The following is a 55,592-nucleotide window of genomic DNA, read 5'->3' on the forward strand; positions in this document are numbered from 1 at the left end:
CCGTACGATCGCGGCCGCCGACGACCCCGAGGCGACCCGCTCCGAACTGATCGCGGACTACGAGGACACCCTGCTCAACCCGTACACGGCGGCCGAGCGTGGCTACGTCGACGCGGTGATCATGCCGTCCGAGACCCGGCGCCACATCGTCCGGGGCCTGCGCGCGCTGCGCAACAAGCGCGAGCAACTGCCCCCGAAGAAGCACGGCAACATCCCGCTCTAGGTTCAGGAAGGGCTGTTTCCATGATCCGAATCGTCCGGGGCAATCCCACCCCAGAGGAGTTGGCGGCCGCACTGGCGGTCGTACAAGCACGCGCGGCGGCCGCGTCGGCCGCCGCGCAGGGCGAGGGCGTACCGGAGGAGTGGTCCGATCCGGCCCGCACCATCCCGAGCCACCGCGTCCCGCAGCCCGGCCCCAAGGCGTGGCGCACGACGTACTGGCCCGCCTGACCCGGCACCCCGGCTGACCCGATGTCCCGGCTGATCCGGCATATCGGCACCACCCGGAAATAGCGCCCGCGCGCCGTGGCGCCTGAGTACGCGTACTCAGGCGCCACGGCATCGCCCGGCCGCACTATCGGTCGCATGCTGTGGTCCGAGCCGCCCGATGAGCCGCCAGAAGAACTACGGCGCGCTCAGGCGATGCTCCGCCGCGTACGGGCCGTCCTGGCGATCGCCGTCATGATCGCCACCTGTCTGCTCACGCTGCACCCCTGAGGGGTGGATCCGCGCCCGCCGGTCTACTGCTTCTTGAAGGAGCGGATCTGGTAGCTGCCCTGGAGATTGCCCCCGTGGCCGGCGGCCGTCGATCCGACGCGCGCGTTGTAGTTGGTCTGCGTGTAGTACTGCACGCGGTGGCCCGTTCCGTTCCACACGGACAGCACGTTCTTGCCGTTGCGGATGAAGGAACACAGGTCGGCGGTGTTCGCCACCTTCTCCGACGACCACTGGCAGCGGGTGCCACCGCCGTCCCAGCCGCTGTAGATGCAGAACTTCCCCGGATCGCAGTGGAAGGCCGCCGCGCCGGTGCCGGTCCCCGGGGTTGCCGGGGCCGAGCCGGTGGCGGACGCGGCGGGGGCCGCGCCGAGGGCGGCCGCGAAGGCGAGCGAGGCGATGGCGAGCGAAGCGGTGCGACGCATGGAAAACGTCCCCTTCCGTCGGTGTCCCCGGGCGACCACCCGGGCGGAAGTCAGTCTGGTGCGACGGAAACGGCCCTCGTCAGGGCGTGCGGAGGGGGCGCGGGAGGCACCCCGGGAGAGTGCGGACGCTCGCCCTCCGCACCATGAGCCGGGGGCTGGCGGTCGCACCGGTCGCGGACCACCCGCGCCGCCCGCCTACCCTGGTGCGCATGACTGCCCAGCGCGCTCTGATCCTCGCCTCCGCCTCGCCCGCCCGCCTCGGACTGCTGCGGCAGTCGGGATTCGCGCCGGAGGTGATCGTCAGCGGAGTGGACGAGGACGCGCTGAGCGCCGAGACGCCCGCCGCGCTGGCGCGGGTGCTGGCGGAGGCCAAGGCGGCGGCCGTGGCCGGGCTGCCGGAGGCCGACGGGGCGATCGTCGTCGGCTGCGATTCGGTGCTGGAGCTGGACGGGCAGGCGCTCGGCAAGCCCGCGGACGCCGAGGAGGCCACCGCCCGCTGGAAGTCGATGCGCGGCCGGTCGGGCGTCCTGCGCACCGGCCACTGCGTGATCGACACCGCGAGCGGCCGCCGCACCTCGGCCACCGCCTCCACCACGGTCCACTTCGGCGAGCCGACCGACGCCGAGGTCGCCGCGTACGTGGCGAGCGGCGAACCCCTGCACGTGGCGGGCGCGTTCACGCTCGACGGGCGTTCGGCACCGTTCATCGAGGGCATCGAGGGCGACGCGGGCAACGTCATCGGGCTGTCGCTGCCGATGCTGCGCACGCTGCTGGCCGAGATCGGCGTGGGCATCACCGACCTCTGGGCGTGAGGTCTGAAAGCGCCTCAGGCCGGACTGGGGGCGTCCTGGCCGCCCTCGCCCTCCGGGGCGGCGGCCCCGCCCCGGGCCAGGCCCTCCGGCTCGTACGCCAGCAAGCTGAGCACCACCAGCCCCAGCACCACCATCAGGCACACGAACGCGAACCAGCCCGCCAGGCCGATCGAGAACGCGCCCACCACCCCGTGCGTCACCGCGCAGGTGAGCAGCAGGATGCGGCCGGGACGACCGGGCGCGCGGTCGCGCAGCGCCATGCGGAGCAGCACCGCGCAGCACAGCAGCAGATAGACGCCGAAGACGCCGCCGCCGACCCAAGTCCCCACGGACATCGCGTCGGTGTCCATCCCGCCCAGGGACATCCGCTGCCGGTCCACGACCAGGCCCAGGATCCAGTTCAGCAGCCCTATCCCGACCGCCTCCAGCATCAGCGCCACGGCCGCCACCGCGGCCACTGGTCTGCGTGCCACCCCGCCCACCTCTTCCGGTTCGACATCGCGAACGCTACTAACGGGTAAGCCGCCCCACAAGAGCTGTGCGAGGAGCTGTCGCGCGCAGGACCGTGCGGCAAAGTTTCCGCCCCTCGTTCGTAGGGATCCCACAAAGAAACGCGAAGCTCCCCAGCACGGCGGAGCGGGGATCCCGCCCACAGCGCGGGCTCCGTCGCGGGCCGGAAAACCGGGCGTACCGTGGAGCGACGGGGGATTCGGCTGCCTGCCTCGGGCAGGGTTAACGCTCCGTGTGGTCAAGCTCACGCCCGAGGGCTTCTCGGCGTGGGGTGTCGCCTGTACCTAAACTCGGCTTGTTTCAAGGAGGGAGCCATCGTGCGCAAGGTGCTCATCGCCAATCGTGGCGAGATCGCTGTCCGTGTTGCCCGTGCCTGCCGGGATGCCGGGATCGCGAGCGTTGCCGTCTACGCCGATCCGGACCGGGACGCCGTTCATGTGCGCGCGGCGGACGAGGCCTATGCGCTGGGTGGTGACACTCCGGCGGCCAGCTATCTGGACCAGGCCAAGGTGCTGGCCGCGGCCGCCGAGTCCGGCGCCGACGCCGTCCACCCCGGCTATGGCTTCCTCTCGGAGAACGCCGACTTCGCCCAGGCCGTCCTGGACGCCGGCCTGACCTGGATCGGCCCCCCGCCGCACGCCATCCGCGACCTGGGCGACAAGGTCGCCGCCCGCCACATCGCCCAGCGCGCCGGAGCCCCCCTGGTCGCCGGCACCCCCGACCCCGTCTCCGGCGCGGAGGAGGTCGTGGCGTTCGCCGAGCAGCACGGCCTGCCGATCGCGATCAAGGCCGCCTTCGGTGGCGGCGGCCGTGGTCTGAAGGTCGCCCGCACCATGGAGGAAGTGCCCGAGCTGTACGACTCCGCCGTCCGCGAGGCGGTGGCCGCGTTCGGCCGGGGTGAGTGCTTCGTCGAGCGCTACCTGGACAAGCCGCGCCATGTGGAGACCCAGTGCCTGGCCGACACCCACGGCAACGTGGTCGTGGTCTCCACCCGTGACTGCTCCCTCCAGCGCCGCCACCAAAAGCTCGTGGAGGAGGCCCCCGCGCCGTTCCTGAGCCAGGAGCAGAACGCCGAGCTGTACCGGGCGTCGAAGGCCATCCTGAAGGAGGCCGGATACGTCGGCGCGGGCACCGTCGAATTCCTCGTCGGGACGGACGGCACGATCTCCTTCCTGGAGGTCAACACCCGTCTGCAGGTCGAGCACCCGGTGACGGAGGAGGTCTCCGGCATCGACCTGGTCCGGGAGATGTTCCGCATCGCCGACGGCGAGGAACTGGGCTACGACGACCCGCCGCTGCGCGGCCATTCCTTCGAGTTCCGTATCAACGGCGAGGACCCGGGCCGCAACTTCCTGCCCGCCCCGGGCACCGTCACCACCTTCGCCCCGCCCACCGGTCCGGGTGTGCGGCTGGACGCGGGCGTGGAGTCCGGGTCGGTGATCGGCCCGGCGTGGGACTCGCTGCTGGCCAAGCTGATCGTCACCGGCGCCACCCGCGCCCAGGCCCTCCAGCGCGCCGCCCGGGCGCTGGCGGAGTTCCAGGTCGAGGGCATGGCCACCGCGATCCCCTTCCACCGGGCCGTGGTCGCCGACCCCGCCTTCACCAGCGACCCGTTCACCATCCACACCCGCTGGATCGAGACCGAGTTCACCAACACCATCCCGCCCTACACCGCCGCTCCCGCCACCGACGAGGACGAGGAAGCCGGCGCGCGGGAGACGGTGGTGGTCGAGGTCGGCGGCAAGCGGCTGGAGGTCTCCCTGCCCGCCTCCCTCGGCGTGGCCACCGCACCCGCGGGCGGCTCGAAGAAGCCCAAGCGCAAGGCCGTCAAGAAGGGCGGCTCCGCCGCCTCCGGCGACGCCCTCGCCTCCCCCATGCAGGGCACCATCGTCAAGGTCGCCGTCTCCGAAGGCGACACCGTGGCCGAAGGCGACCTCATCGTCGTCCTCGAAGCCATGAAAATGGAACAACCCCTCAACGCCCACCGCGCCGGGATCGTCAAGAACCTCAACGCGGACGTCGGCTCCTCCGTCAGCTCCGGCGCCGTCGTCTGCGAGATCAAGGACTGACGCCGCGACCGCGCTCCACTCATCGGCAGGCGTCACCCCGACACGTCCGTTCCAGCGGGGGAGGGGCCTGCCGATGGTTGTGCCGGGCGGTCAGTCCTTCAGCGTCCGCTCCAGGAAGCCCAGCACCGTGTCCGCGTACACATCCGGCTGGGTCTTGATGCCCTGCAGATGGTCGGTGTCCGGCAGTGTGTGCACCTCGGCCAGCGGATAGCGCTCGCCCAGCGCCCGTACCCCCTCGGCCGGGATCATCGTGTCGCGCTCACCGGCGAGGAAGAGCATCGGCGTCCGCTCGTACGCCCCCTCCGCCGCCGGCGGCCACTGCACCCGCAGCATCGCCAGGGCCGACGACGCGGCGACCGTCTCCAGCGCCTTCCGGGAGAGCCCGGTGCGCAGCGGCCCGGGGATGGGCAGGCCGTCGGCCGCGACGAAGTTGCGGAACAGCGGGGACAGTTCCAGGGCCGGTCCGCTGTCGCAGATCACCGCGTCGACCGGGCAGTCCGCCGCCCGCCCCAGCAGATAGAAGGAGGGGAAGGCGGAGATGGAGAAGCCGAAGACGGCGAAGCGCGCCGCCGCGTACTCCTCCGTCGCGCGCAGATGCTTGACGACCGCGACCACATCGTCGGTGTGACGGTCGCTCATGCCCCAGCACGCCGGGTCCGAGACGCTCTTGCCGTGGTTGCGGTGGTCGAACAGGGCGACCGTGTAGCCCGCCCGGTTCAGCATCGCCGCCTGCGCCAGGCTCGCCGACTTGCTCAAGCCCAGCCCGTGGCCGAGCACCACCACGCGCGCGGTGTCCCCCGGGATGAGCCACACATGCAGCCCGCGCGGCTTCCCGCTCAGCGGCACCTGGACATCGGTGCTGGTCAGCCCCAGGTCCTCGGGCTTTTTGTGATGCGGCCGCCGGGGCGGGTGGTAGATGAAATACGAGAGGAAGGCGCCGTAGAACGGAGCCACCGGGAGAGTCGCCGCGGAGGCCGCCTTCGTCAGGAATCCCGTCGCCATATCGCAAACCCCCATCACAGATCGTGCCCGGTCGTGCGCGATCGTAGTGGTGTCATCCCGTGACCGGGCGGGCCGGGAACGGAACGTGTCCGAAGTCACCGGGGGTTTCCGTACGGCAACGTCGCGTCGTGGTAAGGGCGTTGCCGGTGCGGCGGGCGGGTACGGTCGTCGATGGACGGACGCCGGACGGCGGACACGGATGAACTCCAACGGAGGTAACGGAACAGTGCCGCTCATACGCCCGGCCGACGACCCTCCCCTTTCCGACGGCTGGGGACCGCTCGCCGCGCCGCCCCGCCCCGAGGACCGCCCCGGCCCCGGCGAGGTCGCCGTATGGCTGCTGCGGATCCCGCCGTCGGCCGCCGCTGCCGCCGCCCTCGCGGACCGGACGCTGGACGCGGGCGAGCGCGAGCGCGCCGCCGGAATGCGGCACGAGACGGCGCGCGAGCGCTACGTCACCTCGCACGTGGGGCTGCGGACGGTGCTCGGCGGATATCTGGGGACGGACCCGGCGGACATCGAGTTCACCCGCGAAACCTGTGGCATGCCGGACTGCGACAAGCCGCACGGCCGCCCAGCCGTTGCCGGCGAGTCCACCCTGGCGTTCTCGCTCTCCCACGCCGGGGACGCCGCGCTGTGCGCGGTGTCGGGCGGCGCGCCCGTCGGCGCCGACATCGAGGAGCGCAGCCCGAGGCGCACCGGCGCCCGGCTCGACGGACTGATCGGCCAGTTGCACCCCGGGGAGCGCGCGGCGATCGCGGCACTGCCGGAGGAGGAGCTGCGGGAGCGGGCGTTCATGAGCTGCTGGGTGCGCAAGGAGGCGTATCTGAAGGGCATCGGCACCGGGCTGCCGGGCGGGCTCCGTACCCATTACGTCGGCCTCGCGGACCAGCTCGACGCCCCGGCCCCCGCCGACGCGTCCACCCCGCCGGGCTGGGCCTTCGCGGACCTGCCCGCCCCGCCCGGCTACCACGCCGCCGTCGCCGTCCGTACCGACCCCGACCGTGCCGACGCGGCCCCGGCCGTGACCTTCACCGGTCTACGGCTGGGGTGACCGGGTCGGGTACCTTCGGACGCCCGGCATCCGCTGCATCGTTCCCACCCTGCCACTGGGTGGCCACCGCCGCCCCATACGCCGCCGAGTCCTGGAGCGGCTGGACCTCACGGACGTCACCGTCGCCATGAACGACTGGGGAGGAGCCCAGGTCCCACGGGCGCGTACCATCACGGCCGTGGTGTCGGACCCGCGGCGTACCGTCGTGGGTATGTGCAGATCTATCAAGACGCTCCGCCCGCCGTATGCCGAATCGGTCACCGAGGAGGACATGCGCGCCGCCGCGCTCCAGTACGTACGCAAGATCAGCGGCTTCCGGCAGCCCGCTCCGCACAACGCCGAGGCGTTCGACAAGGCGGTCGAGGCGATCGCCGCCGCCACCGGGGAGCTGCTGAGCACGCTGGAGGTCAGGGGCCGCACAACCTGAATGGCCCGGGTGTCTCACCCGGGCCATTCAGGTTGTGCGGCCCCGAAGACGAGATCATCGCGCAGCTGACGTGAACCAGGCGTCCTGCCGAAGCGTGAGACGCGTGTGATCATGCGGCAAGAGTGGCAGCCGTATCCTTGGCAAGGATTGAAAGCCAGGTGGGTACCTGCGGCTCTCGTTCGATTGTGCGTAGCACCTTGCGGAGGATGCTCCGGTTTCTTCCGGAACCGACAACACGCAGAAGCGAAGCAATGGACTCTAGTTCCGCTTCCGCCTCGCGCCACGCCTTTTCATCTTTGAAAGCGGAGAGTAGCCCGATCCGCAAATGCAATGCCCCGCGTCCGTCGGGGATCGTCACATGCTCGATGGCGTTCTGAATGGTTGAGGTAGCCTGGTCGGCCGCGCCCAGGTCCAGCAATGCAGCCCCCCGATGCCACCTGACCTCGTTATCGTCCACCCACCATGTCCACCCTGGGTCGCGCGGGCTCAAGGACTCTTCGACTCGGCCCCTGGCCGCGTCGAGGGCGGTCAAAGTGCGGTGGCGATCGCCTGTCTGGGCAAGTGCTCGACCGCGACGCACCTCCGCCAAGAGCGCGATCCTTGGTGGAACGCGACGCCGGCCGAGAAGCTCATCCGCGATGCGCAGGGCTTCCCCGGGGCGGCCCCGTTCGATGTCGAGCATGGCCAGCATGTCCAGGGCGAACCATTGCATCGAACGATCCCCGGCATGTCGCGCCAGCATGTGCGATTCCAGGAACGCGGTGCGGGCGGCGTCCCATTGCGCTGCATCGAACAGCAGCCATCCGGCAACCTCGGCTGATTCCGCCGCGGCGGCCAGAAAGCCGGTTCGATCCTTTTCTGGGATCGAACCGGCTTCGAGTTTCCCCTGTGCGGCTTGCCAGACTTGGACAGCGGCGGGCGCTACCGTGTCCCCGCCGTACCGCTCGGCGTGCTGGAGTAAGTGCGTGGCGCTGGCTTTCATGTACGCGATGTCCGAGCAGGCTCCACCGGGATGCTCGGAGGGTTCCTTCGCTGTGACCAGTGATGCCAAGCTTCCCTCTCCGCCGAGCAGTTGGTCCAGTGCTTCCGCCAGCCTCGGGGAAGGCAATTGTTTTCCGTTGACGACTCGCGACAGATAACTCACGTCGTAGTTGAGGACCCGGGCGGCGCCTCTCAAGCTTATGCCTCGTTCCGCGAGTGCGGCGCGGACGTGGGCTGCGAAGTCATCCATACCTGCTCCGAGGTGTTGACCGTTGACTCTTCAGTTTAGTCAACGCGGTTCAACTCCCGCAGGGCTGTGGCCATTCGCCAGCCTGAGAAGACGCAAGGACCCCGGCGGCGTGTCAGCGCCCCGGGGCGTGGCCAACAGCTGAGAAGGAGCTGATGACGTGCTCGACCTTATCCGGCGTGCACTCGAATGGGTGAGATCAGTTTGCGTCGCGTTACGCCCACGCGGCCGTCACCGGGCCGGGCCGACGGCTCTCACCGGGCCCGCAGCAACCGTGGCGCTTCCGCTGCCGATCACCAACGGCGTGCCGTCCTCGGCCTTCGCCGCACGACGTCCAACCGCGCCGGATCCGCGCGATCTTGATGCGACGTTCGACACCGGGCGGTTGCTCGTCCGGCCGTACGTCCTCGCCCACGAGGAACGCGAGCGGAGTCGATGCGAGCGACGCCACCAGCGGAAGCGGCGGCGGGTGTTGCTGCTGGCCCTCGACGGCGTCGACGCGGGACCGGAGTGGATTCACGGCGTCCTTGTGGGGGCGGGGCGGTGACGGCGACAGGCGGCCTGCGACTGTTGCCGTGGACCAGCCCGGACGGCAAGCCGTGCTACCTGGCGCCAGCCGGTGCCAACAGCCGGTTGAGCCGACGGGCGGATGAGATCGAGGCTCTCCAGCTCTCCATGGGCACCGAACTCATCGGTCACGCCCGCGCGTTGCTCGACGATCGGAAGGCGGGCATCAGGGAGATCCGCTTCCTGGCGGAACGGCTGTGTGAGGCGTTGCGAGACGCGCTTCGGGTGGCCGAGAGCAGAGGAGCGCGGTTGCCTGCGGGTGACGAGGGTGACGACCCGGCCGAGGCGGAGGGCCGCAAGGCGTCCGCCGACGGAGATGAGGAGGCGCCGTGACCGACTGGACAATCAGCCCCGTCCCGGGGCGGGGCTTGCGCCGAGCCGAGGGCGGCGTGCTCGCTCTGCCACTCGGGATCAGCGGGGACGGACGGCATCTCGCCGTCACCGAACTGCGGCTGACCCCCGCCTCTGCGGAACAGTTGCACGCGGCCCTGTGCTACGCGCTGGACGGACAGCTTCCGCCTCATGACGGACCAGAGTGCCGACAGCCGGTCCGCTACCCGGGTGGCCGACAACGATACTGACGATCGCCGCCCAGCCCTTGTCGCGCTTGCTCCGAGGCGACGAGGGCCGGGCGGTCCCGCACGCGGCCCGGGGATTCCATTCAGGACGCCCCGGTACGGACGCGCTGCTGTCTTGCCCGCACGTGCCCACCGCGGACCCGCGCCGGCCATGGGATCAGCGGACGTAGTTCTTCAGGACGTCCGAGTCCAGCGTGATGCCCACCGGAGCGGGAAGGACTACCTGCTCGCCGAAGGGGGCCCGGTGGATGTCGAGGTAGCAGCCGCTCTTCGGGGCGGGGTTGGTGTGGACGATGACCGCACAGGCGTCACGGTCCACGAGGAGATAGACGGGAATGCCCGCCGCCGCGTAGGCGGCGGGCTTGTCGACGCGGTCGCGGCGGTCCGTGTCCCCGTCGCGTGAGGTGACTTCGACGGCCATCAGGACCCCTTCGGGGTCGGACCACTCACCGTGTCCGCTGAAGTGCCCGTCCGGCGCCAGCACCCCGTCCGGGCGGGCCCGCCCCTTGCGGTAGGCCTCGACCTTCAGCCCACGCTCGCCCGCGTAGAGCCAGAGGTCGGGGCGGTGCTGCATGCAGCGCTTCTGCAGCCACCTGACAATCTCGTCGTGATCCCCGTCCGGCACGCACTTCTCCTCGATCCGCCCGTTGATGAACTCCAACGTGACGGTTTCGGGCGCGGTGGAGGCGATCTCCTCGAACTCCTCCACCAGCATGTGGGACGTGCGCTCGGTCATAACCGTCATGTTGCACCCCTTTCCTGGAGGAAGCCAGTGTTCCCGGGCGCATGTGCGGCGGGGGCGCACTCCAGGGTGGATCACTCCTGCGAGTGACAGTCCGGCATCGGACGGTGACGCGCACAGCATCGTGTGCCGAGCAAACACGACTGAGGCTCCCCGAAGAATCGGGGAGCCTCAGTCAATGCCATGGTGCGCCGCCAGGGACTCGAACCCCGGACCCGCTGATTAAGAGTCAGCTGCTCTAACCAACTGAGCTAGCGGCGCCTGCTGACGACATAAATACTACCTGGTCCGGAAGGGTGCTTCCGACCACCATCAGATGGTCAGCGAGAGCAGCATCGGAGCCGCCTCGCGGTTGAGCAGGTAGGCGGCCTGTCGCAGCCGGTGGGCGTGCTCCAGCGGCAGGGACAGGGCCAGGCAGCCGACGGTGTGGCCCGCCGTGACGGGCACGGCCGCGCAGACCGTGCCCAGGGCGTATTCCTGTAGGTCGAGCACGGGCACGGTGGGCGGCTGGCTGTCCAGCTTGTGGAAGAGCGCCTTCTCGCTGGTCGTCGTCCGCGAGGTGAGCCGCACCGTCTTGTGCCGGGCGAGGTGATCGCGGCGGCCGTCGTGGTCGAGCTGGGTGAGCAGGCACTTTCCGAGGGCCATCGCATGGGCGGCGGCGCGGAAGTCCACCCACTCGTTGACCTTGGGCGTATGCGGGCTGTCCGCGTACTGCGTGATCCTGACCTCGCCGTCCACATAGCGGCTGAAGTAGACCGCCGCGCCCACCGAGTCGCGCAGCGCGCCGAGCGACTTCTGCAGCTGGTCCTCGACGGCGCGCCCGCGCCCCGGGGCACCGGTGTCCAGCAGGGCGAGGGACGTACCGCCGATGTACGCCCCGTCGGCGATCTGCTCGACGTACCCCTCGCGGCGCAGCATCCGCAGCAGCTCGGTGAGCCGGTCGCTCGGCAGCCGGGTCTCGCGGGCTATTCCGGCGTGGCTCACCCCGCCGGAGTGCCGGGCGACGACCTCCAGGATGCGCAGGGCGTGCCGCACCGAGCGGAGCGGCGCGATCGGCTCGGGCCCCAGCACCACGGCGTCCCCTCTCGCAGGTGGTGACCGCTTGCGTCATGGCCGTCGCCGCGGGTCACGGGTGCGGGGGTGGCCCACGGGATGCCCGCTTGGCGCGGCTTCGTACCACGATAGCCGCCAAGGAGGCGATATGGAGCGGAAGTTGGGCGATGGCATGTGCCATCGCCGGGCCGCCCACATCGCCCCCTCACGCCACGGTGTGCCGTCAGAGCACGGCGCTCAGGAACTCCCGGGTCCGCTCGTGCTCGGGCTCCGAGAAGATCTTCTCCGGCGGACCGGACTCGATGACCCGGCCCGCGTCGAACATCAGCACGTCGTCGGAGATGTCCCGCGCGAAGTTCATCTCGTGTGTCACGCACAGCATGGTGATGTCCGTCGTATGGGCGATGTCCCGCAGGACGTCCAGCACACCGGCCACCAGTTCCGGGTCGAGCGCCGAGGTCACCTCGTCCAGCAGCATCACCTGCGGCCGCATCGCCAGCGCCCGGGCGATCGCCACCCGCTGCTGCTGCCCGCCGGACAGCTGCGTCGGGTACATGTCGCACTTGTCGCCGAGTCCGACGAGGTCGAGCAGCTCCCGCGCCCGTGTCTCGGCCTCGTCCTTGTCCAGGCCCAGGACGTGCACCGGGGCCTCGGTGATGTTCCGCAGCACCCGCATGTTGGGGAAGAGGTTGAACTGCTGGAAGACCATGCCGATCTTCTTGCGCACCTCGCGGGTGTGCTTCTCGCCCGCCGGGACCAGCTTGCCGCCCCGGTCCTCGTGGGTGAGGTAGTCCCCGTCGACCTTGATCGTGCCCTCGTCGGGCTTGAGCAGCGTCATCAGCAGCCGCAGGATCGTGGTCTTGCCGGAGCCGGACGGGCCGATGAGGGTGACGTGCTTCCCGGAGGAGACCGAGAAGTCGAGGTCGTCCAGGACCGTATTGCCGCCGAAGCGCTTCGTCACCTTGTCGAAGCGGATCAGTTCACTGCCGTCCACGGCAGGATTCGTGTGGTCGGTTTCAGTGGCCAAGACGACGCTCCAGGACTCGCATGAGAAGAGATGCCGGATAGGCGATGAGGATGAACGCGATGCCGACCATCGTGAACGGCTCGATGTAGTGGAAGGACGACGAGGCCTCGCCCCGCGCCTTCTGCAGCATGTCGACGACGCCGATCAGCGCGAGCATCGGGGAGTCCTTCAGCATCGCGATGACGTAGTTGCCGAGGGCGGGCACCACGCGGCGGATCGCCTGCGGCAGGATCACCGCCAGCCAGGTGCGGCCACGGGGGAGGCTGAGCGCGGTGGCCGCCTCCCACTGGCCCACCGGCACCCCGTCGATGCCGGCCCGGTAGACCTCGGCGGTGTACGTGGAGTAGTGCAGCCCGAGCGCGATCACACCGGTGGTCAGCGCCGAGAACTTGATGTCCCAGGTCGGCAGCACGTAGAAGAAGAAGAACAGCTGCACCAGCAGCGGGGTGTTGCGGATGAACTCCGTCACCGCCGACACCGGCCAGCGTACGAAGCGGGTCGGCGAGCGGAACGCCATCGCCCACACCAGCCCCAGCGCGAACGCCAGGACCGAGCCGAGGGCGGTGGCCTCCAGTGTGATCAGCAGCCCGTGGCCCAGCTGAGGGAGGAAATCCCTGGCCACGTCCCAGTTCCACTTCACTGGGCACCTCCTCCGACGACGACGTTGCGCGACTGCTCGGTCTCCTGCTTGCCCAGCAGCTTGCGCGTGACCAGCGAACCCTCGGCCGGAGCCTGGCCGATGTTGGCCTTGGCCCGCCGCTCCAGCAGCCGCATCAGCCGGGTGAGGATGAACGCCAGCACGAAGTAGAGGACCAGGATGATCGAGTAGATCTGCGCACTCTCACCCGTCGCCAGCCGGGAGAGCTGGGCGGCGAAGGTGATGTCGGCGACGTTCACGGCCGAGACCAGGGCCGTCGCCTTCAGGATCTCGATCAGCAGATTGTTGAACGGCGGGATCATCTCGGGGATCGCCTGCGGCAGGATCACCCGCCGCATCCGCTGCGCCGGGGTGAAGCTGAGCGCGATGGCCGCCTCACGTTGCGCGGGCGCCACGGAGGCGATCGCGCCGCGGACGATCTCGGAGCCGTACGCCCCGTAGTTCAGCCCGATGGCCAGCACCGCCGCCCACATCGGGAACAGCTGCCACCCGAACGCCAGCGGCATCACGAACGCCAGCCAGAACATCAGCACCAGGGCCGACGTGCCGCGGAAGATCTCCACGTAGGTGCCGGTGAGGAAGCGGACGATCCGCAGCCGCGAGGTGCGCGCCATGCCGATGCCGAAGGCGACCACCAGGGCGAAGGCCGCGCTGTACAGGGTCAGCTGGATCGTGATCCAGACGCCCGGAAGAAGCCAGTGTTCCCACAGCCCGGCCGTCATGTGCACAGCTCCTTGGCGGTCAGATCGGTCATCTCCTGCTCGGTGAAACCGAAGGGCCGCACGATGCGCAGCAGCTCGCCGCTCTTCTTCATCTTGTGCAGCTCGGCGTTGAAGGCGTCGCGGAGCTTGGTCTCCTCCGGCCGGAAGGCGAAGCCGCCCGCCCCGATGTCCGGCTTGCCGTCGAGCATCGGCTGGAACGGCTCGGTCGCCTCGGCCAGCCGGCTGTTCCGCTGCTTGACCACGTTGTGCACGGTCACGGTCGTGCCCGCGAACACATCGGCCCGGCCCTGCTCCACCGCCAGCAGACCGGCCAGCTGGTCCGGGAGGATCAGCATGTCGCTCTCCTTGACCCCGGCGTTCTTGGCGTAATCGATCTCGGCATAAGCGGTGCCGGTGGCCATTTTGGCCTTGTGTTTGACGATGTCGTCGTAATTGTGCAGGTTCTTCGGATTGCCCTTGCGGACGATGAACGCGTCCCGCATGCGGTAGTCGGGGTCGGAGAAGATCACCTGGGCGCAGCGTTCCGGATTGATGTACATCCCCGCGGAGACCACATCGAACTGCTGCGAGCGGAGTCCCGGAATCAAGGAGCCGAACTCGGTCGGCACCGGCTGGACCTTGGCCACGCCCAGCCGCTTGAAGATGACCTTCGCGATCTCCGGCGCCTCACCGGTGAAGTCGCCGTTTTTGTCGATATAGCCGAATGGGATCTCCCCCGCAATTCCCAGCCGGACCGTGCCCTGCGCCCGCAGGCGCTCCAGCAGATTGCCCCCGTCTCTGGCGTCCGTGCCGGATACCCGGCTACAGCCGACCGCGCCCAGCAGGCCAAGAGCCGCGCCGCCGACCAGAAGTGATCGACGGGATGCCCCTTTTGTTCTGCTATCGATATCTTTTCCACGTGGTGGAGCCATGGGCGCGCGGCTACCCGAACTCGCGGAATATATGCGGGCCGTTTCCAGCCCTTGATACGGACGTTGTTGGGTAGGCCCCCTGGGGAAGGACTGGGCAAGGACTGGTTCCGAAGTGACCTGGAGGAATGTCGATGGTTGACCGAGCCGACCGGTTCATCGAGGTCTCGCTCGACAAGCGTGGAGTGACCTGCACCGCGAAACTCCTCGACGACCGCGCACCGATCACCTGCGAGGCGGTCTGGAACGCGCTGCCGCTGGGAGGTGACGTGTATCACGCCAAGTACGCGCGGAACGAGATCTACGCGCTGCTGGCACCCTTCGCCCCCGAGGAGCCCCCGCTGGAGAACCCCACGATCACCCCCATCCCCGGCGACCTCTGCTACTTCACCTTCTCCGACACCCAGCTCGGCACGAAGTCCTACGGCTACGAGGCCCAGGCCAAGCACCAGGGCAAGCGCCAAGTGGTCGACCTCGCGCTGTTCTACGAGCGCAACAACCTGCTCATCAACGGCGACGCGGGCTGGGTCCCCGGCATCGTCTGGGGCTCGGTGGTCGACGGCCTGGACCGCATGGCCGACGCCTGCCAGGACCTCTGGCGCGCGGGCGCCCTGGGCGAAACGCTGAGCTTCCGCCGAGCGTAAGCCCCTACCGCCCCGACCCCGGGCACACCCGGCCCCTGCGGCGCTTGAGGGGCGGGGCCCCGCCCGAGGCACGGGGCGGAGCCCACCCGGGGGCCGGGGCGGTGATGCCCCACCCCCGGCCCCTCCGGCGTTTGAGGAGCGGGACCCGGGGCGGAGCCCCGGCGGGGGAGCGGGGGCGGAGCCCCCGCAGCGGGCCCGGGGCGGAGCCCCGGTTCGGGAAGGGGCGGGGTGGGGAATCACACCACCGGCGCCGGCACCCCCTCCGCAACCCCGGCCCCATACAACGCATGCGCCACCCGCAAAACCACCGCATCCGCATGCCGAGCCCCCACCACCTGCACCCCAATCGGCAACCCGCCCGCCGACATCCCGCACGGAACGGACGCCGCCGGCTGCTGCGTCATGTTGAACGGGTACGTGAACGGCGTCCACCCGGTCCACCGCGTGTGCCCCGACCCCTCGGGCACCTCCACCCCCGCCTCGAAGGCGGTGATCGGCAGGGTCGGGGTCACCAGCAGGTCGTACGCGGAGTGGAAGCGACCCATGGCGTGCCCCAGGGCCATCCGTACGTCCACCGCCGCCAGATAGTCCAGCGCGCTGTACGCGGCCCCCTGGGCGCAGATCTCCCGCAGCCCCGGGTCGAGCAGTTCCCACTGCTCCTGGCCGAGCGGCTGCACCACCCGCGCCGCGCCGCTGAACCACAGCGTGTGGAAGGCCTCCACGGGGTCCTCGATGCCCGGGTCGATCTCTTCCACCACCGCGCCCAGCCCGGCCAGCAGGTCCACGGCCCGCCGCACCGCCGCGGCGACCTCGGGGTCGACGGCGGCTGGGCCGCCGAGCGCCGGGCTGTAGGCGATCCGCAGTCCGTCGACCGAGCCGCCATCCGCGGTGATCGCCTCCCGGAAGCTGCTCCCGGCGGGGCCGAGCTGCGACCAGTCGCGCCAGTCCGGCCCGGTGATGACGTCCATGAGCAGGGCGGCGTCGGCCGCGTCCCGGGTCATGGGCCCCACATGGGCGAGGGTTCCGAAGGCGCTGGCGGGGTAGATCGGCACCCTCCCGTAGGTGGGTTTGAGCGCGAAGACGCCGCAGAAGGACGCGGGGATGCGGACGGACCCGCCGCCGTCCGTCCCGAGGCTGAGCGGACCGGCGCCCAGCGCGACGGCGGCCGCGCTGCCGCCGCTGGAGCCGCCCGCGGTGCGCCCGGGGTCGTACGGGTTGCCCGTCACCCCGTACACGGGGCTGTCCGTGACACCTTTCCAGCCAAATTCCGGGGTGGTCGTCTTGCCGAGAAACACCGCCCCGTGGTCCCGCATCCGCGCCACCGCGGGCGCGTCCTCGTCCCACGGCCCGTCCGTGCGCACCGTGCGCGATCCGCGCAGCGTGGGGCCCCCGCGCATCAGCAGGATGTCCTTCACCGACACCGGGACGCCGTCCAGGAGCCCGGCGGGCTCGCCGCGCCGCCACCGTTCGGCGGATTCCTCCGCCTGGCGCAGCGCTTCCTCGCCGTCCACCCGGCTGTAGGCGTTGACCTTCGGCTGGATCTGCTCGATCCGGTCGAGGGCTGCTCGGGTGGCCTCGACGGGGGAGAGGTCGCCGGAGCCGTACCGCTCGAGGAGTTGAACCGCTGTCAGGTCGTGCAGGTCGGTCATCCAGCTCTCCGTTCAGATCGTGCAGATCATTCAGGCCGTGCGATCAGTCCACCGGTACGTAGCCGAGGCGCTTGTCGACGATGTTGAGCAGGGGCTCGCCGACGCTCCAGCGGTCGTAGTTGTCCTGGAACTGTTCGGCGAGGTGGTCGCGCCAGCCGACCGTGTCGCCGCTCATGTGGGGCGAGACGAAGAGTCCGGGCACGTCCCACAGGGGGTCCTCGGGGGACAGCGGCTCGTTCTCGAAGACGTCCAGCGCGGCGCCCGCGATGTGCCGTCCGAGGAGGGCGGCCTTGAGGTCGTCCTCGACGACGAGGGGGCCGCGTCCGACGTTGATGAACCGGGCGGTGGGCTTCATCCGGGCGAACGCGGCCCGGTCGAACATGCCGCGTGTGGCGTCGGTGAGCGGGGCGACGGAGATCACCCAGTCGGCGTGCCGCAGCAGCTCGGGCAGCTCGTCGTTGCCGCGTACGCCCGGGCGGGCCGTGCGTCCGACCAGGTCGACCTTGATGCCGAGCGCGGACAGGGTGGTGCCGATGGCCCGGCCGATGGGCCCGGCGCCGATGACGGCCGCGCGCGTCCCGGCCAGGCGCATCGTCTCACGGTGCTGCCAGCGCCGCTGCCGCTGCAGCTCCCAACTCCCGAAGAAGTCCTTGCCCATGGCGATGACCAGGCCCGCGACATACTCGGCGATCGGCTGTTCGAAGACGCCGCGGGCGTTGGTCAAGACGGTGTCGGAGGCGGTCAGTTCGGGGCTGAGCAGCCGGTCCACGCCCGCGCTGGCGGTGTGGACCCACGCCGGCCGGGGGCCGTCGCCGGGCCAGGCGTCACGGACCGCGTCGGAGGTGAAATCCCAGACCAGGAGGACGTCGGCGGAGGGCAGGGCGTCGGGCAGGGTCTTCTCGTCGCACACCACGACCTGGGCCCGGCCGGCCAGCCGGTCCAGCCGGACCGGGGGCTGCTCGCCGAAGACGACAACAGTGCTTTCGGACATAGGCGGGAAACCGTTTCGAAACGTGGGTTTGTTTGGCTGACGACAGTTGGGGCAGGCGCCAAGGTTTGCGGGATTGACCACGCTAGGCAGCGGAAACTACCGTCGTCAACAACGGCATCTGTCCCGACGTCCCGGCATCAGGCCGGTGCTCTCTCTTATATCTCTGGCCAATGGTCCAGCCTCTCCTTTCTGTATTGGGGCTCGATATATGGACGTCTCCTTTCTGGGTGGCCCGCAGCCGCAGCGCGGTGTGGGCGTCGTAGCACCGTTCGACTTCGCGCTTGATCGCGAACTGTGGCGCTGGGTGCCGGACGAGGTCTCCTTGCACCTCACCCGCACCCCCTTCGTCCCGGTCGAGGTCAGCCTCGACCTGGCACGGCTCGTGAGCGAGCACGAAACCCTGCAGGACGCGGTGCGGGCGCTGAGCGCGGTCGCACCGGAAGTGGCCGCGTACGCCTGCACGTCGGGCAGCTTCGTCGGCGGTGTGGCCGGTGAGCGAGCGATGTGCGCGGCGATGACCCAGGCGGGCGAGCTGCCCTCGCTCACCACCTCGGGCGCCCTGCTGGAGGCGCTGCGCGAGATCGGCGCCCGGCGGGTCGCCGTGGTGACCCCGTACACCCGGTCGGTGACCGACTCGCTGGAGGACTACCTGGGCGAGGCCGGTATCACCGTGACCGGCCGGGCCTATCTCGGACTGACCCGGCACATCTGGAAGGTGCCCTACCGCGATGTGGTCGACATGGCGCGGCAGGCGGTGGTCGGGTCGCCCGACGCGCTCTTCATCAGCTGCACCAACTTGCCGACCTACGACGTGATTCCGCAGCTGGAGGCGGAGCTGCGGATGCCCGTGCTGTCGGCCAACCAGGTGACGATCTGGGCGGCGCTGCGGGAGATCGGTGCCCAGGCGGTCGGCCCGTACCAGGCGCTGCTGGACCCGGCCGCGCGGCGGGGCCCGGCGGGGATGGCGTCGTCGTCGCAGCTGAGCGGCCCGAGGGCGGTGCTAGCCGGACCGGTGGCGGACCCCGAGCCGGAGCCGGAGGCGGCACTGGCCGGGGCGGCGTCGCCCGGGGCGGACCTCGATCCGGCGGACGGGCTCGACCCGGGGTTCGGGCCGGGGATCGGCGAGGGCCCGTTCCTCGATGACTCGGGAGGTCCGTCCGTGATGTGAGGGAACCCGCCGGGCGGCTGCGGTGTATCACAAGTGACAGTGCAGGGGCGGCGCTCACGGGGGCCGCAGGTAAGGAGGCAGTCATGATGGACGCGACGCGAGCGATGCCGGACACGGTGGGCTTTCTCTACCCGGGCTATTCCGCCGAGGACGACTATCCGCGTCTGGAAGGGCTGCTCGGTGACAGCGTGCGGCTTCCGCTCGTCCACACCGACATCGGTGAGGACGCGCACCGGGTGGACGCCCTGCTGGAAATGGGCTCGGGGGCCCGTCTCGCGGCCGGGGTCGCCGAGCTGAAGGAGCGCGGCGCCCAGGCGGTGGTCTGGGCCTGTACGAGCGCGAGCTTCGTCTTCGGCTGGGAGGGCGCCCGGGAGCAGGTGCGCGAGCTGGAGGAGACGGCCGTGCTGCCCGCCTCCAGCACCTCCTTCGCCTTCGCCCACGCGGTGCAGGAGCTGGGCGTCGAGAGGCTGGCCATCGCCGCGACCTATCCGGAGGATGTCGCGGAGTATTTCCGGACGTTCCTGAAGGCGGCGGGCGCCGAGGTGGTCTCCACCCAGGGCAGCGGCATCATCACCGCCGCCGAGGTCGGCACCTGGGGACGGGATGAGGTGCTGCGGATGGCCCGCGCCGGTGACCACCCCGACGCCCAGGCGGTGCTGCTGCCGGACACCGCCCTGCACACCGCCGCCTGGCTGCCCGATCTGGAGGCGGACCTCGGCAAGCCCGTGCTCACGGCGAATCAGGTCACGGTCTGGGAGGGGCTGCGGCTGCTGGGCCGCAGGCCGGTCCATGACCGGCTGGGCACGCTGTTCGCCGCGAGGAGCTGAGCGGAGCGGGGGAGCAGGGGAGCAGCGAGCTGCCGGTGGCGACGGCGACGGGGGAGCGGGCGGTGACGGACCGGTGAACCTGGCGGGAATTCCCCCTCTCCGGGCATACCCGGCACGGTTCCGCTTCCCGGAATCCGCTTAGCATGCAGCCGTGCGCCGCCTTCCTCCCTTCTTCCCCGGGTCGCACCGCCCGCGGCTGATCGCCGGTGCCGTGGCGGTGGCCGCCGCGGTGGCCACCGCCACGCTGGCCACGGCCGGAGGGTCGTCGGGCGGCCGGGGCCCGCGGAGCCCGGCCACCGCGGCCGACGGGCTGCGGCACACCTCGGTCGAGGTGTCGGAGGGCGGCTGCGGCAAGGGCTGGGTCCATCCACACCGCGGTAAGCAGGTCTTCGACCTCACGAACACCTCCAGCCGGGCGGCCGAGGTCTATCTGACCAACCCGGCGAACGGCTCGGTGTTCGGGGAGGTCGAAGGTCTGGGCCCGGGCACCACCCGACCGCTGCGGGTCATCCTCGGCGGAGGCTCCTACGCCTTCCGGTGCCTGCCCGAGGACACGGACGCGGTCACCGGGCCCACGGTGACCGTGGCCGGACCGGCGCGCGGCGGCGGCCCGGCCGCCGTTCCGGTCACCCAGCAGGACCTGATCCCGCCCGCTATCGCCTACCAACATTGGGTCCAGGGCCGGATGGACGAGCTGGTGCGGCGTACCGACGCGCTGCGCTCGGCCGTCCGCGACGGCGACGTGGCCGCCGCCCGCGCGGCCTGGCTTCCGGCCCATCTGGTGTACGAGCGGATGGGCGCCGCCTACGGCACCTTCGGTGACGCGGACGGGGCGATCAACGGCACCACGGCGGGGCTGTCCGGTGGTGTCCGCGATCCGGGCTTCACCGGCTTCCACCGCATCGAGTACGGGCTGTGGCACGACGCGTCCGCGAGCGGTCTGCGCGGCGCCGCCGACCGGCTGGACCGGTCCGTCCGTGCGCTGCGGGACGGCTGGCCGCAGCAGCGGATGGATCCCGCGGAGCTGGGGCTGCGGGCGCACGAGATCATGGAGAACACCGTGCAGTTCGAGCTGACCGGCCGCACCGACTACGGCAGCGGCACCAACCTGGCCACCGCGCGGGCCAACCTCGACGGCACCCGGGCCGTGCTGGACCGGCTGCGCCCGCTGCTGACGTCCCGTGACCCCGGGCTGCCGGAGGTCGACTCCTGGCTGGATCGCACGGGGAAGGCCCTGGACGCCGCCCGCCAGGGGGACCGCTGGACCCCGGTGGACCGGCTCGATCGCGGGCGCCGGGAGAAGATCAACGCCGCCGCGGGGGCGCTGGTGGAGCGGCTGGCCGATGTGGCGGCACTGACGGATGCGCGGAGGTCCCGGTGAGCGAGGTGCGGCGGCGGGGTTTCCTGTGGAGCGCCGCGGCGGGCACGGTCGGCGCGGTGGCGGGCGCCTCGGCCGCCCCGGCCGCCGCGCGGGCGGGCGACGGGTCGGCGGGCGGCGTGCTGTCGGACGGGGCCTCGGCGGATGGCGCGTATTCGGGCGGTGCGTATCCGGGCGGCGCGTATCCGGGCGGCGCGTATCCGGGTGGTGTGGGAGGGGCGCCCGCGCGGGTTCCGTTTCACGGCGGGCACCAGGCCGGGATCCTCACCCCGCCGCAGCGCGCCACCGCGTTCGTCGCCTTCGACGCCACCGCCGAGGGGCGCACCGAGCTGACCGAGGTGTTCCGTACCCTCACCGCGCGCTGCCGCTTCCTCACCACCGGCGGTGCCCCGGATCCGGTGGGGATCACCGCCCCGCCCGTCGATTCCGGCACCCTGGGCCCGCTGGTCACCGCCGACCGGCTGACCGCGACGGTCGGCGTGGGCGCCTCGCTCTTCGACGGGCGCTATGGGCTGAAGGACCGCAAGCCCCGGCGGCTGCGCGCCATGCCGTCCTTTCCCGACGACGACCTCGACCCCGACTGGTGCCACGGCGATCTGAGCCTCCAGCTCTGCGCGGAGAACACGGACACCGTGCTGCACGCGCTGCGCGACATAGCCCGGCACACCCGGGGCGCGCTCCAGGTGCGCTGGCGCATGGACGGCTTCATCAGCCCGCCCCGCCCCTCCGGCACCCCGCGCAACCACCTGGGCTTCAAGGACGGCACCGCCAACCCCGACACCGGTGACGCCCGGCTGATGGACCGCCTGGTGTGGGCGGGCGGGCGCTCCGGGGAGCCGGGCTGGGCGACCGGAGGCAGCTATCAGGTGGTCCGGCTGATCCGGATGCTGGTGGAGTTCTGGGACCGGGTGTCGATCACCGAGCAGGAGCGGATGTTCGGCCGCAGCCGGGAGTCCGGTGCACCGCTGGACGGGCGGCACGAGTTCGACACCCCGCGCTTCGCCCAGGACCCCAAGGGCGACGTCATCCCGCTGGACAGCCACATCAGGATGGCCAATCCCCGCACCGGCCGCACCGACGACCAGCGCATCCTGCGCCGTGCCTACAACTACGACCGGGGCATGGACGGGAACGGGAATCTGGACATGGGCCTGTTGTTCTGCTGCTATCAGCAGGATCTGGACCGGCAGTTCGAGACGGTGCAAAAGCGTCTCGCGGGCGAGCCGCTGGTCGACTACGTCACCCCGTTCGGCGGCGGCTATTTCTACGCGCTGCCCGGTGTGCGGGACCACGCGGATTGGCTGGGCCGGGCCTTGCTGTCCTGACCGTCCGGTGCTGTCCGGGCCACCCGCTGGTCAAGAACACCTCAAGAATCCCTTGTGGTTTCCTGACTCGCTATTCATTCGCCCTCTTCCATGGATTCCATCGGAATGTCCTGCCCGCGGCCCAGGATTCTGGCGCAGGCGTGAAACACGAACATGTGGAGGCACGGCATGGGCGGTAGAGGACGAGCGAAGCGCTGGAGTGCCCTGGTGGGCGCCGCGGCGCTGGCGACCACGGGCGGGGCGGGGTCGGCATGGGCCGCGCCCGCCGAGGGGGCGGCGCAGCGGACCGCGACGCCCGTGAAGCATGTGGTGGTGATCTTCGACGAGAACATTTCGTTCGACCACTACTTCGGCACCTACCCCCAGGCCGCCAACACCGACGGCACGAAGTTCACCCCCGCCGAGGACACCCCGAAGGACATCGACACCCTCGCCCACGCGGGGCTGCTGGAGAAGAACCCCAATCTCTACAAGCCCAAGCGGCTGGCGTCCTCGCAGGCGATGACCTGCGACCAGAACCACTCCTACGGACCCGAGCAGTACGCGGCCAATGGCGGCAAGGCCGATAAGTTCGTCGAGAACACCGAGGTCAGCAAGTGCACCGGGCTGTTCGGCGAGCCCGGTCTGGTCATGGACTACTACGACGGCAACACGGTCACCGGGCTGTGGAACTACGCCCAGCACTACGCGATGAGCGACCGTTCCTTCAGCTCCGGCTACGGCCCGTCCAGCCCGGGCGCCATCGAGCTGGTCTCCGGCCAGACCCATGGCATCGTCTCCACCGATCCGAAGTCCTCCACCGAGGACCCGAAGCAGACCGACAAGCCGGATCCGGCCACCGTGGCCTCGCCGGACGCCCGGGGCGTCGGCACGATGACCCACGACCCGGACCCGGCCTTCGACGACTGCTCGGACAAGGACCACACCAGCAGCAGCGCCCTGGGCATGCTCAAGGGCAAGAACATCGGTGACCTGCTCAACGCCAAGAACGTCAGCTGGGGCTGGTTCCAGGGCGGCTTCCGGCCCAGCACCGCCTGGGACGGCAAGCAGGGCAGCTACGCGAAGTGCTCGGGCACCACGCACGCCAATGTCGGCGGCGCGTCCTCGGTGGACTACAGCCCCCACCACGCCCCGTTCCAGTACTACAAGTCCACGGCCAACCCCCACCATCTGCCGCCCAAGAACGTGGGGGAGATCGGCCACAGCGGTCAGGCCAACCACAACTACGACCTGACCGACTTCGACGCCGCCCTCAAGACGGGCCATCTGCCGGCGGTCAGCTTCCTGAAGGCCGCCGAGTACCAGGACGGCCACGCGGGCTACTCGGACCCGGTCGACGAGCAGCACTTCCTCGTCAAGCAGATCAACGCGATCCAGAAGTCGCCGCAGTGGAAGGACACCGCTGTCGTCGTCGCCTACGACGACAGCGACGGCTGGTACGACCACGCGTACGCCAAGCCCACCAACGGCTCCCGTGACACCACGACCGGCTCGAACGGCAAGGCCACCGACAGCCCCGCCTGCCAGTCCGCGCCCCGGCCCGCCGGCGGCTACCAGGACCGCTGTGGCCCCGGCCCGCGCCAGCCGCTGCTGGTGATCTCCCCGTACAGCAAGTCCAACAAGGTCGACCACACCCCCACCGAGCAGACGTCGATCACCCGCTTCATCGAGGACAACTGGCACACCGGCCGGATCGGTGACGCCTCCTTCGACGCCCGGGCGAAGCCGCTGACCGGCATGTTCGACTTCCGGCACCCGAACAACACCCAGGTGCTGCTGAAGCAGGACGGTTCGGTGGACTCGGTGCACCGGGCCGGGCACTACACGACCAGCGCCCTGGCCGCCGACGCCCCGATCGCCGACGCCCTCACCCCGCAGCGCCTCGCCGGGACCGCCGGGACGGCGGGGGCGGGCGGCTCGGCCGTCCTGCCGATCGGCCTCACCGCCGGTGCGCTGGCGTTCGGCACCGCGGCCACGGTCCTGGTGCTGCGCCGCCGCCGCACTGCCTGACGCCATCCGGCCCCGGGACTCACGGGACTCACGGGACCCAGGATTCCCGTGAGTCCCGGGGCCGGGAATAAAGCGGAGCCTTCATCCGGTTGACTGTGCGCGGTGGACGAACGTGCACCGCAGTGCGATCAGGGAGGCGGGCCACCGTGGCCGATGAGCGGGACCGGCGGGACGAAAAGCGAGACGCGGAGCGCGACACCATCCGGGCCAGGCCCCGGGGCAGTGCGCCCGTACCGCTGTCGGTGCTGGACCTGGCGACCGTCGGCAGCGGGCTGACCGCCACCCAGGCGCTGCGCACCACCACCGAGCTGGCCGGGCTCGCCGAGCGCCGCGGCTTCCACCGCTTCTGGGTGGCCGAGCACCACTCCATGCCGGGCGTCGCCAGCTCCTCCCCGGCTGTCATCCTCGCCCATCTGGCCGCGCACACCGAGCGCATCCGGCTCGGCTCCGGCGGGGTGATGCTGCCCAACCACGCCCCGCTCGTCATCGCCGAACAGTTCGGCACGCTGGAGGCGCTCGCCCCCGGCCGGGTGGACCTCGGCCTCGGCCGCGCCCCCGGCACGGACGGGGCGACCGCGGCGGCCCTGCGCCGCACCGACCGGCTGCGCGAGGGCGCCGACGAGTTCCCGCAACAGCTCGCCGAGCTGGTCCGGTTCCTGGACGACGACTTCCCCGACGGCCACCGGTACGCCCGTATCCACGCCGTGCCCGGGCCCGTCCAGGGGACGGTCCCCGGCGGGGTGCAGTCCGCCGACCGGCCCTCGGTGTGGCTGCTGGGGTCCAGCGGCTTCAGCGCCCGGCTCGCGGGCCGGCTGGGCCTGCCGTTCTCCTTCGCGCACCACTTCTCCGCGGCCAACACGATCCCCGCGCTCGACCTCTACCGCGAGTCGTTCCGCCCGTCCGCGGTGCTGGACCGGCCGTACGCGTCGATCGGCGTCTCCGCCTTCGCGGCCGAGGGCGAGGAGCAGGCCCACCGGCAGGTGCTCACCGGAGCCCTCTCCATGATCCGTCTGCGCACCGGCCGCCCGGGCCTGGTGCCGTCGCCGGAGGAGGCCGAGGCACACGAGTTCAGCGAGATGGAGCGCGACTTCGTGAACAGCTGGCTGGCCAACGTGGTGTACGGGACGCCGGACGAGGTGCGCGAGGGGCTGGACGACCTGGTCAAGCGCACCGGGGCGGACGAACTCAAGATCACGACGACCGCGCACGGGCCGGAGGCCAAGCTCCGTTCCTACGGCCTGATCGCGGACGCGTACGGCCTGCCGGACGCGCCCGCGTAAACCCCCTACGTGACGGCCGGGCAGGCGGGGAGCATGGGCGGGATGCGGTCCGGCGGGACCGGGCGGGAGTAGAACCAGCCCTGACCCGTATCGCAGCCGATCCGTCCCAGCCGCTCCGCCTGCTCCGCGCTCTCCACGCACTCCGCCACCACCGTGAGCCCCAGCCGGTGCGCCAGCTCCACCAGCGCCCGGACGATCGTCTCGTCCGCCGGATTGGGGTGCTCCTCGGCCCGGAAACCCTGGACGAAGGAGCCGTCCAGCTTGAGCGTGGAGACCGGCAGCCGGCTCAGATAGGCGAGGTTGGAGTAGCCGGTGCCGAAGTCGTCGATCGCGATGGCCACCCCCATGTCGCTCAGCTGCTGGAGCGCCTGCAGCGGACGGCCCGCCGAGCCCATGACCGCGGACTCGGTCAGCTCCAGCTGGAGCAGCCGCGGCGGCAGCCCCGTCTCGGCGAGGATCGTGCCCACGTCGGCGACCAGGTCCGAGTCCCACACCTGACGCACGGCCACATTGACGCTGACCACCAGCGGATGCCGGGGATGGGCCCGCTGCCAGGCGCGGGCCTGACGGCAGGCGGTCCGCAGCACCCAGCGCCCGAGCGGCACGATCGCGCCGTTCTCCTCGGCCAGCGAGACGAACCGATTCGGCGAGAGCCGGCCGAACTGCGGATGGTCCCAGCGCACCAGTGCCTCCACACCCCGCACGACCCCGTCGACCAGGCCCACCAGCGGCTGGTAGTCCAGCACGAACTCCTCCCGCTCGACCGCCGGTCGCAGCGTGCTGGACAGCGCCTGACGGGTCATGCGGTGGGCGTTGCGCTCGGGGTCGAAGAGGGTCCAGCGGGCCTTGCCGTCCTCCTTGGCCCAGTAGAGCGTGGTGTCCGCCGCCTGCATCAGCCAGGTGGTGTGGGTGCCCGCGGCGGGCCGCTCCACGACGCCGATGCTCGCCGACACCGACAGCCGCTGCCCGCCCACGTCGAACGGCCGCTGGAGCGCGGCCAGCACCGAGCGGGCCAGCTCGCACAGCTGCTCGGTGCCGCTGGACTCCCGCACCAGCAGGGCGAACTCGTCCCCGCCGAGCCGCGCCACCAGATGGTCGCCGGGCGCCGCGCATTCGCTGAGCCGCTGGGCGACCGCGCGCAGCAGCCGGTCGCCGACCCGGTGGCCGAGGGTGTCGTTGATCGCCTTGAAGCCGTCCAGGTCGAGGTAGCACAGCCCGATCCGGCCGGTGCCCGCGCGGTCGTACGCCCCCGCCTCCAGCGCGGCGGTCAGCCGCTCGAAGAACAGGTTCCGATTGGGCAGCCGGGTCACCGGGTCGTGCATCTGCAGATGACGCAGCCTGCCCTGGAGGTCCCGGCGGTCGCTGATGTCGGCCATCGACAGCAGCAGGCTGCAGCTGTCCGGGGCCGGTTCGACCGTGATCTCGGCCCAGAGGGAATGACCGTCGGAGTGATGGAGCCGACGGGTGCACGTCATCCGCTCGCGACGGCCGAGCAGCACATCCCGGTAGTCGCTCCAGGCCCGCGCGTCCTCCCGCAGCTCCGCCAGCTCGGCGGCGCCGCGGGTGGCCAGCTGGGCGGGGTCGGCGCCCAGCAGGGTGCCCAGCGCGGGGTTGGCGTCCAGGACGTTGCCCTCGCGGTCGATGACCGCCATGGCGAGCCGCGCGGCGTTGAAGGCGGCGCGGTAGTCGCTGGGCGCGGCGCCCGGCGGTGCGCCCCGGGGGGCGCCCGGCGGCGCGCCCAGCGGAGTGCCGGGCGCGCCCCGTGGCGCGCCCGGGGGCGCGCACGCGGGGGCCGCCGGGGTGGGGGGTGCGCCGGCGCCCGCCTCGATGGGTGGAGCGCTGGGGTGCGTACTACGCTCAGTGATCGTCGGCAGCGTCGCGCCGGGCGCGCGGCCCTGCCAGTCGGGGGTTCCGCTCACCGCTCGCTCCCGCGTGGCGTTCGTCTGGTCCAGGTATGTCATCTGTGTTGTACACGTCTCGTGCATCTCTCACACCGGGTGCCGGGCAGACGTCGAGAGCCTGCCTGAATAGGTAATCCCCGCTGGAAATGTGCCGATCATAGAGGCTCGTACTCCGCGCGTTCCATCCACGCCATCGCGATCACCGCCGCCTTGACAAGGTGTTTGGTCGTATCTGTTCGACTCTGCGCGGGCACACTGCCCGCTTGACCGGATGTGACCGTCTGTTACGTACCCGGATCCCGGCCGGTTCACTCGACCGGTCCAGCCGAACAGGGCGTACCGCGCCAATCCGCCCCAGGGTGGAGTGGGTGTTCCGTCTACGCCCGGGAGGTCGGCATGGCGCGTCCTCAAGCGTTCGCGGGGGCGTCGCGGCCGACCCGGTTGCGCCGGGCCCAGGCCGTACTGACCTCGCTGAGCGCGGTGGTCGCCACCACCGTGGTGGCGGGCCCCGCCACGGCCGTGGGCGCGGGCGGCCCGTGCACCCTGGAGCGCACCGGCGCCCACCACTCCGAGGGCCTGGACACCTGGAACGGCGACTACCCCCGCCCGGTCCGCTCGCTCCGCGCGGCCATGGTCTTCCTGTCCTTCCCTGACGCCGCGCCCAGGGTCACCCCCGCCCGGCTGGCCGCCGACCACACCCCCACGACCGGCGACTTCTTCCGGCGCGCCTCCTACGGACGCTTCTCGCTGCGCGTCCACCCGCTGCGGCGCTGGATCACCATGCCGAAGGCGTCCACCGCGTACGCCATACAGCGCGACTGGAACTCCTCGCACCGTGCCGCGTATCTGCGCGACGCCCTTCGCGCCGCCGATCCACACCTGGACTTCGGCCGCTACGACATCGTCTATCTCGTTGCCGACCCCGACGCCCCGGGCGTCGACGCCGACGCGACCAAAGTGGTCAACTTCGAACGACCACTGCGCGCCGACGGTAAGGATCTGCGCCGTCTGGTGACCGTCTTCGAGCACCATCCGCCCGATCGCAATGTCCTCGCCCATGAGACCGGGCACGTCTTCGACCTGCCCGACCTCTACCACCGGCCCAGCACCGCCGACAACAGCGGCGACTGGGACACCTACGTCGGCGACTGGGACCTGATGGGCAGCCAGTTCGGGCTCTCCCCGGACCCCTTCGGCTGGCACAAGTGGAAACTCGGCTGGCTCACCGGCCGCCAGGTGGTCTGCGTCCGGTCCCTCGGCCCGAAGACGTACACCCTCCAGCCCCTCAGCGCCCCCATGGAAGGCCGCCCCGGCACCGACACCCGCACCCGGCTGGTGGTGGTCCGCACCGGCCCCACCACCGCGCTGGCCATCGAGGCGCGCGGCGCGTACGGCAACGACGCGGGCACCTGCACCGAAGGCGTCCTGGTCTACCGGGTGCGCAACGACGCCGCCTCGGGCGAGGGCCCGGTCCGGGTCCTGGACGGCCACCCCGCCACCTCCGCCTGCTGGAACGAGTCCGTCTACCCCGATCTGGCCGACGCCCCGCTCGGCGTCGGCGACTCCCTCCTGGCCAGGGAGGAAGCGGTCCGCGTGACCGTCACCGGCCGTGCCGACGGCGGCTCCTGGGCCGTGCGGGTCACCCGCGGCGCGCGCTCCTAGACCGGTTTCGACCGCGCCGGCCTGCCTGCCCGTCGACCGGCCGGCACCGCACCACACCGCCGGCACCGCACCACACCGCCGGCGCCGCACCACACCGCCGGCACCGCACCACACCGCCGGCACCGCGACCGACCGGGCCGCCGCCCACGTGCCCGTTCCGCACCGACCCGGCCGCCTGGCCACGGGCCATCGGCCGCCACGCATCACCGAAACCGTCGCCCCCGACACCCACGACGCACGCTGTGCCGCGCCGGCCGCCGACGGCCCCGGCGGCTTCCTGCGCACCGGCGGCCTCGGCCTCGCGGCGGACGGCGGCATCCGCATGACCGGCCGGGTTCGCGACGGGCTGCCCCGGCTCGCCCCCCGGATCCGCGCCCGGGGGCGGAGGAGTCCGGCGTCACCACCGGCGCGGTGCTCCCCGTCAGCCCCGGTACGGTGCGCCGGGACGGGGCGGCGAAGGTGCGCCGTGGGGTGCCGCGCGAGTGATATCCACGCGGTGAATTGCGCGCCCTGCACGCCGAGTACGCGCCGGGGCCCACCGAACCGTGCCGGGGCGGCGCGGCCTGAACGGCGGCCGGAGTAATACCTCTGTTCGACACGGGGAATCGGGCGGAAAGGCTGCGAGGCCCGGAAACGCTTGGGAATAATCATCATGCGGGGGCCGGTGGGGGAAGGGGCGGGGCGACATGGTCAGGGTGCTCATCGCCGAAGACATGCATATGCTGCGCAAAGCACTGGTCGCCCTGCTGGAATTCGAACCCGATATCGAGGTCGTGGCCGAATTCTCCAGCGGCGCCGATATTCTGCCGCGGGCCCGCCAGCTCCGCCCGGATGTCGCGATCCTCGACATCGACCTGCCCGGAGTGGACGGGCTGACCGCCGCCGCCGAGCTGCACACCGCCGTTCCCGAATGCCGGACCATGATGCTCACCAGCCTCGGCCGGCCCGGAAATCTGCGGCGCGCGCTCGCGGCCCATGTCGCCGGATTTCTGCTGAAGGACAGCAGCCCGGCCACCCTGTGCGATGCCATTCGCGCGGTCGCGCGGGGCGAGCGGGTCATCGACCCACAACTCGCCCTGGCCGCCCTGGACGACGGCCCGCAGCCGCTGACCCCGCGCGAACTGGAGGTGCTGCGGATGGCCTCCGAGGGTGAGGAGGCCGCCCGTATAGCGGCCCGGCTCTTTCTGTCGGTGGGGACGGTGCGCAATTACCTGACCTCCGCCGTCACCAAGCTCAACGCGCGCAACCGGGTCGACGCCATCCGGATCGCCCGCGAGGCGGGCTGGCTGTAGGGGGCGTCTTGTGGATCACGCCGGGCTCCCGACGCCCGCTGTGACATCAGCCGCTGCCGCGGCGGGCGGCACCTCGCGGCCCCGCGCTCGTCGCACGCAGCGCCGCCGCGCTCGCCTCACGCGGGTTGCGCGCTTCCCCCAGCTACCGTTGGGAGGTGCCCCCTGCACCAGACACCGCTCGCTGATCCGGCCTGACCAACAAGACACCCCCCCCGGCGCTACGGAAAACGGCCGGGCGTCACGCCGTCACCGCGGGGCCGAACTCCTCCTCCGTACCGCGCCCCCGCCCGTTCCTCGGCGCCTCCGTGGACACCTCCAGCTCGGCCCGCAGCTCGAACCAGCCGTCGGGCCGTACGTCCGCGTACAGCCGCCCGCCGAGCCCCGCCAGCCGCACCCGGAGGTTGCCGATACCGCTGCCGCCCGCGGTGCCGGCGACGCCGTCGGCACGCAGGATCGTGGACGCCTTGCCCACCCCGTCGTTCACCAGGGTCAGCCGCACCGTGGGCCCGGCCCGCCGGGCCGTGATCGCGCAGTGCTCGGCCTTGCTGTGCCGCAGCACGTTGGTCAGCCCCTCGCGCAACACGCTCGCCAGCACTGTGTCCACCCGCTCGGGCAGCGGCCCGCACTCGATGTCCGCGGTGGCCCGGATGCCCGCCGCGGCCAGCATGGACCGGGCCGTCTCCGCCTCCGCGGACAGCGACATCTTGCGGTACCCCCGGGCCACCGCCCGGACGTCGGCCAGCGCCTGACGGGACGTCTGCAGGATCTCGGCCAGCTCCTGCCGCACCCGGTCGTTCTGCCGGGGCACCAGCCGGTGCACCAGCTCGCATTTGAGGGTGATGGTGGAGAGGCTGAGGCCGAGCAGATCGTGCACGTCCCGGGAGAACCGCAGCCGCTCCTGCGCGACCGCCAGCCGGGCCAGTTCCGCCCGCGACCGGGAGACCTCGGCGACCAGGCCGGAGAGCCGGGAGAGCCCGAAGACCACCAGCCCGGTGATCGTGGTGGACACCGTGGTGTACGCGACCTTGTCCCAGCCGAACCCCACCTGGAACAGCAGCACATCGGTGATCACCAGGATCGCGGCGAACGTCGGCCAGGCCACCGCCGGGACCAGCACCAGCAGCGCGGAGCCCGCCAGGAAGCCGGGCATGCCCAGCCACGCCTGCTCGAAGACGGCGAAGGGCAGAAAGGTCAGCGTCGCCTGGAGCAGCAGCGTCCAGTGCCGGGCGGCGGCCATCCGGGGCACCAGACCGGGGAAGGAGTGCGTCAGCTGGATGCCCAGCAGCGCGGCCAGCACCGGCAGGATCTCCAGCATCCGCACCACCGCGTCCACCGCGCTCCCCGGCGGGAGTCCTTCGACCACGTACGTCACGGCGACGGAGAAGTAGCCCAGGAGCACCACGACCGTGATCACCACGGCCAGGCGCGGCGCCAGGTCGTCGTGGTCGCGCGGCGGCTTTTTCCCGGCATCGTCGGGCAAGAGGCTCCCCTGCACTCGTCCTCCGGATGGTCGGGCCGGATTGGGCGGCTTGCCCGAGAGTATCCGATCTTTTGCGGGGGAGGAGGGGGTGCGGCGAAGGCTCATGGTGTACACAGAGTTACGGGTTGTCACCTTCGATCACAGGAAGAATCACAGGAAAAGGGGAACGGGGTTCAGGTCGCGGTACGCCGTCGGCCGCCGCAGCCGCCCCAGGGCCACCGGGACGTCGTAGAGCCGGCCGGGCGCGAACCGGGGCCAGTGCGGGCGCAGCCCGGGCACCAGCACCTTGGCCACGGGCAGCCCCACATCCGGCCGGGTCTGGTCCAGCACCAGCAGCTCCATCCCGCGCGCGCGGACCGCCTCCCGTACGGCGGCCAGGGCGTCACCGTCCGGGGGAGCGGCCACCCCGGGCGGCGGCGCCGCGTCCGGGCCGGGCGTCAGATAGGGCCGGCCGGCGGTGGTCGCGGTACGGAACCAGCGCAGCGCCACCGGGTCGGCCGCGCCGTAGCCCCCGCCGTCCGCGCGGGCCTCGACCACCGCGGGCAGCATCTGGTTCAGCTCGGCGAAGGCGTGGCACAGCGCGGTGTGCCGGTCGAAGTGGGCGCCGAAGCCCAGCGTGATGTCCTCCGCGGGCTTGTCGGTGCGGCGCGAGAGCGCGGCGACCACCGGGATGCCGAAGTCGGTGGTGAGGTCCAGCGCCCACACCTCGCGCCGCAGTCCGCCGTGGGCGCGGCGGACTTCGGCCAGCCAGGGGTCGTCGAAGGCGTCCAGGGCGACCGCGGGCTGACGGGTGCGGTTGTACCACCACAGGGCGACCGCGTCCCGCTCCACCAGCTCCAGGAAGCCCCGTACGACGGCGTCGGCCAGGGTGGGCCCGGCCGCCGCGCCGTTGGAGTCCGCCCGGCAGCAGCGCCGTCCCGGGGGCTGCGGGGCGCCGTAGTACAGCAGTGCGGTGGGCAGCAGCCGGTGCCGCTCGGCGGTGAGCGACCACACCGGCGTCCAGTCGAGTTCGGCGTCCTCGTCGAACGGATCGGGGGGCCGGTGGCGCGCGGGCGTGGCCCGGTCCGTGAACGGCCGCGCGAACTGCCGTGGATGCACGAGCTGGACGGTGTCCGGATGCACCGCGTCCGCCGGGTCCAGCGCGCGGTAGCGGGCGCGCTGGCGCGGCTCGTCCCCCTGGAAGTGGCCGCTGTAGTGCTCGAGCGCCTCGCACAGGGCGCTCGCCCGGGCCTGTTCGGCGGTCCGCCCCTTGCCGTGGGCGGCGGCCCGCAGCCCGGCCCGCACCGCGTCCAGCCCGCTCGGCGGCGCGGGGGCGGTGTGCGGACCGTAGGCGGCGTACGAGGGGTGGCGGGCGTGGTAGCAGTTGAGGAGGGCCGGGCCGCGCGGATCGCGGCGGATCTCGGTGACCAGCCCGGTGACGGGGTCCACGAGATGGCCGTACCGCTCCATGACGTCGCGCGGTGAGGCGGCGTTCACGGTGGTGTTCACGCGGTCGTCGCGCGGCTCACGCGGCGACGGCAGGGCCAGCGGCGCCCGTATCCGCTCCGCGACCAGCGCCGGATTCCCGCACCCGGCGCACTGCGGGCGGCGGGAGAGCGGATGGCGGTCCACGGTGGCGGTGAGGCTGTCCAGGGTGCACAGCGCCCGCTGCCCCGGATGCCGGTGCCCGGCCAGCCACTTGGCGGCCTCCAGCGCGGCCAGCTGGAGCGCGGCCGCGCGGCTCGCGGGCAGCGAGGCGGGCGGCCGTGGCACCGGCCCCGGGCGGCCCAGCCTGCGCTGGAGGTACGCCTCGGCCTGCCGCCCGCGCCAGAGCCGGTCGGCCAGACATGCCCAGCACGGGTCGTCGTGGGCGCCGAGGAACGGGCCGAGCCACGCCTTGGTGCCCACCGGTTTGACGGGCAGCCAGCGGCGGCCCGCGGCGCGATGGGCGGCGTCGACCGCGGCGAGCCGCGGATCGAGGTAGTCGTCGCACACCACAAGGGTGAGTTCCGCGGCGCCGTGTTGACGGGGGCCGACTTGACGTACGGCCCATCGGCAGTCCCGGCCCTGCGCGGCCGGGGCCGCCGCCCGGTCGTCCGACTCCCCGTCCGCCGAGGCCGCCGCCCGCAGCCCCGCCGCCCGCAGCGCCCGGACGACTTCGGCGGGGTCGGCCGAACCGAGGATCACCGACGCCACGGAGGCCGCGGCCGGGCGGTCGGCCGGGCGTATGGAGCGGCCGTCGCCGCCGCCCAGTCCGGCCAGCTCCCAGTACGCCTCCTCGGGCCCGGGGGCCTGCGTGGGCTCCCGCTCGGACACCAGCCCGGCCGCCCGCAGCCGCGCGATGACCCGTTCGGCCTGTCCGGCGGGCACCGCGCCCGGCAGCCCGGGCGCGCGGGCCGCCTCGGTGAGGATGTGCGCGAGGTCCCGCGACCCGTCCAGCAGCGGCGCGAGCGCCGCGATCGCCCGCCCGTGCAGCGCGGTGACGCCGTGCTCGGAGACCAGGTAGACGGCCTCTCCCGGCACCGGTTCGACCCGCAGGTGCGGGGTGAAGCCCAGTTCGCCCGCCATGTGTCCCCGTCCCTCATTCCCCGCTGAACGTGCAGATGCAGATGCGCGGCGCGACGGTCGGCCACCCGGCGTCGGTCAGGTCCTCGATGACCAGGTCGTCCGGGTCGGAGTCCGCGACGGCCGGGGGGCCGCCGTCGGCGGCCTCCCCGCCGTCCGGGAGCACTCGGGCGGTGTAGGGCAGGGACCGCGTGGGTTGCGTGGGGATGGAGGCTTTCGTCATCACAGGCTCTCCTCGGGGTGGGAGGCGGTCGTGGACCGGGGGCCGCGACGGGGCCGCCGCCGCGGGCCAGTGCCGCCGTCATCGCCAGGGTGTGAATTTGTCATGGGTCGAACTCCCAGGACTCATACCGACTTCGGTATTCCGGCACTGGTCGGATGCACCGCTCACCCGCGAGTCTTTTCTGTGCCTCGATGGCACGGCCGCGCGGCCAGGAGGCACCTGACGGACCGTTGACGGAGGTACAGGACCATGGACATCAAGGTGTTGGGGCCGCTGAGCGTCGAGGCGTGCGGTCAGTCGATCGTGCCCAGCGCGGGCAAGCCGCGGCAGATCCTTGCACTGCTTTCCGTCTACGCCAACCAGATGCTGCCGGTGCCCACTCTTATGGAGGAAATCTGGGGCACGCAGATGCCGCGCAGTGCGCCCACCACCTTGCAGACCTACATCCTTCAGCTCCGCCGCAGGCTGGCCGCCGCTTACGGCCCCCAGGCGCCGCAGGCTTCGAAGGACGTGCTGGCCACCCGGTACGGCGGCTATGTCCTGGAGGCCCAGCCGGGCGCGGTCGACATCCATGAGTACGACCGGCTGGTGGCCGCGGGGCGCGACGCGCTCGACGCCGGGGACGATGTCGAGGCGTCCCTGCTGCTGCGCGAGGCGCTCGCGGTCTGGCGCGGTCCGGCGCTGGTGGATGTGCGGGTCGGTCCGGTCCTGGAGATCGAGCTGGCCCGGCTGGAGGAGAGCCGCCTCGGCGTTCTGGAGCGCCGGATCGAGGCCGACCTGCGGCTCGGCCGCCATGCCGAGCTGCTGACCGAGCTGACCGAGCTGACCGCCCGCCATCCGCTGCACGAGGGGCTGCACGCCCAGTGCATGGCCGCGCTGTACCGGGCGGGCCGCCCCTGGCAGGCACTGGAGGTCTACCAGGGGCTGCGCGCCCGGCTCGTCGAGGACCTGGGGCTTGAGCCGTCGCCGCGGCTGCAGAAGCTCCAGCAGGCGGTGCTCGCCTCCGACCCCGCGCTCGACCTCGACCTGGAGGGGCACTGGCGCCGGCCGGTGCTCGACCTGTTCGCCGCCTGACCGCCGCACCGAGACGGTCCGTCCGACGCCCTGACCCGCTCGACCGCTCGACCCGCCGCACAGGCCCCGTCACCTCCCCTGGGCCCGCCCGGTGCTCCTCCCCCCCAACGCCCGGCGCCGCCCTTCAGCCGGGTCTGCTACGGCTCCGCTGCCCGATCCCCCCGCGCGGGCAAGCGGAGCCGTAGTGCATTTCCCGTCGGCCGGTCCGATGCGCCGCCCGCCCCCTACCCCGACTTGTCCCGTACACCGCCTGTGCCCCGTCTTGTCCCGTACGCAGCCCGTCCCGTATCCCGCCCGTCCGACACCAGCCGAGGGGGCGCCTTGCGCATCGTCGACCTGTCCACACCGGTGGACGCCCCCGTGCCCTGCGGCGCCACCGGTGCGTACGGAGCGTCGCGCGTCATCGACCGGATGCCGCGCGAGTGGTTCCCGCGCCCGGCGCACGTGCTGGACATCACCGGCGCCGACCCGGACACCCGCACCGCCGGGGTCGAGGACATCGAGAAGGCGCTCGCCCGGACCGGCTGCCGTCCGCGCCCGAGGGACATCGTCCTGCTGTACACCGGCGCCGCCTGCTGGGCCGGTACACCCCGGTACTTCACCGACTTCACCGGCCTCGACGGCCCCGCCACCGACTACCTCCTCGACCTGGGGGTCCGGGTGATCGGCACCGACGCGTTCAGCCTCGACGCCCCGTTCCACGACATGATCCGCCGCTACCACGCCACCGGCGACCGGTCGGCGCTGTGGCCCGCGCACTTCGCGGGCCGCCGCCGGGAGTACCGCCAGATCGAGCGGCTGGCGCGGCTGGACACCCTGCCGCCCACCGGGTTCCGGGTCGCCTGCTTCCCCGTGCGGACCGCGGGCGCGGGCGCGGGGGCGGGCTGGACCCGCGCGGTGGCCCTGCTCGACGAGGCGTGAGTCCGGTGGTGACGGCGCATCAGGAGGTCGACACCGAGGTCTGTGTGGTCGGCGGTGGCCCCGCCGGTCTCGTCCTGGCGCTGCTGATGCTGCGCTCCGGGGCGCGGGTGACGGTGCTGGAGCGCGCCCGCGCGCACGAGCGGGAGTCCCGTGGCGAGATCCTGCAGCCCGGCGCGCTGGCGCTGCTGGACGAGCTGGGGGTGCTCGCCGGGGCGCGGGCGCGCGGCGCCCAGGAGCTCGACCGGTTCCGGCTGTTCGAGGGCGACCGGATGCTGCTGGAGGCCGACTACCGGCTCCTGCCCGCCCCGTACGACCATCTGCTGTCCCTGCCCCGGACGCATCTGCTGGACGAACTCCTCGCCCACTGCCGCCGCCGGCCCGGCTTCCACTATCTGCCCGGCCGCAGGGTCGGCGGTCTGGTGTGGCGGGACGGGCGGATCGCCGGGGTCACCGCCGACGGCCCGGCGGGCCGCTGCACCGTGCGGGCCCGCGTCGTGGTCGGCGCGGACGGCCGCTACTCCCGGGTCCGGCGGCTGGCCGGAATCGGCGCGGGCCGTACCGAGGCGCTTCACCAAGTGCTGCTGTGGTGCACCCTCAGGGCGGGCGGCGCGGACGCCCCGCCGCTCCGCGAGGTGCGGGTGTTCCGCACCGGGGACGGCCCGGTGGTGGTCCACGGGTCCTGGCCGGACCGTGTCCAGCTGGGCTGGACGCTGCCGCAGCACGGCCACCGCGCCCTCACCGCGCTCGGCCCGGACCGGGTCAGGGAGCGGCTCGCGCGTGCCGTGCCGCCGTACGCCACGGCCATCCGCGAACAGGTCCGCGCCCTGGGCGACCTCGGGCTGCTGGACGTCTTCTCGGCCCGCGCCCGGCGCTGGGTGGACGACGGGCTGGTGCTGATCGGGGACGCCGCCCACACCCACGGCCCGATCGCCGCCCAGGGCATCACCCTCGCCATCCAGGACGCGGTGGTGCTGCACCCCGTGCTGGCCGGCGCGCTGGCCGCGGGTGACCTCGGCGCGGACCGCCTCGCCGCCTTCGAGGGGCGCCGGGGGCCCGAGGTCGCGGCCGTCATACGGACGCAGACCCGGCAGAGCCGGGCCCTGCTCTCGGGCGGCGCGTTCGCCACTCGTGTGCGCCCCCATCTCGCGCGGGTGCTGCGCCACACCCCACTGCACCGCGTGATGCTCCAACGCATCGCGTTCGGCGGGCCGTCGATCCGCGTCATGGACGCCAGGGTGTGCGGGCGCTCATGAGCGGGCGGTGCGCGTCGGCCCCCGGTGGCGGGTCGAGGCGGCCTCAAGTCACGGCGGCGACCATGGAGTTCTCATGAGAACGACCGCCTGGTACGACCGGGAGGAGGTGCCGATGGTGCCGAAGGTGTCAGACGCAGCCGGGCTGTCCGTCGTGGTGCTGGGCGGCACCGGCGCCCTGGGCGGCGCGGTCCGGCGCGCCTTCGAGGCCGTGGGCGCCCGGGTGCTGGTGGTCTCCCGCCGGGAGCCGGAGCCCGGTGAGGCCGTCTCCTGGGCCGGGCTGGACCTCACCCGTGCTCCGTCCGGACAGCTGGCCGCCGTCCTCGCCGGGGCCGCGGCCGACGTCGTGGTGAACGCGGCCGGGCTCACCCACGGCGGCACCGAGGAGGAGCTGTCCGCGGTCAACGCCGGGGTGGTGCGCACCCTGGTGGAGGCCGCCGCGGCGCTGCCGTACCGGCCCCGGCTGGTGCAGCTGGGCACCGTCCACGAGTACGGCCCGGTGTGCCGCGGCGTCGGCATCACCGAGGACCTGCCGCCCGCGCCGGTCAGCGCCTACGGCCGCACCAAGCTGCTCGGCGCGCAGTCCCTGCTGCGCGCCACCCGGGCCGGTCCGGTGGACGGCACGGTGCTGCGGATCGCCCATGTCTTCGGCCCCGGCGCGCCCCGCGCCGACCTCCTGGGCACCGTCGCCCGCCATCTGGCCTCCCACTGCCCCGGCCCGCTGCGACTGGAACCGCTGGAGGGGCGCTGGGACTTCGTGGACCTCCGCGATGTCGCCGCCGCGGCCCTCGCGGCGGCGACCGCGCCCCGGGTGAGCGGACAGGTGGTCAACATCGGCTGTGGCCAGGCGCTGGGCGTGCGGCGGCTGGTGGAGCGGATGATCGTCCTCAGCGGGCTCGGCGTGCCGCTGGTGGAGGAGCCGGGCGCCGGTGATCACCCCGCGGGCCCCGGCTGGCAGCGGGTGGACATCTCCCGGGCCCGGCTGCTGCTGGGCTGGCGGCCGCGGTTCGGCACGGTCCGGTCGCTGCGCGACCAGCTGGCCGAGGCGGGGGCGCCGGACCGCGCGGTGGTGGCGCGCCCATGATGGACCTCGGCCTGGACGGGCGCACGGTCCTGGTCACCGGCGCCACCGGTGTCGTCGGCCGGGCCGCCGCCCGCGCCTTCGCGGCGCAGGGCGCGCGGGTGGCGCTGGCCTTCCGGAACCGCCGCGAGGCCGCGGAGGAGCTGGCCGCCGAGCTGGCGGGCCCGGACGGCAACCAGGCCTTCGCCGTGCCGTACGCGTTGGAGGACTCCGCGTCGCCGCGCTGGGTCGTGGCCGCCGTCGAGGAGCGCTGGGGCGCGCTCGACGTCCTGGTGGCGAACGCCTGGCGGCGGGGCGCGCGATGCGATCCGCGCGCCCGTTTCGAGGACATCCCCGAGGGGGACTGGCTGCCGGTCGTCGCCGACAGCCTGGCCCCGGTGATCCGCACGGTGCAGTGCGCCGTCGTCGGGATGCGGGAGCGCGGCTGGGGCCGGATCGCGCTGGTGTCCTCGCGCCGGGTGCCCGACGAGTTCCACGGCGCGGCCGAGGCCGGGCTGCAGGGCCTGGCCCGCGGCCTGAGCGGGCAGGTGGCGGCGGACGGCGTGCTGGTCAACGCGGTGTGCCCGGAGGGCGCGCCCTCGGTGGCCGGGGCCGCCGCCCGGACCCTGCTGTTCCTCTGCTCGGCGGCCAACACCCAGCTCACCGGCCACGCCCTCACGCTCACAGGCGGCTGACCGGGGAGGGATCGTGCGCGTCCTGTTCACGACCTGGGCCCCGGGCGGGCATCTGGTCGCGCTGGTGCCGCTCGCCCGGGCCTTCCTCGCGGCGGGTCACCAGGTGCGGGTCGCGGTCCCGGGCGGCTGCGCGGCGGCGGTCGCCCGCGCCGGGCTGATGCCGGTGCACGCCGGGGTGCTGCCCCGCGCGCTCGGCACGCCACCGTCCGTGGCGCGCGGCGCGCGCGGCATCTGGCCCGCGGACTGGCCGGTGCGGCCCGGGGTGCTCGGCCCGGAGCAGCACGGGGCGCTGCGCGCCCTCGGGGACCGGTGGGTGGCCATCGCCGAGGCGATGGCCCAGGGCCTGGTGGCCTACGCCCGCTGCTGGCAGCCGGAGCTGGTGGTGCACGACGCGAGCACGTACGCGGGCCCGGTGGCCGCTGCGGCGCTGGGCGTGCCCGCGGTCGGCCAGCTGTGGGGGAGCACGGCGCTGCTGCGCCTGGACCGGCAGCGGCTGTCCGGGCCGCCGCTGCCCGGACTGGCCCGCCTGATGCGGCGTTACGGCGCGGATCCGGCGCGCGAGCCGGAGCTGTGGCTCGATCCCTGCCCGCCGAGCCTGGCGCTGCCCTCCCCGGAGCGGAGGCTCCCGGTGCGGTTCGTCCCGTACGAGGGGGCGTACGACGCGGCGGGCGACCCCTCGTACGATCCGGTCCGCCCCGGGCCGGGCACCGGGCCCACCCGGATCTGCGCCGTGTGGGAGGACCCCGCGGGCCCGCCCGAAGCCGTCCGGGCGGCGCTGCGGGCGGCCGAGGCGCGCGGGGTGGAGGTCGTCCGGCTGGGCGGCGCCGCCGGGGGGAGGCCGCCCGCCGGACCGCTGCACCGGATGCTGCCGGGCTGCCGCGCGGTGCTCCACCAGGGCGGCGGGGCCGCCGTGCTGGCCGCCGCCGTGGCCGGGGTGCCGCAGCTGATCGTCGCGCCCCGCCCCGAGCAGCGGCTCAACGGCGCGCGGGTGGCCCTCACGGGCGCGGGGGCGCACACCTCCGCCGACCTCCTCAGTGGTTCGCCCCGCACCGCCCCGGCGGCCGGTGCCCAGCTGGCCCGGGACCTGTTCGCGCTGCTGGAGCAGCCCTCGTATCTGGTCGCGGCCCGTGCGCTGCGGGAGGAGGCCCGGTCGATGCCCGGCCCGGAGGCGGCGGTGGTGCGGCTGACCACCCGCCCCGAGGACATACGGAAGGCCCCTCACCCGTGGTGAGAGGCCTTCCGTATGTCGGTGCGCCGCCAGGGACTCGAACCCCGGACCCGCTGATTAAGAGTCAGCTGCTCTAACCAACTGAGCTAGCGGCGCCTGCTGACGTAGAAGACCTTAGCACCCGGGTCAGGCGAAGTGAAAATCGATGTCCTCGGCCCGCTGTCCGCCCGGATTCCGCCTGCTCTCAGCCCGGAAACAGGGCGGGTGCGCTGGTCACAGCGGTGTCGTCGGCGTCCGTGCCGGCCGGGGCGCGCAGCGTGCGGGCCGCCCGCACACAGGCCCACAGCAGCACCTCGGGGCCGGGCAGCCAGGGGCTGCGGACGTCGGGGGCGACGAGCCAGCGGGGCGAGGGGGCGTCGTACGAGGCGATCTCCGCCGGGGGCTCGGGCTCCCCCGGCCCGGGGTCCAGGGGGTACAGGGGCGGCACGGTGACCGTGTCCCCCCAGCCGTAGCAGAGCAGTGGTGGTGCCGTGCCGCCCCACTCTTCCCAGCCGAGCAGCGCGGGCAGCCGCTGTGCCGCGCCCGGGGTGGTGAACAGCATGACCCGGCTGCCCTGGGCGGCCACCGGACCCGTGCCGGGGCCGTCGGTCCATAACCGGCTGACCACCCTGCGCCCGAAGAGCGCGTCCATGCTGACGACGTCGAACGCGGTGCCACACGGCAGGGGGACCGAGGTCGCCGGATGCTCCGCCCAGAGGGCGTGGACGCCGCGGGGGGACCGGCTGGCGGAGGCGAGCCAGTCGGCACCGGCCGGGGTGACGTAGGCGGCGGTGTGAAGTGAGTCCCGAGGCGTTCTGCTCATGTTTCTACAATTACCGTCAGCGGGGGAGGTGTCGGGGGATGCGGTAAAACCGGGACATGGCGCGGGGGGATGGGGTACCTTCCGCTCGCATATGCCCCCGGCGCGTGATAGCTGCAGGTCGCCGCCCGTTCATGGGGGTTTCCCGTACGGAGTACGCCCATCAGTCCGGCAGCTCGCCGCTTTGTATCAGTTCGCGACCGAACTCGATCATCTTTTTGGCGTAGTCCTCGGTCCACTCCGCCCGCTCGGCGATCGCGGCGGGGGTCAGCCGGTCGAACCGTCTGGGATCGGCGAGCTGCGCGGCCGCCATCGCCTGAAACTCCATGGCCCGGTCCGTCGCCGCGCGGAAGGCGAGCACCAGCTCGGTCGAGCGGGTGAGCAGTTCGCGGGGGTCCTCGATCGACTCCAGGTCGAAGAAGTGTGCCTCGTCCTTGACGGCGGCGGCCGGTTCGAAGAGCAGCGCGGCCGGTTTCATTCGCCGCGGCGCGGCGCTGTGCGGGCCTTGAGCCGCATCCGGCTCGGGCATGTGATCTCTCCTCCTGGGTCGTGAGACACGTTCGGTTCGCGGTGCGTCCTGTTCCCATTGTCGCGCGAGGGGCAAGACCGCCGCCCCCACCAGGGGTGTCTCCCCACCGGCCCCTCCTCCGAACCCAGCGCCGGGGTCCCGGCCCCGGCTCACGGCCAAGAGACGCCTACGGGCGCCAGGAGACGCGGTGTTCGGCCAGGTGCGACAGGACCGCGTGGTTCGCCTCCCATCCGTCCGGGAACTTCACCGTCACGCCCAGCTGCACGGGCTCCGTCGACGGATGCTCGTCCAGCAGCTCCGCCACCCCCGCCCGGCACACCACCACACACGCGTGCCGGTGGCGCGAGGCCAGCACGCACAGCCGGCCCGTCTCCAGATGGAAGGCCGTCGCGTCGGGGCGGCCGGACAGCGGGTGGAGCACCACCGTCAGGTCGAACTCACGTCCCTGGAGTCGGTTAGCCGTGTCCACGGTGACGCCCGACACCCCCAGCCCCGCCAGCGCCGCCCGCACGGCCGCCGCCTGGTCGCGGTGCGCGGTGCCGACGGCGATCCGGTCGGCCGTCAGCGGCGCCGGCTCGTCGGCGCGCTCGCTGACCGCCGCGCCGCCCCGGTCCAGCGTCCGCCGGACCACCTGGGCCACGGCCGCCACCGCCTCCGGGTCGGTGCGCGGCGTGTGGCGGGCCGGAAGCTCCAACAGCCCCCACCCCGAGACGGCGGCCTCGTCCAGCACCCGGTCCGGCCCCGAACCGTCCGAGGGCACCCCGAAGCTCAGCCGCCGGTCGCCGTGGCCGGTGCCGCTGCGGAACGGCGTGTACGGATAGAACGCGTCCGACACCAGCGGCGCGGCCGAAGCGGGCAGCCGCCAGGACACCGGCAGCCGGTGCTGCGGAAGCCGCGGGTTGTGCGCCAGGAGCGTGGTCACCGCGCTCGCCGACGGGTCGTACGACAGCCCCGCCCACTGATCGGCGCCCACCACGCTGAACGGGTCCAGCTGCCCGGGGTCGCCGACGAACAGCGCCCGCTCGAAGAGCCCCGCGACGGCCAGCAGCGCGTCCGAGCGCATCTGGTACGCCTCGTCCACGATCGCGTGGCTCCACGGCTCGACGTTCTTGACGTGGGCCCATTTCGCGGCGGTGGACACCACGATGCCGAGCCCGGCCAGGTCGGCGACCTTCGCGGAGCAGCGCACCGCCGGATGGTCGTCGAGCACGGGGTCGTACGGATGCGGATCGCTGCTGTGCAACCGGCCGACCGGAAGGTCCGGGTCCGCCGTGGCGAGCCGGTCCACCAGGTCGTCCACCTGCGCGTTGGTCTGCGCGACCACCATCAGTGGCCGCCCGGCGGCGGCCAGCTCCCGGGCCGCCCGGACGACCAGCGTCGACTTGCCCGCACCGGGCGGGGAATCCACGACGACACCGCGGTGGGTGCCGTGCAGCGTGTCGTGCAGGATCGCGTCGGTCGCGCGCGCGGCCGCGGCCGACGGGTCGAACGGCTCGCCCTTCCCCGTACGGGCCGCCCGGTCCGTGGCGATCAAAGGTAGTCCTCCTCGGTCACGGGGTCGGCGTCCTGCGCGGCCGGGTCCGGCGGGCCGCCGTGGGTCCACGGGGTGCTCTCGGGGCCGGGCAGCTCGGGCCCACCCCGGGGCGCGTGCTCGAACAGCGTCCAGCACACCCGGTCGCCCGGCTCGGGCACCGAACCCGGCTCCGGCTCCTTGCCCCGGCCCATCCCACCGGTCAGCCGGACCACCAGCATCCCCGGGGCGTCCTCCCCGGCGAACTCCCCGGTCTGCGTCCGGCCGTCGTCCGTCAGCCGGTACAGCTTCATCCGCTCGGCCAGGTGCGGACGGTCCTCGGTGCGCACCGTGACCAGTGGCCTCGGCCGTGGCACCTTCGCCTCCGACCAGGCCATCTCCACCTCGGTGACCTCGCCCGCGAACGCCTCCCCGGACAGCCGCCGCCCCGCCATGACCAGCGGATCGTCCAGCGCCTCCTGCGCGTCCAGCTGGGCCTGCGCGGTCTCGCGCGCCGCGAGCTTCTGCGCCGCCGTCACCGCGTCGTCCCGCTTCGGCTGGGGCGGTTCACCGGCCCGCAGCCGGTCCCGGTGGGCCGTGTACGACCAGCGGTCCCGCTTCCAGCGGTCCGCCACCCGCGCCCCCTCCGGCAGCTCCCGCAGCAGATCCACGCCCCGCCACAGCGCGTCCCAGGTGGGGCGCAGCTGGGAGGCGATCAGCTCGCGCAGCTCCGCCTCGGCCATCCGCAGCCGTGCCTCCCCTCCGGCGACGCCGCCGGTCACCTCGGACCGCGCCGCGTCGTACCGGGACATCGCCGGGGCCAGCAGCTTGTTGTCGAACGCCGGATCGGTGGCGGGGCCCGCGGGCGGGTGGAGCAGCTGCCCGTCCCCGTCCCGCGCCGACTCGGTGTGCAGCGCCGCCTCCGCGCCCGGGACGCCCTCCGGCGGGTCGATCCAGGCCAGCAGCGATCCCAGGTGCTGGTCCTCCAGGTTGCTCTGCCCGGTCGCCCAGTGGCGGCCCAGCAGCTCGGTCAGCGACAGCAGCAGCGAGGAGCCGGGCACCCGGGACCGCTCCCCGTAGTGCGTCAGCCACCGGCCGAGCAGCGGTACGCGCGCGGGCGCCGGGAACGGCGTCTCCGGGTCCTGCTCGGCGGTGCGCCGGAACCGCATCGACCGCCCCAGCAGCCGGACGAACGCCACGCCCGCGCCGCTGGGCACCAGCAGCTGCGGCGCGTCCGCGCACAGCTCGACCTGGACCGGCACCTTCTTCCCGGTCTCCGGGTCGGTCTCCTTGCGCTCCTCCAGCTCGACGTCGTCCGCGTACCCCTCCAGGTACGGAAGCATCTCCTCCGCCAGTTCGGAGAGGAACGCGAACCGCAGATCACGGTTGCGCGGCTGCGCGACGACCAGCAGCCGCGGCGCGTCCCGGTCGGTGCCCACCAGCGCCCCGAGCGGCGCGCCCGTCTCGCCCGCGGTGGTCAGCGGGACGAACGCCAGCGGCCGCCGCGACAGATGCCGGTGCCGCACCGTGGCGGCGGGCCGCGCCCGGCCCTCCCGGACGGCTTCCATCCGGGCCAGCGTGGTGATCAGCGACATACCGCCTCCGCAGGTCCCGGGGCGAGGGCCAGGGCCTCGGCGCGCAGGGCCGCCGCGCGCCGCAGGGTGTCCACGGCCGGGTCGCCGGTCGGCGCCGGGTCGTCCCCGCCCTCCAGGGCGGCCGTGAGCACGGCCTCCACCGTGGTCAGCCCGCCCAGCTCGCCCCGGACGCCGCGCCCCAGCGACTCGACGGCGCCGGTCGCCCGGGCCCGCGCCCGGCAGTGGAGGGCCAGCTCGCAGGTGGACAGGCACTCGGGCGCGTACGCCGCGTCCACCGCCTCGACCGCGGCGGTCAGCTCCTCGACGGGCCGGGTCGGGGTCCGGCCGTCCTCGGTGAGCCGCAGGTCGAAGGTGGTGCCCTCGGGGAGGGCGGCGGCGATCTCCTCGATCCGGGTGAGCCGGCCCAGCTGCCGCCGGGTCACGGCCAGCTGCTTGCGCACATCGACGAGCTCGGCGGTCGGCAGGTTGGAGAAGTCCTTGGGGCAGACGAGCAGCACTTCGTGCCGCACCCGGGCCGGGACGCCGTCCTCCTTGCCCTCCGGACCCTCCGTGACCTCCCCGAGGTGCGCCGCGACCCGCTCGAGGGCCAGGGCGTAGACGGCCGACTGCCGGGCCGCCGCGCCGACCTTGGCCGGGTCGGCGGCGCCGTCCACCATGGGGAAGGACTTGATCTCGATGACCGTCCAGGAGCCGTCGGGGTGCACCACGACCGCGTCCGGCTCCAGGAAGGCGGGGGAGCCCGCGACGTCCAGGCTCACCATCGGATGGTCGAGCAGCGCCCACCGCCCCGCCGCCGTGGCCTCCCGCAGCGCCAGCGCCGTACGGGCCGTGCGCCCTTGGAGACCGGCCGCCGTCAGATCGGGGGTCGCGGTGGTGTCCGGGTCGGGCGCGGCCGAACCGTCCGCCAGCCGCTCGTGCAACAGCCGCATGAGCAGCGCGCCGCGGTCGGCCTTGACCCGGGCCTCGAAGGTGTTGCCGCGCTGGTGCGCGAACTGGGACTGGCCGAAGGGCGCGGGCGTCCCGAGCGCCCGCGCGAGCGCGCCCTTGTCGACCCCGGCGCCGTCGAGCAACGCCCGGCGGCGGCAACCGGGGTTGGCCGCCAGCGCGGCCAGCGCGCGGGCGTCCATCGGGTGCGGAACGGCGGACGGGCCGCGCAGCTCAGCGAGCCGGTGCCGCAGCGCTGTCGGAGCCGCTGCCGCCCGCACCGGTGCCCCGGGCGCGGCCGGCACCGGCACCGGCTTGCCGTCCGAGGCCGTCGCCGCCATCCGTACGTTGCCTGTCCGCGCCCCTGCCCTGCTGTCGGGGGATCCGTTCCCGTTCACGGGCCGAAGTCTCGCACTTGTCACTGACATTCGCGGCCGCGCCGGGGTTTCCGACCGGGTTTCCGGCGGCGCCCGCCTCCGTGGAGACGTCCGCGGAGGCGGGCGTGGAGGCGTCCGTGGAGACATCGGCCGTACGGGCCGCGGCGCCGGTCGCGGTGACGGCGCGGGCCGGGCGGAAGCGCTCGCGGACGGTGTCCGCCAGCCGCAGCGCGGGCCGGGTCAGCAGCGCCCCGACCCCCACGGCGGCGGCGCCGGCGGCCGCGTCGAGGAAGTAGTGGTTCGCGGTGCCCATCACCACGAGGGCGATGACCAGCGGATAGGCCACGGCGACGATCTTCGCCCACACCGAGCGCCCCTGCCACCACAGCGCTATGCCGCACCACAGCGCCCAGCCCACGTGGAGGCTCGGCATCGCCGCGTACTGGTTGGTGAGTCCGCCCATGCCGCGCGGCGCGCTCGCCTCACCGCCCCACCAGCCGTACGAGCTGTACTGGGCCATCGTGTCGACGAAGCCCTGGCTCGCCTCCAGCAGCCGCGGCGGGCAGGTCGGCACCACGACGAATCCGATCAGTCCGATCATCGTGGTGATCAGCAGCCAGGTGCGGGCGAAGCGGTAGTCCGCGGACCGGCCGCGCTTCCACAGCCACACCAGGACCGCCGGGGTGGCCGCGTAATGCAGCGACGCGTACACGAAGTCGGCCGGTATGCCTATCCAGGCGTGGCTGGTGAACACGTCGTTGAGCGGCGACTCGAAGTCGATGTTGAACCGCCGCTCGAAACGGAGGATCGCCAGGCCGTGTTCGACGGCCGTGGACACATCGCCTTGGCCCAGAAGCCGACCGCCCGCGTACGCGAGGTACACCACCGCGATCAACGGCAGCTCGGTCCACCAACGGGGCCGACTGCCCAGTGTCACTCCGGCACGGGGCGCGGTTTGGGGCATCCGGACGCTCTCCCAGTTAAAAGTCGGGCGGCCACAATATGGCGCGCGATCAACCGTACGGTGTAGTCGAGGCGGTCCCCGCACCGCCCCCGGAGACCCACGGCCCAGGACCGCGCGAGGGAGAAGACGCCGGGAGTGCCCCCGAGGTTGCCTCTCGATCACGTGCGCGATGATGGATGGACGGCGGATGGACAGAGTTCTGTTCGCCGGGGCGCGTACAGCGCAGGTATCCGCGGGCGGCCGCGTGTCACGGCGCGCGGGGCGCGCGGCAGGCACGTATCCGGTGAAAGGCGACCCCCATGGCACCACGCATCCTCCTGGCCCGGCACGGACAGACGCGGTGGTCGCTCCTGGGCAAGCACACCGGCCGTACGGACATTCCGCTGCTGGACGAGGGGCGACGCGGCGCCAAACTGCTCGGTGAGCGGCTGCACCAGGACCCGTGGGCGGGCCTGCCGGACGTCGAGGTGCGCACCAGTCCGCTCGTACGCGCCAAGGAGACCTGCGAACTGGCGGGCTTCGGCGACCGGGCGCAGGAGTGGGACGCCCTGCTGGAGTGGGACTACGGCGCCTACGAGGGGATGACCCCGGACGAGATCAAGGCGGCCCGCCCGGGCTGGCTCATCTGGCGCGACGGCGTCCCCGAGGGCGAGTCCCTGGCCGCGATCACCGCCCGGGCGGACGCGGTGGTGGAGTGGGCGCGCTCCGCCGACCGCGATGTGCTGGTCTTCGCGCACGGCCACATCCTGCGCACCCTGGGGGCCCGCTGGCTCGGCTACGACGCCTCCTTCGCGGCCCGCGTACGCCTCGACCCCACGTCCCTGTCGATCCTGGGCTGGGCGTACGGCGAACCGGCCATCGAGCGCTGGAACGACACCGGGCACCTGGCCTGACCCCCGCCGGCACACCGGCCACGGCGGGCGGGTCGGGCAGACCCACCGTCAGGCCGGGCTCTCGCGGCCGGTCTGCTGATAGCGGGCGAGGAATCCGGCGACCGTCGCGTTGCGGCCGTGCGGGCGCAGCAGGCGGGCGGTGTCCTCCAGCATCCGGCGGATCCGGGAGGACGTGACCTGGTTCAGCAGGCCCAGGGCGCGGTCCGCCGCCGCGGCGGCCGCCTCCGGCTCGCCGTCCGCGACCAGGTCGCTCGCCAGCTCCGTGGTGAACAGGGCGATGTTGCGGGTGAAGTGGGGCTTCTGGAGGCAGACCGCGCGGCGCGCGTGCTCCGCCGCGCGCCCCCAGTCGCCCAGCGCCGACCAGCACTGCGCCTCCAGGCCCTCCAGTTCGGCCTCGCCGAAGAAGGTCATCCACTCCGGGTCGTCGTCGCGGGGGCCGCGGCCGAAGAGCGCCTGGGCGCGCAGCAGGGCCCGTTCACAGCCGCCGCGGTCCGCCAGCCAGGCCCGGCCGCCCGCCTCGCGCAGCGCGATGAGCGACAGCAGCCGGGGCGAGGCGAGCCGCCGCGCGGCCCGCTGCGCGGCCTGGGCTGCGCGCACGGCCTCGCGGGGGCGGCCCGCGTCGCGGGCCAGGAAGGCGGTGTTGCAGAACGCGTGGGCCTCCAGGGCCGGATCGCCCGTGACGCGCGCGGTGGCCAGCGCCTCCGCGTAGTGCGAGCGGGCGTCGGTGAGCCGCCCGGAGTCATGGGCGAGCCAGCCCACCGAGATGGCCAGCTCACCCGCGCCCGCGTACAGCCGCTCCGCGACGGAGCGGCTGTGGCCGCCCGCGTCGAGCAGCGTGTACGCGGCGCTCAGCGGGCGGGCGGTGTGGACGTAGAGGCTGTCCGCGCCGTGCCGGTCGTCCAGCAGCCGGATCCGGCGCACGGCCTCCTCCACGGCGGCCGCTTCGGCCTGCCCGGCCCGCCGGGGGGTTCGCACGGCCTCGGCGGCTGCCGCCGCCCCGCCGGCCATGAACGCACGCCGTAGCAGTTCGCTCTCCTCGAAGATGTCGATGTCGGCCGGGGCGCGGGGCTCCGGCTCCGGGCGGGGTGCCGGTACGGCGGCGGGTCCGACCGGGCGGCCCCGGACCGCCTCGCGCGGGGTGAACCCCAGGTCGGTGAGGGTGCGGCCGGGGAACATATGCCGGAAGACGCGCTCGTAGGCGTAGTTGGGGCAGCGGATCGCCCCCGACTCGACGCGGCCGATGTAGCGCGCGTCACAGGAGACCTGTTCGCCGATCTCGCGGGCCGCGCGCCGTACGGACGCCGCGAACTCGGCCGGTGAGAGCTGCCCGCGTAACAGCCGGAACGCGGTGTTCGGCCGGCGAGGCGGAGAAGACGACGATTCCGGAAGCGGCCTCATGGTGACCCTCCCTACGGTGCTGCCGTGTCGGCGGGGGAGCACCGTACCGGTTAAGACGTTCCTGACATGGGGATGTTTCCGGCAATAAAGACAAGTCGCCTGCGATCTGCCATGAACTGCCATCCTTTACGGCGGCATTCGGCCGTAGCCGTTGACACTGCCGAGCGTTGAACCCTGTGCAACCCGATGAAGAGGGAGGCCGGAGTGGACATCAGCCGCTCGCGGACGACTGCCCAACATCACCCGCGCCAGGACTGCGATCTGGTCACCGTGCCCGCCCGCCAAGGGCTGGAGGCGGTGGACATCCTGCGCCGCGGCTGCGACGGCCTCGGCCCCGTGATGCACGACAACGCCTGCGACACCCTCGGCTTCCTGGTGCCGCCCGGCACCGCGGACGGCTGGGACATGCCGGGCAGCGCCTGCACCCAGACGGCCGGGCGCGGCATGCGGATAAACGACGGCGGCGCCCCGGGACAGGCCCCCACCCACTGGCTGGTGCCGCCGGACGCCGCGTACACCGGGGCCACCGACCCCGCGGAGCTGCGGGCCGCGCTCGGTGAGGCGGCCCGCACGATCGAGGCCGTCGACCGCTGCCAGTGATCGCTGGTCAGGAGGGTGCCGAACCGGCTGTCGGTGGCCCGGCCCATACTGGGGCACATGGCGAAAGGCACGAAGAAGCGACCGGCGGCGCGCGGGCGCGCGGCGGGCCGGGGGCGCACCCCCGAGCCGATCACCGCCCCCGTCGACGGGGGCCTCGCCGAGCTGGTGCCGGACCGCGACCGCCCGCGCGGCTGGACGCTGCTGCTGGACGGCAAACCGCAGTCCCATGTGGACCTCGACGACCCCGCTCATCTGGACTTCGAGTACCAGCGGCGGCTCGGCCACGCCGCCGATCTCGCCGCCCCGCCGGGGCGCCCGCTGCACGCCGTCCACCTGGGCGGCGGCGCCTTCACCCTCGCCCGCTACATCGCGGCCACCCGCCCCCGCTCCACCCAGCAGATCGTCGAGATCGACGCCGCGCTCGTCCAGTTCGTACGGCGTGAGCTGCCGCTCGACCCCGGCGCCCGGATACGGGTGCGGGGCGCCGACGCCCGGGCCGGGCTCACCAAGCTGCCCGAGGGCCGGGCCGATCTGGTCATCGCGGACGTCTTCGGCGGGGCCCGCACCCCCGCCCACCTGACCAGCGCGGAGTTCCTGGCCGAGGTCCGCCGGGTGCTGCGCCCTGGCGGGCTGTACGCGGCGAACGTCGCCGACGGACCGCCGCTGGCCCATCTGCGCGCCCAGATCGCCACCGCCCGCGCCGCGTTCGCCGAGGTGTGCCTGACCGCCGACCCCGCCGTGCTGCGCGGCCGCCGCTTCGGCAACGCCGTCCTGCTGGCCGCCGACCACGAGCTGCCGGTGGCCGAGCTGACCCGCCGCGCCGCCGTGGACCCGCACCCCGCCCGGGTCGAACACGGCCGCGCGCTCGCGGACTTCACCGGTGGCGCGGCGCCGGTCACCGACGCGACCGCCACGCGGTCCCCGGCACCTCCGGCGGCCGTTTTCGACTGACCCGCGAAAATCTGTCGCATTCCACAGATCCGGTCGTGTGCCCCGGATCCGCTCGCTAGCGTGCCCCCCGTACACCACCCCCGACTTCGTACGCAGGGCAGGCACATGATGAGCCGCAGGAGCCGCCGCCGCACCGTGAGCCGGAGCACGATGGCGATCGGAGCGACCGCCGCCGTCCTCGTGGCGGGCGGGGCGGCGTTCGCGCTGAGCAGCGCGGTCGGCGGCGGGGGCGCGGTGGACGAGGCACCACCGGACATCGGAGCGGGCACGGGACCGGGTACGGGGCCGGGAGCCGCGCCGGGGACGACACCGGGCACGGCGCCGGGGTCGGGATCGCAGAAGCCCCCCGTGGAGGCCGCGGACGCCCGCTTCGCCCCGTACATCGACACCTCGCTCCACGTCCCCTACGACATGGTCGCCACCGCGAAGAGGACCGGCGTGAAGGAGTTCACGCTCGGTTTCGTCTCCCCCGGCGGCGGCTGCACCCCCAAGTGGGGCGGCAGGACCGCCCTCGGCGCCGACAAGGTGGCCCCGCAGGCCGAGGCGCTGCGGGCGGAGGGCGGCGACATCCGCATCTCCTTCGGCGGCCAGGCCGGTTCCGAACTGGCCCTCGCCTGCTCCTCGGTGGAGGAGCTGACGGCGGCGTACGGCGAGGTCGTGGACCGGTTCGACCTCACCAAGGTCGACTTCGACATCGAGGGCAAGGCGCTGAAGAACGCCGAGGCCGGCACCCGCCGGGCCCGGGCCATCACCGCGCTGCAGAAGCGGAACCCCGGCCTGGACGTCTCCTTCACCCTGCCCGTGATGCCCACCGGCCTCACCCGGGACGGCGCCGAGCTGGTCGCCGACGCCAGGGAGAACGGGGTGAAGATCTCCGCGGTCAACATCATGGCCATGGACTACGGCACCTTCTTCGACGGTGACATGGGCCAGTACGCGATCGACGCGGCCACCGCGACCCACAAGCAGCTCAAGCGCGCCCTGGGGCTGAGCGACGAGGCGGCGTGGAAGACCGTCGCCGTCACCCCGATGATCGGCGTCAACGACGTCAAGAACGAGATATTCACGGTCGACGACGCCGCACAGCTGGTGAAGTTCGCCAAGTCCAAGGGGCTGGCCCGGCTGTCGATGTGGTCCGCGACCCGCGACCAGCGGTGCGCGGGCGGCGCCCGGAAGTCGGCGTCGGCGACCTGCAGCTCGATCGAGCAGGACGCGCTCGCGTTCACCAAGGCCCTGGGCGGCTACCAGGGCTGAGCCCACACTCCCTAGTGGTGCGGGGTCTCCTGGTGCTCCCGGTACTCCTCGGCCGTCGGCTTGGCGATCTGGCCGCGGTCGCCGAAGTAGAAGCGGGACAGCCGCGTCCGCAGCCGCACCGAGCGGGACAGCTTCCGTTCGACCCCGGCCTCGTCCACCGCCGGCGGCAGTTCCAGGGGCTCGTACTGTTCGTCGGCCATCAGGGTGTACCGCTCGCCCGGTGACAGCGGCTCGTGCACCTCGATGTACTCGCCGTGCGGCAGCCGCTGGATGACGCCGGACTCGCGGCCGTGCAGCACCGTGTTCCGGTCGCGCCGCTGCAGCCCGAGACAGATCCGCCGGGTGGCGGCGAACACCACGGCCGGCACCACGAAGAAGCCGATCCGGCAGGCCCAGGTGATCGCGTTGATCGACAGATGGAAGTGGGTCGCGATGAGGTCGTTGCCGCCGCCGATCAGCAGGACCGCGTAGAGGCCGATCCAGGCGGCGCCGAAGGCGGTGCGGGTGGGGGCGTTGCGCGGGCGCTGGTTCAGATGGTGTTCGCGCTTGTCGCCGGTGATCCACGCTTCGAGGAACGGGTAGAGCCAGATGATCAGCAGCACCGCCGGGAAGATCACGAGGGGGATGAAGACGCCGAGGACCAGGGTGTGGCCCCACAGATGGATCTCCCAGCCCGGCATCAGCCGGATCAGCCCTTCGGAGTAGCCCATGTACCAGTCGGGCTGAGCGTCGGTGGAGACCTGGTCGGGCCGGTAGGGGCCGTACATCCAGATCGGATTGATCTGGGCGATGCCCGCCATCAGGGTCATGATTCCGAAGACGAGGAAGAAGAATCCGCCGGATTTGGCGACATAGACCGGCCACAGCGGCGGACCCACGATATTCATGTTCTTCTTGCCGGGGCCCGGGTGATGGGTGTGCTTGTGATAGACGAGCAGAATCATGTGGACGGCCAGCAGGCCGAGCATGATACCGGGGATGAGCAGCACATGGAGGGTGAAGAGCCGGGAGACGATGATCGTCCCGGGGAACTGCCCGCCGAAGAAGAAGAACGACAGATACGTGCCGACGATCGGAACCGACAGCATCGCGCCCTCCATGAAGCGCAGCCCGGTGCCGGACAGCAGGTCATCGGGGAGCGAATAGCCCATGAAGCCGTCGAACATGCCGAGAATCAGCAGTCCGGCGCCGGAGAGCCAGTTGATTTCGCGCGGTTTGCGGAAGACGCCGTTGAAGAACGTGCGCATCATGTGGGCGAGCATGCTCGCGATGAAGACCACGGCCGCCCAGTGGTGGATCTGCCGGATCAGCAGGCCGCCGCGCACGTCGAAGCTGATGTCCATCGTGGACGCGAACGCCTGGGACATGCGGATGCCGTTGAGCGGCGCGTACGAACCGCGGTAGACGACCTCGTTCATGGCGGGCTCGAAGAACAAGGTCAGATAGACGCCCGTCAGAATGATGATGACGAACGTGTACAGGGCGATCTCACCGATCAGGAAGGACCAGTGGTCGGGGAAGACCTTCCGCAGGTTGGCCTTGGCCATCTTGAAGAGGCCGACCCGCCCGTCGAACCACCCGGCGAGTGCCTCGCCCTTTGTGTCGCTCATATCTCATGCATTTACCAGCCCCGTCCGCCGTCCGCTCCGTCGGCCGGGCGTGTGGACCACGCCGTGACCCGTTCGGGGGAATCCCGGTTGCGAACGGGGCGAAAGGCGCGGCTCCGCCCGCCCCCCAGGTCGGGCGGAGCCGCGGTCTTTTCCCCGGCCCGGATCGGTTACGCCTCCGGCAGTTCTCCGGTGCGGGCGACATCCGCGTACCAGCGCGCGCTGGCCTTGGGGATGCGGGCCTGGGTCGGGTAGTCGACGTAGACCGCGCCGAAGCGCTTGCTGTAGCCGTATCCCCATTCGAAGTTGTCCATCAGCGACCACAGGAAGTAGCCGCGCAGATCGGCGCCGTCCGCGATGGCCCGGTGGGCGGTGGCCAGGTGGGCGCGCACGTAGTCGATCCGCTCCGGGTCGTGGACCTGGCCGTCCGCGTCCGGCTTGTCGTCGTACGCGGCGCCGTTCTCGGTGATGTACAGCGGTACGCCCGGCGCCTCCCGGGTGTAGCGCATCAGCAGGTCGTACAGTCCCGTCGGGTCGACGGCCCAGCCCATCTCGGTGCGCTCGCCCGGCGACTGGTGGAAGGCGACCTGCTCCGAGCCCGGCCAGGGGGAGTGGTCGCTGGCCCCGTGGCCGTCGTGCCGGGCGGGCCGGTCCCCGTTGTCGGTGGGGGCTGATACCAAGGAGGGCGTGTAGTAGTTGATGCCCAGCGCGTCGAGGGGGTGCTTGATGACGGCCAGGTCGCCGTCGCGGACGAAGGACCAGTCGGTGATGGCCGCCGTGTCCTCGATCAGGTCGCTCGGATAGGCGCCGCGCAGCAGCGGCCCGCTGAACACCCGGTTGGCCAGCGCGTCGATCCGGCGCTGAGCGTCCAGGTCGGCGGGGTCCTGGGTGAGCGGGCGGACCACGGCCGGGTTGAGGCTGATGGCGACCTGGGCGCGGGCCGGGAGGGCGGCCCGCAGCGCCTGGGCGCCGAGGCCATGGGCCAGGTTGAGGTGGTGGGCGGCGCGCAGCGGGGCCAGCCGCTCGGTGCGGCCCGGGGCGTGCACCCCGGAGCCGTAGCCGAGGAAGGCGCTGCACCACGGCTCGTTGAGGG

General features: G+C 72.6%; 53 protein-coding genes, 2 tRNA genes and 1 pseudogene (1 of these 56 running past the window's edge). 29 read left to right on the plus strand and 27 right to left on the minus strand.

Annotated elements, in window-relative coordinates; all coding sequences use genetic code 11:
* From ASC60_RS19155 to mmpB, 3 genes are all read left to right on the plus strand, one after another.
* A partial coding sequence (locus ASC60_RS19155) for a carboxyl transferase domain-containing protein (protein ID WP_055552523.1) occupies window positions 1-223 on the plus strand: 223 nt, incomplete at its 5' end.
* Window positions 224-243: 20 nt separating this feature from the next.
* A complete protein-coding gene (locus tag ASC60_RS19160; protein ID WP_055552525.1) occupies window positions 244-450 on the plus strand; it encodes an acyl-CoA carboxylase epsilon subunit in 207 nt (68 codons plus the stop codon).
* Between the two features lie 135 nt (window positions 451-585).
* A complete protein-coding gene (gene mmpB / locus ASC60_RS43750; RefSeq protein ID WP_267892808.1) occupies window positions 586-717 on the plus strand; it encodes a morphogenic membrane protein MmpB in 132 nt (43 codons plus the stop codon).
* A 23-nt stretch (window positions 718-740) separates the two neighbouring features.
* On the opposite strand, the gene ASC60_RS19170 is transcribed toward mmpB, so the two are convergent.
* The gene (locus ASC60_RS19170; protein ID WP_055552529.1) at window positions 741-1,139 is read right to left on the minus strand and encodes a peptidase inhibitor family I36 protein; all 399 of its coding nucleotides are present in this window, start codon (window positions 1,137-1,139) and stop codon (window positions 741-743) included.
* 209 nt (window positions 1,140-1,348) lie between these two features.
* Between ASC60_RS19170 and ASC60_RS19175 the strand changes: the two genes are divergently transcribed.
* Window positions 1,349-1,951, plus strand: coding sequence for a nucleoside triphosphate pyrophosphatase (locus ASC60_RS19175; RefSeq protein WP_199830994.1), 603 nt, complete (start codon window positions 1,349-1,351; stop codon window positions 1,949-1,951).
* Between the two features lie 14 nt (window positions 1,952-1,965).
* Here the strand turns inward: ASC60_RS19175 and ASC60_RS19180 are convergent, their stop codons facing one another.
* The gene (locus tag ASC60_RS19180; RefSeq protein ID WP_079038506.1) at window positions 1,966-2,424 is read right to left on the minus strand and encodes a hypothetical protein; all 459 of its coding nucleotides are present in this window, start codon (window positions 2,422-2,424) and stop codon (window positions 1,966-1,968) included.
* Window positions 2,425-2,778: 354 nt separating this feature from the next.
* On the opposite strand from ASC60_RS19180, the gene ASC60_RS19185 reads away from it, so the two are divergent.
* Complete coding sequence (locus tag ASC60_RS19185) at window positions 2,779-4,530, plus strand: biotin carboxylase N-terminal domain-containing protein (RefSeq protein ID WP_055552530.1); 1,752 nt, start codon at window positions 2,779-2,781, stop codon at window positions 4,528-4,530.
* Between the two features lie 90 nt (window positions 4,531-4,620).
* Here ASC60_RS19185 and ASC60_RS19190 read toward each other — a convergent pair whose 3' ends face one another.
* Entirely contained in the window at window positions 4,621-5,532 is a 912-nt protein-coding gene (locus ASC60_RS19190) for an alpha/beta hydrolase (protein ID WP_055552532.1), read from the minus strand.
* 226 nt (window positions 5,533-5,758) lie between these two features.
* Here ASC60_RS19190 and ASC60_RS19195 point away from each other — a divergent pair, with 226 nt between their 5' ends.
* Together ASC60_RS19195 and ASC60_RS19200 are read left to right on the plus strand one after the other, a co-directional pair.
* Entirely contained in the window at window positions 5,759-6,586 is an 828-nt protein-coding gene (locus tag ASC60_RS19195) for a 4'-phosphopantetheinyl transferase superfamily protein (RefSeq protein WP_234357024.1), read from the plus strand.
* 211 nt (window positions 6,587-6,797) lie between these two features.
* Window positions 6,798-7,013, plus strand: a complete 216-nt coding sequence (locus ASC60_RS19200; RefSeq protein ID WP_055553075.1) for a DUF2277 domain-containing protein — start codon at window positions 6,798-6,800, stop codon at window positions 7,011-7,013.
* 109 nt (window positions 7,014-7,122) lie between these two features.
* Here the strand turns inward: ASC60_RS19200 and ASC60_RS19205 are convergent, their stop codons facing one another.
* A complete protein-coding gene (locus ASC60_RS19205) occupies window positions 7,123-8,244 on the minus strand; it encodes a helix-turn-helix transcriptional regulator (RefSeq protein ID WP_063787169.1) in 1,122 nt (373 codons plus the stop codon).
* Between the two features lie 157 nt (window positions 8,245-8,401).
* On the opposite strand from ASC60_RS19205, the gene ASC60_RS41725 reads away from it, so the two are divergent.
* Genes ASC60_RS41725 through ASC60_RS39405 form a run of 3 tightly spaced genes read left to right on the plus strand, consistent with a single transcriptional unit; the run spans window position 8,402 to window position 9,389 of the window.
* Entirely contained in the window at window positions 8,402-8,788 is a 387-nt protein-coding gene (locus ASC60_RS41725) for a hypothetical protein (RefSeq protein ID WP_159043292.1), read from the plus strand.
* Entirely contained in the window at window positions 8,785-9,141 is a 357-nt protein-coding gene (locus tag ASC60_RS19210) for a hypothetical protein (protein WP_055552536.1), read from the plus strand. Before ASC60_RS41725 ends, ASC60_RS19210 begins: the two co-directional genes overlap by 4 nt.
* On the plus strand, window positions 9,138-9,389 hold the full coding sequence (locus ASC60_RS39405) for a hypothetical protein (protein ID WP_079038485.1): 252 nt from the start codon (window positions 9,138-9,140) through the stop codon (window positions 9,387-9,389). Before ASC60_RS19210 ends, ASC60_RS39405 begins: the two co-directional genes overlap by 4 nt.
* A 154-nt stretch (window positions 9,390-9,543) precedes the next feature.
* Here ASC60_RS39405 and ASC60_RS19215 read toward each other — a convergent pair whose 3' ends face one another.
* The 7 genes from ASC60_RS19215 to ehuB all read right to left on the minus strand — a co-directional run bounded on the left by ASC60_RS19215 (window position 9,544) and on the right by ehuB (window position 14,499).
* The gene (locus ASC60_RS19215) at window positions 9,544-10,131 is read right to left on the minus strand and encodes a Uma2 family endonuclease (RefSeq protein ID WP_055552538.1); all 588 of its coding nucleotides are present in this window, start codon (window positions 10,129-10,131) and stop codon (window positions 9,544-9,546) included.
* A 181-nt stretch (window positions 10,132-10,312) separates the two neighbouring features.
* Window positions 10,313-10,389 (minus strand) — tRNA-Lys (locus tag ASC60_RS19220).
* Between the two features lie 51 nt (window positions 10,390-10,440).
* The gene (locus ASC60_RS19225; RefSeq protein WP_055552540.1) at window positions 10,441-11,202 is read right to left on the minus strand and encodes an IclR family transcriptional regulator; all 762 of its coding nucleotides are present in this window, start codon (window positions 11,200-11,202) and stop codon (window positions 10,441-10,443) included.
* A gap of 202 nt (window positions 11,203-11,404) precedes the next feature.
* Window positions 11,405-12,175, minus strand: a complete 771-nt coding sequence (gene ehuA, locus ASC60_RS19230) for an ectoine/hydroxyectoine ABC transporter ATP-binding protein EhuA (RefSeq protein WP_055552542.1) — start codon at window positions 12,173-12,175, stop codon at window positions 11,405-11,407.
* Window positions 12,176-12,197: 22 nt separating this feature from the next.
* A complete protein-coding gene (gene ehuD / locus ASC60_RS19235; RefSeq protein WP_055552544.1) occupies window positions 12,198-12,848 on the minus strand; it encodes an ectoine/hydroxyectoine ABC transporter permease subunit EhuD in 651 nt (216 codons plus the stop codon).
* On the minus strand, window positions 12,845-13,588 hold the full coding sequence (gene ehuC / locus ASC60_RS19240) for an ectoine/hydroxyectoine ABC transporter permease subunit EhuC (RefSeq protein WP_055552546.1): 744 nt from the start codon (window positions 13,586-13,588) through the stop codon (window positions 12,845-12,847). The genes ehuD and ehuC overlap by 4 nt, the downstream gene beginning before the upstream one ends.
* On the minus strand, window positions 13,585-14,499 hold the full coding sequence (gene ehuB, locus ASC60_RS19245) for an ectoine/hydroxyectoine ABC transporter substrate-binding protein EhuB (protein ID WP_079038486.1): 915 nt from the start codon (window positions 14,497-14,499) through the stop codon (window positions 13,585-13,587). Before ehuB ends, ehuC begins: the two co-directional genes overlap by 4 nt.
* Window positions 14,500-14,630: 131 nt before the next feature.
* Here ehuB and ASC60_RS19250 point away from each other — a divergent pair, with 131 nt between their 5' ends.
* A complete protein-coding gene (locus tag ASC60_RS19250) occupies window positions 14,631-15,140 on the plus strand; it encodes a DUF3830 family protein (protein WP_055552548.1) in 510 nt (169 codons plus the stop codon).
* Window positions 15,141-15,376: 236 nt separating this feature from the next.
* On the opposite strand, the gene ASC60_RS19255 is transcribed toward ASC60_RS19250, so the two are convergent.
* Together ASC60_RS19255 and ASC60_RS19260 are read right to left on the minus strand one after the other, a co-directional pair.
* Complete coding sequence (locus tag ASC60_RS19255; protein ID WP_055552550.1) at window positions 15,377-16,789, minus strand: amidase; 1,413 nt, start codon at window positions 16,787-16,789, stop codon at window positions 15,377-15,379.
* 43 nt (window positions 16,790-16,832) lie between these two features.
* Window positions 16,833-17,780 (minus strand): D-2-hydroxyacid dehydrogenase, encoded by a 948-nt coding sequence (locus ASC60_RS19260; RefSeq protein WP_055552552.1) that lies wholly within the window; start codon window positions 17,778-17,780, stop codon window positions 16,833-16,835.
* Between the two features lie 208 nt (window positions 17,781-17,988).
* On the opposite strand from ASC60_RS19260, the gene ASC60_RS19265 reads away from it, so the two are divergent.
* The 6 genes from ASC60_RS19265 to ASC60_RS19290 all read left to right on the plus strand — a co-directional run bounded on the left by ASC60_RS19265 (window position 17,989) and on the right by ASC60_RS19290 (window position 25,768).
* Window positions 17,989-18,948 (plus strand): decarboxylase, encoded by a 960-nt coding sequence (locus ASC60_RS19265; protein ID WP_055552554.1) that lies wholly within the window; start codon window positions 17,989-17,991, stop codon window positions 18,946-18,948.
* A gap of 83 nt (window positions 18,949-19,031) precedes the next feature.
* Entirely contained in the window at window positions 19,032-19,775 is a 744-nt protein-coding gene (locus tag ASC60_RS19270) for an aspartate/glutamate racemase family protein (RefSeq protein ID WP_055552556.1), read from the plus strand.
* Window positions 19,776-19,926: 151 nt separating this feature from the next.
* Window positions 19,927-21,156 (plus strand): EfeM/EfeO family lipoprotein, encoded by a 1,230-nt coding sequence (locus tag ASC60_RS19275; protein ID WP_055552558.1) that lies wholly within the window; start codon window positions 19,927-19,929, stop codon window positions 21,154-21,156.
* Window positions 21,153-22,478, plus strand: a complete 1,326-nt coding sequence (gene efeB / locus ASC60_RS19280; RefSeq protein ID WP_055552560.1) for an iron uptake transporter deferrochelatase/peroxidase subunit — start codon at window positions 21,153-21,155, stop codon at window positions 22,476-22,478. The genes ASC60_RS19275 and efeB overlap by 4 nt, the downstream gene beginning before the upstream one ends.
* Before the next feature lie 168 nt (window positions 22,479-22,646).
* The gene (locus tag ASC60_RS19285) at window positions 22,647-24,488 is read left to right on the plus strand and encodes a phospholipase C (protein WP_055552562.1); all 1,842 of its coding nucleotides are present in this window, start codon (window positions 22,647-22,649) and stop codon (window positions 24,486-24,488) included.
* Window positions 24,489-24,634: 146 nt separating this feature from the next.
* A complete protein-coding gene (locus ASC60_RS19290; protein ID WP_055552563.1) occupies window positions 24,635-25,768 on the plus strand; it encodes an LLM class flavin-dependent oxidoreductase in 1,134 nt (377 codons plus the stop codon).
* Window positions 25,769-25,773: 5 nt separating this feature from the next.
* On the opposite strand, the gene ASC60_RS19295 is transcribed toward ASC60_RS19290, so the two are convergent.
* Window positions 25,774-27,729, minus strand: a complete 1,956-nt coding sequence (locus ASC60_RS19295; RefSeq protein ID WP_107097114.1) for a bifunctional diguanylate cyclase/phosphodiesterase — start codon at window positions 27,727-27,729, stop codon at window positions 25,774-25,776.
* Window positions 27,730-28,065: 336 nt separating this feature from the next.
* On the opposite strand from ASC60_RS19295, the gene ASC60_RS19300 reads away from it, so the two are divergent.
* Window positions 28,066-29,331, plus strand: a complete 1,266-nt coding sequence (locus ASC60_RS19300) for a M6 family metalloprotease domain-containing protein (RefSeq protein WP_055552565.1) — start codon at window positions 28,066-28,068, stop codon at window positions 29,329-29,331.
* A gap of 686 nt (window positions 29,332-30,017) precedes the next feature.
* Entirely contained in the window at window positions 30,018-30,623 is a 606-nt protein-coding gene (locus tag ASC60_RS19305; RefSeq protein WP_055552567.1) for a DNA-binding response regulator, read from the plus strand.
* A gap of 238 nt (window positions 30,624-30,861) precedes the next feature.
* Here ASC60_RS19305 and ASC60_RS19310 read toward each other — a convergent pair whose 3' ends face one another.
* From ASC60_RS19310 to ASC60_RS19320, 3 genes are all read right to left on the minus strand, one after another.
* Entirely contained in the window at window positions 30,862-32,103 is a 1,242-nt protein-coding gene (locus tag ASC60_RS19310) for a sensor histidine kinase (protein WP_234357025.1), read from the minus strand.
* Window positions 32,104-32,253: 150 nt separating this feature from the next.
* The gene (locus tag ASC60_RS19315; protein ID WP_055552571.1) at window positions 32,254-34,650 is read right to left on the minus strand and encodes a TOMM precursor leader peptide-binding protein; all 2,397 of its coding nucleotides are present in this window, start codon (window positions 34,648-34,650) and stop codon (window positions 32,254-32,256) included.
* A gap of 13 nt (window positions 34,651-34,663) precedes the next feature.
* The gene (locus tag ASC60_RS19320; protein WP_055552573.1) at window positions 34,664-34,870 is read right to left on the minus strand and encodes a hypothetical protein; all 207 of its coding nucleotides are present in this window, start codon (window positions 34,868-34,870) and stop codon (window positions 34,664-34,666) included.
* A gap of 249 nt (window positions 34,871-35,119) precedes the next feature.
* On the opposite strand from ASC60_RS19320, the gene ASC60_RS19325 reads away from it, so the two are divergent.
* The 6 genes and pseudogenes from ASC60_RS19325 to ASC60_RS19350 all read left to right on the plus strand — a co-directional run bounded on the left by ASC60_RS19325 (window position 35,120) and on the right by ASC60_RS19350 (window position 41,101).
* Window positions 35,120-35,944, plus strand: coding sequence for an AfsR/SARP family transcriptional regulator (locus ASC60_RS19325; protein ID WP_009717667.1), 825 nt, complete (start codon window positions 35,120-35,122; stop codon window positions 35,942-35,944).
* Window positions 35,945-36,286: 342 nt separating this feature from the next.
* Window positions 36,287-36,865: pseudogene (locus tag ASC60_RS19330) on the plus strand (cyclase family protein); the annotation flags it as partial.
* 8 nt (window positions 36,866-36,873) lie between these two features.
* Window positions 36,874-38,118 (plus strand): FAD-dependent monooxygenase, encoded by a 1,245-nt coding sequence (locus ASC60_RS19335; protein WP_055553087.1) that lies wholly within the window; start codon window positions 36,874-36,876, stop codon window positions 38,116-38,118.
* A gap of 73 nt (window positions 38,119-38,191) precedes the next feature.
* A complete protein-coding gene (locus ASC60_RS19340) occupies window positions 38,192-39,199 on the plus strand; it encodes an NAD(P)-dependent oxidoreductase (protein ID WP_055552575.1) in 1,008 nt (335 codons plus the stop codon).
* On the plus strand, window positions 39,196-39,870 hold the full coding sequence (locus tag ASC60_RS19345) for an SDR family NAD(P)-dependent oxidoreductase (protein ID WP_234357026.1): 675 nt from the start codon (window positions 39,196-39,198) through the stop codon (window positions 39,868-39,870). Before ASC60_RS19340 ends, ASC60_RS19345 begins: the two co-directional genes overlap by 4 nt.
* 13 nt (window positions 39,871-39,883) lie before the next feature.
* Window positions 39,884-41,101, plus strand: a complete 1,218-nt coding sequence (locus ASC60_RS19350) for a nucleotide disphospho-sugar-binding domain-containing protein (protein ID WP_055552578.1) — start codon at window positions 39,884-39,886, stop codon at window positions 41,099-41,101.
* Between the two features lie 19 nt (window positions 41,102-41,120).
* Here the strand turns inward: ASC60_RS19350 and ASC60_RS19355 are convergent.
* From ASC60_RS19355 to ASC60_RS19385, 7 genes are all read right to left on the minus strand, one after another.
* Window positions 41,121-41,194, minus strand: a tRNA-Lys gene (locus ASC60_RS19355).
* Window positions 41,195-41,282: 88 nt separating this feature from the next.
* Window positions 41,283-41,900 (minus strand): bifunctional DNA primase/polymerase, encoded by a 618-nt coding sequence (locus ASC60_RS19360; protein ID WP_055552580.1) that lies wholly within the window; start codon window positions 41,898-41,900, stop codon window positions 41,283-41,285.
* A 160-nt stretch (window positions 41,901-42,060) separates the two neighbouring features.
* Window positions 42,061-42,426, minus strand: coding sequence for a hypothetical protein (locus ASC60_RS19365; protein WP_055552582.1), 366 nt, complete (start codon window positions 42,424-42,426; stop codon window positions 42,061-42,063).
* A 166-nt stretch (window positions 42,427-42,592) separates the two neighbouring features.
* Window positions 42,593-43,960, minus strand: a complete 1,368-nt coding sequence (locus ASC60_RS19370) for an AAA family ATPase (RefSeq protein WP_055552584.1) — start codon at window positions 43,958-43,960, stop codon at window positions 42,593-42,595.
* Window positions 43,957-45,531 carry a hypothetical protein gene (locus ASC60_RS19375; protein WP_055552586.1) on the minus strand — a complete coding sequence of 525 codons (1,575 nt, stop codon included), beginning with the start codon at window positions 45,529-45,531 and terminating at the stop codon, window positions 43,957-43,959. The genes ASC60_RS19370 and ASC60_RS19375 overlap by 4 nt, the downstream gene beginning before the upstream one ends.
* Window positions 45,522-46,796 carry a hypothetical protein gene (locus tag ASC60_RS19380; RefSeq protein ID WP_055552587.1) on the minus strand — a complete coding sequence of 425 codons (1,275 nt, stop codon included), beginning with the start codon at window positions 46,794-46,796 and terminating at the stop codon, window positions 45,522-45,524. The genes ASC60_RS19375 and ASC60_RS19380 overlap by 10 nt, the downstream gene beginning before the upstream one ends.
* Window positions 46,690-47,796, minus strand: a complete 1,107-nt coding sequence (locus tag ASC60_RS19385; protein WP_055552589.1) for a phosphatase PAP2 family protein — start codon at window positions 47,794-47,796, stop codon at window positions 46,690-46,692. Before ASC60_RS19385 ends, ASC60_RS19380 begins: the two co-directional genes overlap by 107 nt.
* A 299-nt stretch (window positions 47,797-48,095) precedes the next feature.
* Between ASC60_RS19385 and ASC60_RS19390 the strand changes: the two genes are divergently transcribed.
* On the plus strand, window positions 48,096-48,689 hold the full coding sequence (locus ASC60_RS19390; protein WP_055552591.1) for a histidine phosphatase family protein: 594 nt from the start codon (window positions 48,096-48,098) through the stop codon (window positions 48,687-48,689).
* A gap of 48 nt (window positions 48,690-48,737) precedes the next feature.
* Here ASC60_RS19390 and ASC60_RS19395 read toward each other — a convergent pair whose 3' ends face one another.
* Window positions 48,738-50,087 (minus strand): hypothetical protein, encoded by a 1,350-nt coding sequence (locus ASC60_RS19395; RefSeq protein WP_055552593.1) that lies wholly within the window; start codon window positions 50,085-50,087, stop codon window positions 48,738-48,740.
* Between the two features lie 186 nt (window positions 50,088-50,273).
* Between ASC60_RS19395 and ASC60_RS19400 the strand changes: the two genes are divergently transcribed.
* The 3 genes from ASC60_RS19400 (at window position 50,274) to ASC60_RS19410 (ending at window position 52,892) form a co-directional block, all read left to right on the plus strand.
* Window positions 50,274-50,687: a hypothetical protein gene (locus tag ASC60_RS19400; RefSeq protein WP_055552595.1), complete on the plus strand. Its 414-nt coding sequence runs from the start codon at window positions 50,274-50,276 to the stop codon at window positions 50,685-50,687.
* 57 nt (window positions 50,688-50,744) lie between these two features.
* Window positions 50,745-51,638 (plus strand): spermidine synthase, encoded by an 894-nt coding sequence (locus tag ASC60_RS19405; RefSeq protein WP_055553089.1) that lies wholly within the window; start codon window positions 50,745-50,747, stop codon window positions 51,636-51,638.
* A gap of 105 nt (window positions 51,639-51,743) precedes the next feature.
* Window positions 51,744-52,892: a chitinase gene (locus ASC60_RS19410; RefSeq protein WP_055552597.1), complete on the plus strand. Its 1,149-nt coding sequence runs from the start codon at window positions 51,744-51,746 to the stop codon at window positions 52,890-52,892.
* Window positions 52,893-52,903: 11 nt separating this feature from the next.
* On the opposite strand, the gene ASC60_RS19415 is transcribed toward ASC60_RS19410, so the two are convergent.
* Both ASC60_RS19415 and ASC60_RS19420 read right to left on the minus strand, forming a co-directional pair.
* The gene (locus tag ASC60_RS19415; protein WP_055552599.1) at window positions 52,904-54,502 is read right to left on the minus strand and encodes a ubiquinol-cytochrome c reductase cytochrome b subunit; all 1,599 of its coding nucleotides are present in this window, start codon (window positions 54,500-54,502) and stop codon (window positions 52,904-52,906) included.
* Window positions 54,503-54,669: 167 nt separating this feature from the next.
* On the minus strand, window positions 54,670-55,592 hold the 3' portion of the coding sequence (locus ASC60_RS19420; RefSeq protein ID WP_055552602.1) for a GH1 family beta-glucosidase. It continues 484 nt past the right edge of the window; only the last 923 of its 1,407 coding nucleotides appear in the window; the start codon falls outside the window, past its right edge; the stop codon is at window positions 54,670-54,672.

Source organism: Streptomyces sp. NBRC 110028 (assembly GCF_001417735.1).
Lineage (GTDB): Bacteria > Actinomycetota > Actinomycetes > Streptomycetales > Streptomycetaceae > Streptomyces.

Bases quoted from the DNA above. Each gene is read 5' to 3' on its own strand.
- ASC60_RS19160 (WP_055552525.1), top strand. From the start codon at position 244: ATGATCCGAATCGTCCGGGGCAATCCCACCCCAGAGGAGTTGGCGGCC.
- mmpB (WP_267892808.1), top strand. From the start codon at position 586: ATGCTGTGGTCCGAGCCGCCCGATGAGCCGCCAGAAGAACTACGGCGC.
- ASC60_RS19170 (WP_055552529.1), bottom strand. From the start codon at position 1,139: ATGCGTCGCACCGCTTCGCTCGCCATCGCCTCGCTCGCCTTCGCGGCC.
- ASC60_RS19175 (WP_199830994.1), top strand. From the start codon at position 1,349: ATGACTGCCCAGCGCGCTCTGATCCTCGCCTCCGCCTCGCCCGCCCGC.
- ASC60_RS19190 (WP_055552532.1), bottom strand. From the start codon at position 5,532: ATGGCGACGGGATTCCTGACGAAGGCGGCCTCCGCGGCGACTCTCCCG.
- ASC60_RS19200 (WP_055553075.1), top strand. From the start codon at position 6,798: ATGTGCAGATCTATCAAGACGCTCCGCCCGCCGTATGCCGAATCGGTC.
- ASC60_RS19205 (WP_063787169.1), bottom strand. From the start codon at position 8,244: ATGGATGACTTCGCAGCCCACGTCCGCGCCGCACTCGCGGAACGAGGC.
- ASC60_RS19215 (WP_055552538.1), bottom strand. From the start codon at position 10,131: ATGACGGTTATGACCGAGCGCACGTCCCACATGCTGGTGGAGGAGTTC.
- ehuC (WP_055552546.1), bottom strand. From the start codon at position 13,588: ATGACGGCCGGGCTGTGGGAACACTGGCTTCTTCCGGGCGTCTGGATC.
- ehuB (WP_079038486.1), bottom strand. From the start codon at position 14,499: ATGGCTCCACCACGTGGAAAAGATATCGATAGCAGAACAAAAGGGGCA.
- ASC60_RS19250 (WP_055552548.1), top strand. From the start codon at position 14,631: ATGGTTGACCGAGCCGACCGGTTCATCGAGGTCTCGCTCGACAAGCGT.
- ASC60_RS19255 (WP_055552550.1), bottom strand. From the start codon at position 16,789: ATGACCGACCTGCACGACCTGACAGCGGTTCAACTCCTCGAGCGGTAC.
- ASC60_RS19260 (WP_055552552.1), bottom strand. From the start codon at position 17,780: ATGTCCGAAAGCACTGTTGTCGTCTTCGGCGAGCAGCCCCCGGTCCGG.
- ASC60_RS19265 (WP_055552554.1), top strand. From the start codon at position 17,989: ATGGACGTCTCCTTTCTGGGTGGCCCGCAGCCGCAGCGCGGTGTGGGC.
- ASC60_RS19270 (WP_055552556.1), top strand. From the start codon at position 19,032: ATGATGGACGCGACGCGAGCGATGCCGGACACGGTGGGCTTTCTCTAC.
- ASC60_RS19285 (WP_055552562.1), top strand. From the start codon at position 22,647: ATGGGCGGTAGAGGACGAGCGAAGCGCTGGAGTGCCCTGGTGGGCGCC.
- ASC60_RS19295 (WP_107097114.1), bottom strand. From the start codon at position 27,729: ATGACATACCTGGACCAGACGAACGCCACGCGGGAGCGAGCGGTGAGC.
- ASC60_RS19300 (WP_055552565.1), top strand. From the start codon at position 28,066: ATGGCGCGTCCTCAAGCGTTCGCGGGGGCGTCGCGGCCGACCCGGTTG.
- ASC60_RS19305 (WP_055552567.1), top strand. From the start codon at position 30,018: ATGGTCAGGGTGCTCATCGCCGAAGACATGCATATGCTGCGCAAAGCA.
- ASC60_RS19315 (WP_055552571.1), bottom strand. From the start codon at position 34,650: ATGGCGGGCGAACTGGGCTTCACCCCGCACCTGCGGGTCGAACCGGTG.
- ASC60_RS19320 (WP_055552573.1), bottom strand. From the start codon at position 34,870: ATGACGAAAGCCTCCATCCCCACGCAACCCACGCGGTCCCTGCCCTAC.
- ASC60_RS19325 (WP_009717667.1), top strand. From the start codon at position 35,120: ATGGACATCAAGGTGTTGGGGCCGCTGAGCGTCGAGGCGTGCGGTCAG.
- ASC60_RS19340 (WP_055552575.1), top strand. From the start codon at position 38,192: ATGAGAACGACCGCCTGGTACGACCGGGAGGAGGTGCCGATGGTGCCG.
- ASC60_RS19345 (WP_234357026.1), top strand. From the start codon at position 39,196: ATGATGGACCTCGGCCTGGACGGGCGCACGGTCCTGGTCACCGGCGCC.
- ASC60_RS19360 (WP_055552580.1), bottom strand. From the start codon at position 41,900: ATGAGCAGAACGCCTCGGGACTCACTTCACACCGCCGCCTACGTCACC.
- ASC60_RS19365 (WP_055552582.1), bottom strand. From the start codon at position 42,426: ATGCCCGAGCCGGATGCGGCTCAAGGCCCGCACAGCGCCGCGCCGCGG.
- ASC60_RS19375 (WP_055552586.1), bottom strand. From the start codon at position 45,531: ATGTCGCTGATCACCACGCTGGCCCGGATGGAAGCCGTCCGGGAGGGC.
- ASC60_RS19380 (WP_055552587.1), bottom strand. From the start codon at position 46,796: ATGGCGGCGACGGCCTCGGACGGCAAGCCGGTGCCGGTGCCGGCCGCG.
- ASC60_RS19385 (WP_055552589.1), bottom strand. From the start codon at position 47,796: ATGCCCCAAACCGCGCCCCGTGCCGGAGTGACACTGGGCAGTCGGCCC.
- ASC60_RS19390 (WP_055552591.1), top strand. From the start codon at position 48,096: ATGGCACCACGCATCCTCCTGGCCCGGCACGGACAGACGCGGTGGTCG.
- ASC60_RS19395 (WP_055552593.1), bottom strand. From the start codon at position 50,087: ATGAGGCCGCTTCCGGAATCGTCGTCTTCTCCGCCTCGCCGGCCGAAC.
- ASC60_RS19400 (WP_055552595.1), top strand. From the start codon at position 50,274: ATGAAGAGGGAGGCCGGAGTGGACATCAGCCGCTCGCGGACGACTGCC.
- ASC60_RS19405 (WP_055553089.1), top strand. From the start codon at position 50,745: ATGGCGAAAGGCACGAAGAAGCGACCGGCGGCGCGCGGGCGCGCGGCG.
- ASC60_RS19410 (WP_055552597.1), top strand. From the start codon at position 51,744: ATGATGAGCCGCAGGAGCCGCCGCCGCACCGTGAGCCGGAGCACGATG.
- ASC60_RS19415 (WP_055552599.1), bottom strand. From the start codon at position 54,502: ATGAGCGACACAAAGGGCGAGGCACTCGCCGGGTGGTTCGACGGGCGG.